Below are 53,286 nucleotides of genomic sequence, written 5' to 3'. Positions count from 1 at the left end.
GTATGCTCTCGGGCCGGCGAATGGCGGGATGCACCGAGGCGATAAAGTAGCGGCATTCATGAAGCAGCGCCGGCACATCGGCGGCCGCCAGCCCCACCTTCACCTCCGCCTGCAGCGCGAACTGCTCGCGCACGTACTCGACGAACGGCGCGTAAATCAGTCCTTTTATCCGCTCGTTCTCACGCACATAGGCGCCATAAGGCAGGCTGCGGCGCGCCAGTTCCAACAGCGGCGGCGCTTCGCCATCGCGGTGGCCCAGCACCATTTTCAGGCAGGCCATGCCGCACACGTGGTTGGCCCACTCGACGTACTCCGCCCGATCGCGGGCGCCGCTGCGCGCCCAATTCTCGTCTTGCGCCAGCGTCGCGCGGCCGGCGATCAGATCGGCGGCCATCTCCGGGCTCGCCCACTGGCACTCGTAGGGAACGGCGCGCATCAGTTTAGAACTTGTCGACGACTTTGAAATTCATCAGCACCAGCGTCATGTCCGGCGAGAACAGATCGTACTCTTCGAAGAAGCGCTGCAGCTCTTTGCGCCAATGCGCCAGCGAACGATCGCCCTCGCCTTCGGCAAAGGCGTGCGCTTCATCGACCTGATCGTACGTTTTCATTTCCACCGCGGTCAGCTCAACCGCGCAGACCGGCTCTCCCTTGCCGTCCACCACCAGGAACCGATCGCCGGCCTGTGGGATGCCCTCGCCGTCCAGGTTGGAGCAGGTCGCCGTTTTGGTGCCGTTCAAAATCAATTGGACCACTTCATCGGCCTGCTGTTCGGTATCGCCGAACGCCCAGCGCTCAAGGTGCTCGTATTTCTGTGGAATTGCCGTCGCCATGATTATACCTTTTGGAAAAATGCCTCAATGCAGACAGGATAGTACAACGTATTGGCGGCCGTCTGCATCCGTCACAAGCGCGACTGCGCGTTATGCCAGCGCCGTCTTTACGAGTTTTTACCGTTCTTCGCTGTGCCTTCAGCGCTACCGGGCGCATACTGTGAACAGTATTCACTCAATGGCAACGCCAGGCGGCAACATGCGGCAAGACGATTTCGATGCTGACGATACCTTCAGCGATTTACTCAACAGCGTCGCGTTGGCGACGCTGTTGCTCATCGCCATCGCCGGCGGATGGTATTTCAGTTAAGAGAGGGCGACGTGGCGACAAAACGCATGGGCAACAAGCTCAGTAAAATGGTGGTGGTGCTGCTGCTGATCTGCCTGGCGTTGCTGCTGTTGCGTTGGGCAGCGATAGCGTTCGGTTAATCCCATAAAACGACGCCGGCCAACCGCCGGCGCCCTGCTCACCGCCGCGGCGCCGCGGCCGGTTCCAGTAACTCGCGCAAATAGGCAAGACGCGCTTCCCCCTGTGGCAACCAGCGACGGCACAGCCAATGTTGCGTTTCACCCGTGCGGCTGAGGCGGTAGTACTCCGCCAAGGTTTCGACCCAGTTCATGTTGTGATCTCCTGCTTTTCGACACCGCAAGTATTGAGCGCAAAAACCAGAAGAAATACTGATGGCTTGTTTTTTATGCTTCCTGTTTTTGGCCGTCGGTAGCGAAGCCGCAGTTCAACTGCTACATTGGGCGAAAATCAACCCACCGAGGTGTAGGCCATGACGTTCTCGGAACAGGAGATTAAACCCGTATGGGATGAAGTCGCGCGCCTGATCGGCGACAGCGTGATGCAACTGCGCCATCGCGGCGAGGCGCTGTCGGTAGAAACGCTGGAGAAACATCTGGCGCGGCAGCTGGCCGAGAGCAACGACATCGAACGGCGTATCCTGCTCGGCGCCGCCATCAACATGCTGAAAGGCGGAAAATGAATCGCCAACCGAAAAGGTTGGCGATCCGACAGAAGCCCGAGGTATGCAAGCCCGGCCTTCTGCGCGCTACTATGTCACGCTAATATGACGTAATTAATAGGAATTGTCGGGTTTTTGCCCAAAACGCCCTATTTTTGTTGCCTGCCTTACGCCAACACGAAATCGCCGGCATCCAGCGGCTGCCCCACCACTTTCACCAGGAAATCGTTGCCGTCAAAGGCGCCGCCCAGGTTGATCGCCACATCGCTGACGTGATTTTGCGCATCGTAGCTCAGCTTCGCCTCGCCCGCCTTGCCGCTGAACTGATCGACGAAGCGGATGCCGTCGGCGCTGCCGGTGTTGAACAGCGTCAAATCGATCTTGTCCTCGCCGCGCACGAAGTCGCGGATCCAATCCGGCGCCGCCGCCGTCGACTCATCCGCCGCGAAGTAGACGAAGGTGTCCTTGCCGGCGCCGCCCCACAGCTGATCCGCCCCTTTACCGCCGTACAACACGTCATCACCCGCGCCGCCCTTGAGCACGTTATCGGCGGCGTTCCCGACCAGCACATCGTTACCCGACCCGCCGATGGCGTTTTCAATCGTTACGCCCGCCGCGATCGACACGTTGCCTTTCAGGCCACCGACGTCCGAGAACGCCTTTTCATTCAGGTTGATGCGCTGATTTTGGCCAAAGCCGGAGAAGTCGAAGGTGTCGTTGCCGCCGGCATCCCAGGCGGTGAAGATTATCTTGTCCTGCGCGCCGGTGGCGGTGAGGAAGTCGCGATCGGTGTTGGAATTGAAACCGTAAACCGTGTCGCCGGTGCGGGTGTTCATGTTGGCGCCGTAGAAATGCTGGATCGCCGTGATGTCATTGAGCAACGGCCCGGAAGAGTACGCGCCTTTAAAGTCCTGCCCGGTGTTGCTTTCGCTGAAATAGCTCATCAGGCTGTGGGCGCGGCTGTCTTCGAAGTAGGTCGCGTCTTTAGCGTAGGTGATGCTGACGCCCGGCGCGGCGTTATAGTCGCCCGGGTGCTGCAACCCCAGCGCATGACCGATCTCATGGGTGAAGGTCTGGCGGCCGTACTCGTTTTCATGGATCTGGTTGTTGACGAAGGTGTGGTTCTTGGCGTTATACCAGGTTTGACCGGCGACCGAAGGCGATGAATCCGGGTTATACGCAAAGGCATAGGAGCCGCGCGAGCTGTAATCGAACAGACCGAATTTGATGTTGGCGGCGGCGGTGTTGCTGGTCTCGGTGAAGGTGATGTTGGCCACGTCGGACCATGACTGCAGCGCCAGTTTGGCCTGCTCGCGCTGTTCCGCGTTAAAGCTGCTGAAGCCGCTGATGCTCATGCTCGACATATTGCCCGGCGCCTTTTCCCAGAAGCTGTAGGTCAGGGAGACCGGCTTTTCGGTCACGCCCTTGTCGTGCCAACTGCGATCGCCGCGCACCAGTTCCAGGCCGGCATTCTCGAACGTTTTCGACGGATGAAGCACGGTAATGGTGTCGTCTTCATCGGGTTTATAAGCGCCCAGCAGGGCTAATACGCCTTCGGCCTTAACGGAAGCATTGCTTGATGACATAACCTTATCTCCATATTCGTCAATTCAATCGGGGTGATGCCCCAACTGGCGGATTGCCTGAACGGCAGCGGCCCGGTGTTGAATCAATACGGGGATATCGGTAATGCGCTGGCGCCTTCCATCGGCACTCTGAATGAGAACGATAATCCCTTAAGAGAAGAGAATAGACACATTTTACCGAGAACAGATTTTTCTTATCAAAAGTGTGACAGGGATTTTCCGCCATGCGAATGATTTTCAAGGTAATAATCAGCATTATCACGATGTCGAAAAAAGTATAAAAAAACCGGGGCAATCCAACCCCGGCTATCCATAACACACTCTGGACTCAGACTAACCAACCGAGCAACAGCGTAGCGCCAATGACCGTGGAAGCGCCGCCGATGCGCGTAGCGATTTGGGCGAACGGCATCAGCCCCATGCGGTTGGACGCCGACAGGATCGCCACGTCGCCGGTGCCGCCCAGGCCGCTGTGACAGCAGGTGACGATCGCCGCTTCCACCGGGAACATCTTCAGGTAAGGCGCAATCAGGAAACTGACCAACCCCATCGACAGCACCACCGAGCCGCAGACCACCACATAGCCGACCGAGAACACCGCAACCACGCTTTCCAGCGGCACGTACAGCATGCCCAGACCGATCATCAGCGGCCACACCAACGCGGTGGAGACGAACTTATAGAAACTGTGCGCGCCGGTCTCCATCGAGGCCGGGATCACCCGGCAGTATTTGCACAGCACCGCGAACAGGATCATCAGCACCGGGCCAGGGATATGCACGATATGCTCGAACAGGCCGCCGACGATAAAGAAGGCGCAGATCACCAGCAGCCCGCCGCCCATCAGTTGGAAATCGACGTTGCCGCTTTGTTCCTTGATGGCGAACATCGCGTTCTCCTGCGCCGAACGGATCAGCATGCCGTCGCCGCTCAGCGCCTTGCGCTGCATGCCGATGCGCGCCAGCACCCCGGCGGTCACGATGGCGAAGATATTACCCAGCACCGCCGCCGGCGCCAGCTGCGCGACGTAGACGTCCGGTGTCGATCCCAGGATCGCCGAATAGGCCAGCGACAGCGGTAAAATGCCCTCGCCGATGCCGCCGCCGATGATCGGCACGATGATAAAGAAGAAGGTGTGATAGAAGGTGAAGCCGAACAGTTTCCCCACCAGCAGCCCGGTGATCACCGCCGTGACCGTGCCCACCACCAGCGGCACGAACATGCGAATCATCCCCTGGATCAGGATCACCCGGTTCATGCCGAGAATGCTGCCGACCACCAGACTGGCGATGACGAAATAAAGCAGGTTGGCGTCTTTCATCAGCAGATGGACGGTGCCCATGACGTTGGGCTGGAACACGTTGAAGTAGACCAGCACCGACGGCACCATCAAACACAGAATGGCCGGCCCGCCGATATCGCGCAGCACGGGAATGCTTTTACCCAACTGCGCCAACGCAAAGCCCAGCGTCATTATCACCGCCAGGCCGCCGATCATATTCTTCGGCAGGAAGTTGGCGTAGGCGGAAATCGCCACGATGGCGCAAATCGTGATAAACAACGCGATCGGCACCGCACCGATATCTATTTGACGAAGTTGATTAATTAATCCTGATGATTCGGACGATGCCGTATTTTTATCACAGGCAATTTCTGCATTTATCTGTTTCATTATTCACCCTGCTGACAAGCGTACAGTACGGTTAGATTCACCTGGCGCAACAATCCCGCCATAGCCAAGTGAAAACAACTAATTACAAAAATCCTATTGCGGATTTCGCTTTTTCTAATAAGAAATAAAACAGTAGACAGCACTGACAATATGATAAAAAATAAAAATGCAAAACTAAATTACGCTGAGGGAATTCAATATTGTGACCCTCCGCCAAGGTTGGTTTTAATTAATTATCGTCAGCATTTTGTAATTAAAGTAATCAGGCTTAAATTCGCTGCTATGCTATAGGAGGGCGAAAAAGCCCCCTGCTTTATTAATAAAGAACCGGAAACGCCATTAGCTGAATCCGGTCAGCTTGATCCGAACCTTAATCCTGCGCGCGGCACCGCACGGGAAAAAGGCATAATATGACTCATAAGGAAGTAGAATATGTCTTCACGCGCTGTTACCCCACAAACCCTCGCTCGCTACGGCATCCATCAGGCCGCCGACATCGTCTATAACCCCAGCTATGAATTGCTGTTCGCCGAAGAGACCCGCGCCGACCTGCCGCCGCTGGAACGCGGCACCCTCACCCAACTGGGGGCGGTCAACGTCGCGACCGGCGAATTTACCGGCCGTTCGCCGAAAGACAAATACATCGTGCGCGACGACACCACGCGCGACACCGTCTGGTGGTCCGACAACGGTACCGGCAAGAACGACAACCAGCCGCTGTCGCCGGAAGTCTGGCAGCATCTGAAGACGCTGGTGGGCAACCAGCTCTCCGGCAAGCGTCTGTTCGTGGTGGATGCCTTCTGCGGCGCCAACGCCGATACGCGCCTGAAGGTGCGCTTCATCACCGAGGTGGCCTGGCAGGCGCACTTCGTGAAAAACATGTTTATCCGCCCAAGCGACGCCGAGCTGGCGGACTTTGAGCCGGACTTCGTGGTGTTGAACGGCGCCAAATGCACCAATCCGGACTGGCAGCAGCAAGGGCTGCACTCGGAAAACTTCGTCGCTTTCAACCTGACCGAGCGCATGCAGCTGATCGGCGGCACCTGGTACGGCGGCGAGATGAAGAAAGGCCTGTTCTCGATCATGAACTATCTGCTGCCGCTGAAGGGCATCGCCTCGATGCACTGCTCGGCCAACGTCGGCGAGCAAGGCGACGTCGCGGTGTTCTTTGGCCTGTCCGGCACCGGCAAAACTACCCTCTCCACCGATCCGAAACGCCAGCTGATCGGCGATGACGAGCACGGCTGGGACGACGACGGCGTGTTCAACTTCGAAGGCGGCTGCTACGCCAAAACCATCAAGCTGTCGCCGCAGGCGGAGCCGGAAATCTATCAGGCGATCCGCCGCGATGCGCTGCTCGAAAACGTCACCGTGCGGGCCGACGGCAGCATCGACTTCGACGACGCCAGCAAAACCGAGAACACCCGCGTCTCTTACCCGATTTATCACATCGAGAACATCGTCAAACCGGTGTCCAAAGCCGGCCACGCGCGCAAGATCATCTTCCTGACCGCTGACGCCTTCGGCGTGCTGCCGCCGGTGTCGCGCCTGACGCCGGAGCAGACCCAATACCACTTCCTGTCCGGCTTCACCGCCAAGCTGGCCGGCACCGAGCGCGGCATCACCGCCCCGACGCCGACCTTCTCCGCCTGCTTCGGTGCCGCGTTCCTGACGCTGCACCCGACGCAATACGCTGAAGTGCTGGTGAAACGCATGGAGGCCGCCGGCGCCCAGGCTTACCTGGTCAACACCGGCTGGAACGGCAGCGGCAAGCGTATCTCGATCAAAGATACGCGCGGCATCATCGACGCCATCTTGAATGGCGACATTGAGCAGGCCGACACCTTCACGCTGCCGATCTTCGGGCTGGCAGTGCCGACCGCGCTGCCGGGTGTCGATCCGTCGATCCTCGATCCGCGCAAAACCTACGCCGACGAATCGCTGTGGCAGGAGAAAGCGCAGGATCTGGCGCAGCGCTTTATCGATAACTTCGCCAAATATACCGTCACCCAGGCGGGCGAAAAGCTGGTGAACGCCGGGCCGAAGCTGTAACGCAGACGTTTAGCATCCTGCTGTTTAAGGGCCGAACTTTCGGCCCTTTCTTGTTTTCATCCTTCCGCCAGCAAACCCGGCATCACCAGCGCCACCGCCGCCGCGATGCGCTCGTCGATCGCGCTGCCGGGCGGCAACAGCCCCAGCGTCATCTGCCGCAGCGGTTCGGCGATGGTCATCGCCAACAGCAGATCGCTGGTTTGCGCCCAGTCACGCTCACGCAGCCACCCGCACTGCTGCTGGCGCCGCAGCCAGTTCGCCACCGTCGCCCGTCCGCGCAGAATGCCGTTGCGCTGATAGCTGTCCAGCAGCGCCTCGCGCCCCGGAAACTCGCTTTGCAGCAGCCGAAACATCCCCACCGCTTCGGCGCTCAATACCTGCTGCGCCACCGCCTTCAGCCCTTTTTCCAACAGCGGCGCCACCGCCTCCCACCGCCCGGCATCCTGGGCGAAGGCCGGCTGAAACGCCTCGGTCCAGCCGCTCACCGCCTGCGCCACCAGTTCGTCGCGATTGGCCGCAAAGCGATACAGGGTTTTTTTAGCCACCCCGGCGCGTTTCGCCACCGCATCCACCGTTGCCGCGGCATAGCCGCCGTCGAGCAACAGCGCCAGCGTCGCCTGCGCCAGCGCAGCGCGCAGCGCCGTTTCCGGCGTGGCCGGCCGGCCGCGAGCACGCAGCGGTTCTTCATTCGGGTTCGCCATATTTATTCCTCACAAGCATTGACAGACTCAGCATAGCGGCATAGTTTTATTTTGGAAACACAATTCGTTTCCAAAATAAAACAGGAACCCATTATGACACATCCTTCCCTGCTGACGCCGTGGGGCGTTAACGATATCAACGAGTTGCTCAAACCTGAACCGCTGCGGCTGGAGATGGGGCTGAGTCGCAGCGCCGACGGTTTGCTGACCGTCGCGGTCCGTACCGATCTGCACGGCTGCAAGGGGCGCATGCTGGACTGGTGGTTCACCTTCTTTGAGAACACGCAGCACATCAACTGGTGGCACCCGCACGATCACGTTGAACATCGCGGCTGGGACCGCCATTGGAAAAAAGGGGAAAGCTACGTCGGCGCCAGCATCGAAGCGGTCGAATGGCTGGCGGAGCTGCCACCGGTCGCGGCGCGCCTCAAATTCCACGCCGCCGAGGACTTCTTCGCGCCGCAACCGCTGCGCCAGGCGCGTGACGCGCAGGCGCTCTCCGCCGCCGTGTGCGCGCGCATCGGCTTCGGCGACCAGGTGGCGTTGGATGACAACGGCGATCCCTGCGACGGCGAGATGCTGCATCTGGCGCGCGATACGCCCTACGGGTGCGTGCTGCGCAGCCGTTTCCTGCTGGGTAAAGCCTGCGCCAACGCCCACGACGAACTCTCGGACGACATCGGGTTTAACCTGATGCGCCACTGCTACAACGAGTTCAGCTATCTGGCGCAGTTCCTGCCGTCGCTGTACTACGCCGAAAACGGCCGCGAGCCGGCGCCGTTGCTCTGGTAATGCATCAGCGGGGACCTGTTAATTTTTCGCGATATCGCTATAGTGATTTTCATCGTTTTCCCCTGCGCTCATGACGGAGACATCATGGAAAATCCCTGCTATAGCGGCGGCTGCCTGTGCGGGCATATTCGCTTTCAGGCACGCGGCCTGCCTGGCAATCCGCACAGCTGTTCCTGCGATTTTTGCCGCCGCCACTCCGGCGCGCCGACGCTCTGCTGGGTCGAATTTCCGCGTCAGGCCATCGAGTGGAACGGCCCGGGCGGCATGCCCACACTCTACCGTTCTTCACCCTATTCCAGCCGCGCCTTTTGCCCGCGCTGCGGCAGCACGCTGGGGGCGATCGACGACGAGCCGACGGTGGCGCTGGCCACCGGCAGCTTCGATCGGGCCAATCTGCCGGAGCTGCGCCCGACCTCACATGCGTTCGCCGATGTTTGCCCCGAATGGTGGCGTATCGACGGCATGCGCTGAGCGCCTCACAGTTCCCGCTGAAATCAATTGATTGTTTTGTCGTATAAATTTAGAACTGACGAACAATAATTCAAATGTATGGGAACGGGGATGAATCAACAGACTCTCGACGCGCGCCGGTCGCGTCAGGCGTTGCTGGCCGGCTCGGTCGGCAACTTTATCGAATGGTATGAGTTCGGGGTATACGGTTTTCTGGCCACCGTCATCGCCGCCAATTTTTTCACGCTGCAGGGTGAAAATGAAATCACCAGCCTGATCCTCACCTACGCCGCCTTCGCGCTGGCATTTTTCTGCCGGCCGATCGGCGCGGTGATCTTCGGCCGTATCGGCGATCGCATCGGCCGTCGTCCGACGCTGATTGCGGTCCTGCTGCTGATGACGCTGGCGACGGCGTTAATCGGCGTCATGCCGACTTATGCCTCGATCGGCGTCGCCGCCCCGCTGCTGCTGACGCTGCTGCGTATGTTCCAGGGGCTGTTCGCCGGCGGCGAATTCGGCGGCGCCGTGTCGCTGATGACCGAGTTCGCCCCAAAGGGCAAGCGCGGGCTGTTCGGCGCATGGCAATCGCTGACCGTCGCGCTCGGCCTGTTGGCCGGCGCCGGGCTGGTGGCGCTGCTGGCCGCGCTGCTGAGCGTGCAGCAGTTGCATGACTGGGGCTGGCGCATTCCCTTCCTGCTGGCGCTGCCGATGGGCGCCGTGGCGCTGTGGCTGCGGCTCAAGCTTGAGGAAACGCCGACGTTTACTCAGGCGCAGCAACATGCGGAACACGCTATCACCCCACCGGAAGTGAAGCTGGGCGGCGTGGTGAAAACCATTCTGGTCGGCATCGGCCGCATGATGGGCTGGTCGGCCGCCGGCTATACCTTCCTGGTGGTGATGCCTTCCTATTTGCAAACCTCGCTGCACGCCACCTTCCAGCAAGCGCTGGTGGCGACGGTGCTGGCCAACGTCGGTTTCGCCCTGACCATCCTGCCGGCGGGCATCATCAGCGACAGGCTGGGACGAAAAACGGTGATGCTGACGGCGGTGGCGGCGGTGATCCTGTTCACCTTCCCGCTGCTGCACCTGTTGCAGGATGCGCAGAGCTCACTGTGGATCAAAGGACTGGCGGTCATGATCGCCGGCGCCGTGGTCGGCCTGCTGGCCGGTCCCGGCCCGGCGATGCTGGCGGAGATGTTCCCGACCCGGGTGCGCTATACCGGCCTGGGGCTGGCTTACTCGCTGTCCAATGCGGTGTTTTCCGGCTCGGCCGGGCTGATTATCACCGGCCTCATCAAACAGACCGGCAATATCGACATTCCCGCCTACTATGTGGTCGCCACGTCGGTGGTCAGCCTGTTTGCGCTGATGACGCTGCGCCGCGACGATCATCTGCGCTCGCTGAACGAACGTTAATCCTCCGGGGGCGCATCGCCCCCATTCCAACTCGTGATAATGATCACAACGCAATAATGTTAACGTTAACTTTTGTGATTAACATCGCATGAGTGATAACTGACAGCTTCATCCATCCGCGAGTTAACGTTAACAATAGAGCTAACTTCACTCACCGGGGCCCTACCCATGAACCGCGAAACGAAAAAATATTACGTGCTGCTCAGCGGCCTGCTGTTCTTCTTTTTCTTCACCTGGTCTTCCAGCTTTTCGCTGATCTCGCTGTGGCTGAATCAAAAGATCGGGTTGAAAGGCGCCGAGACCGGTCTGATCTTCTCCGCCATCTCGCTGGTGGCGCTGTGCGCACAGCCGTTGTACGGCTTTATTCAGGACAAACTTGGGCTGCGCAAACACCTGCTGCAGTTTCTCGGTGTGATGCTACTGCTGACCGGCCCGTTCTTTATCTACATTTATGCCCCGCTGCTGGCGAGCAGCCTGCCGCTCGGCGCTTTGGTCGGCGGGGTGTTCATCGGCGCGACCTTCTTCGCCGGCATCGGCGCGCTGGAATCTTATACCGAGCGCGTCAGCCGCATCAGCGGTTTCGAGTTCGGCCGCGCCCGCATGTGGGGCTCGCTCGGCTGGGCCAGCGCCACCTTTGTGGCCGGTTTTATCTTCAATATCAATCCGAACATCAATTTCTGGCTGGCCTCCGCCGCCGCCGTGGTGTTCCTGTTGCTGCTCAGCCAGGTACGCGAGCTGAAGCCGAACGCCATGGCCGGCCTGGCGTTCGGCAAACCGGAGAACCTGCGGCTGCAGGACGCGCTGGCGCTGCTGCGCATGCCGGGCTTCTGGGCGCTGGTGGTGTTTGTGCTGGGGATCAGCGTATACAACGTTTTCGATCAGCAATTTTCTGTCTACTTCGCTTCACAGTTCGCTTCTCGCGCACAGGGCAACGAGATGTACGGTTTTCTCAACTCGCTGCAGGTCTTCCTCGAAGCCGGCGGCATGTTCCTGGCCCCGCTGCTGGTGAACCGTATCGGCGCCAAGCAGGGGCTGTTGCTGGCGGGCAGCGTGATGGCGCTGCGCATGTTCGGTTCCGGGTTGGTCAGCGGCGCCCTGATGATCTCCGCCATGAAACTGCTGCACGCCGTAGAATTGCCAATCCTGCTGATCGCTATCTTCAAATACATCGCCAGCCGCTTCGACAGCCGACTCTCCTCCACGCTGTACCTGGTAGGCTTCCAGTTCATCACCCAGGTGATGGCCAGCTTCCTGTCGCCGCTGGCGGGCTACGGTTATGACCGCATCGGCTTTGCCGACACCTATCTGCTGATGGGCTGCGCGGTCGCCGTCACCACGCTTGTCTCCTGTTTCTTGCTGCGCGGCGAACGCTCCGCCACGGCAACGCCCTTTCCATCCGCCATTAAATCAAGTGAGTCTGTCCAATGAACACTGCTTTAGCTCAAGCCGACCATGCGGTCGAAGCCCTGTGCGCAGAGCGCCGAGACGATTATTATCCGCAGTTCCATCTCGCACCGGCCGCCGGCTGGATCAACGATCCCAACGGCCTGATCTGTATTGACGGCGTCTATCATGCCTTCTTCCAGCATCATCCCCATAGCGAACACTGGGGGCCCATGCACTGGGGGCATGCGACCAGCCGTGACCTGATACGCTGGCAGCGCCAGCCCATCGCCCTGGCGCCCGATGCGCCCTATGACAAAGACGGTTGTTTTTCCGGCTGCGCCGTGGATGACAACGGCGTGCTGACGCTGCTTTACACCGGCCACGTGTGGTTGGGCGAACCCGGTGACGACAGCCAGGTGCGGGAAGTGCAATGTCTGGCCACCAGCGAAGACGGCATACGCTTCGTCAAACACGGGCCGGTGCTGGCCCCGCCGGACGGCATTCAGCATTTTCGCGATCCGAAAGTCTGGCGCGAAAACGGCGAATGGTGGCTGGTGGTCGGCGCCAAAGAAAACGGCCTGGGCCAGGTGCGCCTGTACCGCTCTGCCGACCTGCGCGCCTGGCGCTTCGATCGGGTGCTGGCCGGCGCGCAAACGGCGCATCAGGGCTATATGTGGGAATGCCCGGATTTCTTTCAGCTGGGGGAGCAACACCTGCTGCTGTTTTCGCCGCAGGGGCTGGCGGCGCAGGGCTACCGCTACCGCAATCGCTTCCAGAGCGGCTATCTGCTCGGCCATTGGCGGCCGGACGGCGACTTTACGGTAACGCAACCCTTCTGCGAGCTGGATGCCGGCCACGATTTCTATGCGCCGCAGACCTTCACCGCCGCCGACGGCCGTCGGCTGCTGTTTGCCTGGATGGATATGTGGGAATCACCGATGCCCAGCAAAGCGCACCGCTGGGCCGGCGCCCTCACCCTGCCACGCGAGCTGACGCTGGCCGCCGACGGCAGCGTCCGCATGAATCCGGCTCGTGAACTGGCGGCGTTGCGCCGAGGATCGCAGACGTTGTCGGCGCAGACGCTGACCAATCAGCATCTGCCGCTGACGAACGATATGCAGGAGCTCATCATGACGTTGAGACCGGCCGACAGCGACGCCGAGCGGTACGGGCTGGCCATTGGGAGTGCGGCGCGGCTGTTCGTCGACAATCAGTCACACCGATTGGTGCTGGAGCGTTTTAATGAACACCCGGCGCTGTGCACCTGCCGCAGTGTGCCGCTGCCGGAGGGTGACATTCTGTCGCTGCGGATCTTTATCGATCGCTCCTCACTGGAGATCTTCGTTAATCAGGGGCAGGCCTGCCTGACCAGCCGCATCTATCCGGCGGCGGGCGATCGCCGCCTCAGCCTGTTCGCCGAAGGCGGCCAGGCGCTGTTCGAGCCCATCACGGGATGGCAGTTGGCAAGCATCTGGGGGTAATGGGAATGAGCACCGGGCGCGCAGCGATGCCCCGGTGCGCTTACAGCGAACCACGTTCCAGCAGCGGGCAAGGCACTTTCACCGTATCACGCTGTTCCCGCCGCTCAATCACATGCAGCGCCGCAAGACGACCCAGTTCATAATGCGGCAGCTGCACCGTCGTCAATGCCGGCAGGAACAGCTCGCCGGTGCCGACCATATTGTCGTAGCCCAGCACCGCCACCTGCTGCGGTATCCGCCATCCTTGCGCCAGCAATACCTGATACGCCAGAAACGCTATCCGATCGTTCCCACACACCACGACATCGCAATCGCGCCGGCCGGCGGAAAAATGCCGCTCCAGCAACGCTACGCAGTCGCGATAGCTTTGATCGCCAGCGCTCAGATCGAGATGATACTGCCGCAGCTGTTCAACATCGCGCCCCGCTTCGCGCCAGGCGCGTTCCAGACCGCGGCGGCGCAGCCCCGCCGCCAGCGTATCCGCCGGTAAATGAATGCACAAAGGCGCGCGATAGCCTTTGGCGATCAGCGTGCGCGTCGCGTCATACTGCCCTTGCTCATCATCAGGAATGTAGCTGGCGATCGAATGCGCCGGGCTGACGCAGTTGGCCAACACCAGCTTTTTGTCCAGCAGTTTGGCCGGCAGCGTCACCTCACGCAGTCCCATCGTGGTGAAGATCACCCCATCCGGCCGATGCGCCAGCAGCAGATCGACGGTCTGTTCGGCGTTGTCGTCGGCGAACAGGTTGACGACGAAGCTGTTCCAGCCGCGCTCGCGCGCGGTTTTCTCAATCGACAGGATCATTTCCACCGAGAACGGCGTCGTGGCGGTATCCAGCGCCAGCACGCCGAGCGTCTGCACGCGATTTCCGTCACCGCGAATACGCCGCGCCGACAGATCCGGCACATAGTCCAACCGATCGATAGCTTGTTTGACGCGGCGGTAGGTTTCCGGCCGCAGCTTGCCGGGATCATTGATGGCGCGGGACACCGTCATCAACGAGACTCCGGCAAGTTTTGCGACGTCTTTCAGCGAAGCCATGCGCCCTTCTTTATGATTAATGGGAAAAAGTGAATAATCCCATAACCGGGCGCAGGACTCTACTCTGCGTTAACGGGGTGTGATGTCCGCCCACAGGATAGCGCTGCCGGCCCTTAACGGCGCCACGTCGCCCCCCGCCGCCGATGCCGTCCACCAGACGCCCTCGCGCGCGCTCAGTTCGCCGCCCCCCGGCAGCGACCAGAGCCCGCTCAGCACATACAGCACCCCCGCCCGCCCCGGCGGCAAGGTTAGCGGCTCGGCGCTGCGTTGCACCTGCGCCGCTAGCCGGCCGCGGCGCGTCATGATGTTGAAATCCTGACTGGCGCCGCCCAGCAGCGTCGCTTCCAGCGCCACGTCGCCGGAAAAGGCGAACGGCTCCCCGATACGCGCCAACTGATGGTCGATATGCCCGGCGCTGAACAGCCGCACGCCGTCGCCTTCCAGCAGCGTGATCGAACGGTCAATGCCCGCAAAGGCGGAAAACGGCCCGTCCTGCGCGATGGTGGCGATGCTGGCGCGCCAGTCGAAATCCGGCTCGCCCGGCGGCCAACTGACGATTTCACGGGTTTCCCCGCCGCCGTTGCGCCACGGGCTGACCGGCAGCCCAGCGAAATTAAAACGGGTCAGGCTCATCACGCCTCCTGCTGAAAGGTTTTCAGCACCTGCAGGAACTCGGCGCTGCTCTGCTGCTGCAGCGCGTGCCGCCCCTGCTCGATCACCTGTCGGCCGCCGACGAACACGTCGCGAATTTGCTCTTTGCCGCCGGCGAACAGCCAGCGGTTGAGGATCGAGGCATCCGGCGCCGCCGCCAAATACGGATCGTCGCCGTCCAGCACCAGCCAGTCGGCGCGATAGCCGCTCTGCAAGCGGCCGATCGGCGCGCCGCACGCCTGCGCGCCGCCTTGCAGCGCCTGGTGATACAGCACATCGCCCACCGCCGACTGTTCCGGCGTCGTCAGACGGTTGCGGCGCTGATCGCGCAGCCGCTGGCCGTATTCGAACCAGCGCAGCTCTTCCACCACGTTGAGCGAAACGTGGCTGTCGGAACCGATGCCCCAGCGCCCCTGCTGCTGCAGGTAAGCGTCGCCGGGGAAAATGCCGTCGCCGAGGTTGGCTTCGGTGGTCGGGCACAGGCCGGCCACCGCGCGGCTGCGCGCCAGCGCTTCCAGCTCATCGCGATCCAGATGGGTGGCATGCACCAGACACCAGCGCTGATCGACCGGCAGATGGTCATACAGCCAGGCCACCGGGCGCTGCCCGCTCCACGCCAGGCAGTCGTTCACCTCTTTTTGCTGCTCGGCGATATGAATATGCACCGGCAAAGTGCGATCCGACGCGGCCAAAATCTGCTGCATCTGGCCCAGCTCCACCGCACGCAGCGAATGGAAGCACAGCCCCTGATTCTGCAACGGGCGATCCGCCAGCTGACGGGCAATCACCTGCTGCTGTTGCAGATAGCTTTCGGTGTCCTGGATAAACCGTTTCTGCCCCGGCTGGGCCGGCTGGGCGCCGAAACCGGCGTAGCTGTACAGCACCGGCAGCATCGTCATGCCGATGCCGGCCTGATGCGCGGCCGCGCTGAGGCGGCCGGTCATTTCACCGCGATCGGCGTAAGGCTTGCCGTCGGCGTCGTGATGCAGGTAGTGGAATTCGGCCACCTGGGTATATCCGCCCTTGAGCATTTCGATATACAGTTGACGGGCGACCACCTCCACCTGCTCCGGCGTCAGGCGCTGCACCAGCCGATACATCAGATCGCGCCAGGTCCAGAAGCTGTCCTGCGGGTTGCCCGCCACTTCCGCCAACCCGGCCATCGCGCGCTGAAAGGCGTGGGAGTGCAGGTTCGGCATGCCCGGCACCGCATCGCCGTGCAGCCGGGTGCAGCCTTGCGGTTCAGCGTTGGCGGTAACTTGAGTCAGATAACCTTGCGCATCGACGTCCAGCCGGACGTTATGCGCCCAGCCCTCAGGGAGCAAAGCGCGTGGGGCAAAATAAGCAGGCATGGCAGTATTCCACGGTTAATGTAACGGCGAATAAGGCGCGGCGATGGCGCGTCTTCAGGAATTTTTGGCGGTCGCCGGCAAGTTTCTGGCGCGACGGCCACTAGTTGTATATACATATACATACGCCGACATCAACAGTAAACTGGTGTTATTATTTTTTTATTTGACGAGGTTAACGTCGTGGCTGAACAACAGACCGTGTTACAACTGGCGGCTGCAATGAGCGATGCCCCCGCCCCGATCTACCAACGGGTCAAACAGGCGATCGTGAATCAAATCCGTGCGGGGCACTGGCAACCGCACCAGCGCGTGCCCTCCGAAAGTGAACTGGTGGCGGAACTGGGCGTCAGCCGCATGACCATCAACCGCGCGCTGCGCGAGCTGACCAGCGAAGGTTTTCTGATCCGCATGCAGGGCGTCGGCACCTTCGTCGCCGAAGCCAAGGCGCACACCGCGCTGCTGGAAGTGCACAACATCGCCGATGAGATAGCCGCGCGCGGTCATCGCCACAGCAGCAAGATCCTCGAGCTGAAGGCCCGAGCGGCCAGCGAGGAAGAGGCGACGGCGCTCGGCATTCACCCCGGCCAACGGCTGTTCTACTCGCAGATCGTGCATTACGAAAACGACGTGCCGGTGCAGGTGGAAGACCGCTGCGTCAACCCGCTGGTGGCGCCGGATTACCTGAAGCAGGATTTCGACCGCGTCACGCCTTACACCTATCTGACGCAGGCCGCGCCGCTGACCGCCGGCGAACACATCGTCGAAGCGGTGATCCCGACCCGACGTGAACGCGAGCTGCTGCAGCTGGAAGACCACGAACCCGGCCTGCTGATCCACCGCCGCACCTGGTCCGGCAAAACCGTGGTGACCTCGGCCCGGCTGCTGTACCCCGGCAGCCGCTATCAACTGTTCGGCCGCTTCACCAGCGAAGTCTGATCCCCGTCGGGCGCGCCCTGCGCCCGCATCTCCGCTGTCGATCACATCCTGATAACAAAATCTCTCCCGCCTCTTGTGACATCCCGGTGAATGCGTTAGGTTGTTTTTAATTGTATATACAACCATGTGGGAGCTGCGGCTCCGGCGGAGGAAAGCAATGACGTCTGAGATTCACTGTGACAGCCTGTGGCGCGGCGCCGATATCGTCACCATGCGCGACGGCAAATATCACACCCTGACCGACGGCGCGATCGCCGTACGCGACGGCAAGATTGTCTGGATTGGCGAACATGCGGCGCTGCCGCCCGGCCTGATGGCGGACGAAACGGTGAAATTCGACGGCGGCATCATCACCCCCGGCTTTGTTGATTGCCACACGCACCTGGTGTTCGGCGGCAACCGCAGCGGCGAGTTCGAACAGCGACTGAACGGCGTAAGCTACGCCGACATCGCCGCACAGGGCGGCGGTATCATTTCCACCGTGAAAGCCACCCGCGAGGCCGACGAAGCGCTGCTGCTGGAACAGGCGCTGTTCCGTCTGCGGCCGCTGCTGGCGGAAGGCGTCACCTGCGTGGAGATCAAATCCGGTTACGGCCTCAGCCTGGAAAGCGAACTGAAGATGCTGCGGGTGGCGCGCAAGTTGGGCGAACTGCTGCCGGTCGAGGTGAAAACCACCTGTCTGGCAGCCCATGCGCTGCCGCCGGAATACGCCAACCGCGCCGACGACTACATCAATCTGGTCTGCGATACCATTATCCCGCAGGCCGCCGCCGCCGGCCTGGCGGATGCGGTTGACGCCTTCTGCGAACATCTGGCGTTCTCACCGGCGCAGGTGGAGCGAGTCTTCGCCGCCGCCGAAGCGGCCGGTTTACCGGTCAAGCTGCACGCCGAGCAGCTCTCCGCCCTCGGCGGTAGCACGCTGGCGGCGCGCCATCACGCGCTCTCCGCCGACCATCTCGAATACGCCACCGAGCAAGACGCCCGCGCCATGGGCGACGCCGGCACCGTGGCGGTGCTGCTGCCGGGCGCCTATTACCTGCTGCGTGAAACCCAATGTCCGCCGGTAGAGCTGTTCCGCAAGCACCACGTGGCGATGGCGATCGCCAGCGACGCCAACCCCGGCACCTCGCCGGCGCTGTCGCTGCGTCTGATGATCAACATGGCCTGCACGCTGTTCCGCCTGACGCCGGAAGAAGCGCTGGCGGGCGTCACCACCCACGGCGCCAAAGCGCTGGGACTGCAACACAGCCACGGCACGCTGGAAACCGGCAAGGTGGCGGACTTCGTTCACTGGCCGCTGTCGCGGCCGGCGGAACTGGCTTATTGGTTGGGCGGCCAGCTGCCCTGTACGGTGATTTTCCGAGGAGAAGTACGTCAATGACCATTCGCGATCCTTTTAGCTTCCAAGGCGGCAGCCTGCCGCTGCTGATCAGCATCCCACACGCCGGCACACAGCTGACGCCGGCGGTCGAGGCCGGGCTGACCGACGATGCCCGCCCGCTGCCCGATACCGACTGGCACATTCCGCAGCTGTACGACTTCGCCCGGGCGATGGGCGCCAGCGTACTGGTCGGCAACTATTCGCGCTTCGTCATCGATCTGAATCGCCCGGCGGACGACAAGCCGCTGTATACCACCGCCACCACCGGTCTGTATCCCGACGTACTGTTCGACGGCCGCCCAAGCTTCCTGCCGGGCAAAACGCCGACGGACACAGAACGCGCCGGCTATTTGCAGCAAATTTGGCAACCTTATCATCAGCAGCTGCAGAACGAGCTGGCGCGCCTCAAAGCGCGGCACGGCTATGCGTTGCTGTTCGACGCGCACTCCATCGCCTCGGTGATCCCGCGGCTGTTCGACGGCAAACTGCCGGATCTCAACCTCGGCACCAACGGCGGCGAAAGCTGCGCCCAGGCGCTGAGCGATCGGCTGGTCGCCTGCTGCAAGCAGCAACAGCAGTACACCCACGTGCTGAACGGCCGCTTCAAGGGCGGTTACATCACCCGTGCCTACGGTCAACCGCAGCAGCAACAGCATGCGATCCAGCTCGAGCTGGCGCAGGTCAACTACATGTCCGAACAGTATCCTTTCGCGTTCGAACCGCAGCGCGCCGCCTCGCTGCAGCGCCTGCTCAAGCAGATGGTTGAAAGCCTGTTGGACGGCGCCGCCAGGCTGAACTGATCCCCCCTTTACAGGCGCCGCCGGGCGCCTGTTTTTCTCCTGCCTTTAACCGCAACGCCAGCGGCAATCTGCGCGCTATATCAAAGTTTCGCGTGATTCCCCGCTAACTGGTCCAAACAGCGCACAAAACAGCGGCCGACGAAAAACGCACTGCGCCACAATCAGCCCAAAAGCCCGTGTTCATCGTCAGCACCGGGCGGCCTGTGGCCAACTGGCCCGTTTCGAATATCTCTCTGGAGGCCCTATGTCTGTAACACCGTTAAACTGGCGCGCTGCCGGCGCCGTCGCCGAACAACTGCTGGCCGGCTGGCAACGGCGTGGCGAACCCGGCGGCGCCATCACCCTGTTTGACGCCGAACAACTCCGCGCCACCGCCTGCGCCGGCCTGGCCGATCTGGCGCAGAACACCCCCTTCACCGCCGACAGCGTGGTGCGCTACGCCTCAGTGACCAAGCATATCTTCGCCGCGCTGGCGCTGAACGCCACCGATCGCGCCGTTCGGCTGGAACAACGCCTGGGTGAACTGCTGCCCGCCCTGCAGCCTGCGCTGGCGGACGTCACCGTCGGCCAGGCGCTGGACATGACCGGCGGCCTGCCTGACGTGCGCGAGACGCTCGGCCTGCTCGGCATCTCGCTGCATGCCGTCAGCGAGGCGCAGCCGGTGATGCAGTTTGTCGAGGGGCTGGAAAGGTTGAACTATGAGGCCGGCAGCGAGATCGCCTACAGCAATACCGGCTATCGGCTGCTGGAGGCCGCGCTGCGCAGCAAAGGGTATGATTTCGACCCGTTGGTGCAACGGCATATCGCCCAGCCGCTGCAGGTGCAGATGCGGGCGCCGGAAAGCTGGTTCGACGTGGTGCCGGGGTTGGTGCCGGGTTACTGGCGGGCGCCGCAGGGCTGGCAACACGCCAGCGCCGGCCTGCACCTTTCCGCCTCCGGCTGCCTGACCGGCAGCGTCAACGCCCTCACCCGCTGGCTGCAAACGCTGTTGGCGGACCAAGGCCCCGGTCAGGGCGTGCTGGCGCAACTCAGCGCGCCGCGCCGCCTCAATCAGGGCCAACTCAGCGCCTATGGCCTGGGGCTGGCGCGCACGCCGCTGGGCCGCCGCAGCCTGCTGGGCCACGGCGGCTCCCACGCCGGTTACAAAACCTATTTCCTGCTGGCGCCCGACCGTCAGGCCGGCGTCGCGCTGGTGGCCAACCGCGAAGATTGCGACAGTTTCGGCATGGCTTTGCAGGTGATGGCAGCGCTGCTGGGCGAACCTTTGCCGCAGCGCAGCACGGCGATCCCCGACGGTCTCTACGCCACGCTGGCGGAGCCGCACTGGCTGGAGGTCAAAGACGGCAACCTGGCCTATCTGGGCAGCGATGAACCGCTGTATCAAGGGGAGGACGGGTACGCGGTGTCGCTATCCGCTCATATGCCCATCAGGCTGAAGTGGACCGGCGAAGCGGTAGAGGGCGAGGTTGGACACGTGGCGCGCCGTTTCCTGCCGGTCACGGCCAACGGCGACTGCCTGAAGCATGTGCAGGGGCTGTGGTACCACCCGCACTATCGCACCGCCTTTGAAATTAGCGGCAATCGGGTGCATATCGGCGTCGGCCCGGCGGCGCAGACCGGCACGCTCAGCCCGCTGGGCCAGGGCCGCATGCTGGTGGAGTGCCAGGACGGCCCGTGGTTGAAACGCTTTTGCCTCTATTTCCGCGGTTACAACGTGGATCTCATCGCCAACCGCAGCCGGATGCTGACCTTCCGCCGCAGCACCGTCGGCCGCGACTGACGATCAGCGCGCGCTGTCGGCTTTGACCGCCAGCAGCGCATCCGCCAGCCGCCGCTTGTCGGCGGCGCTGAGATTCACCTGTTCCACGGACGCCATAAACGCCGCCCGATCCGCCGCGTCAAGCGGGCCGGCGCGCAGCCGCGCCGCCAAACGCTGCAGTATCCGGCTGCTCAATTGCCCGATCTCCACCCGCACCTGCGCCAGCGGGCGCGGCTGCCAATCGCTTTCCGGGCTCGCCAACCAGTCGGCGCGATAGCGGTACTGAATCGCCTTGGCGGCGTCCATCTGCGCGGTGATAAAAGGCCGTACCGACGCCGGCTCCAGCCCCAAACGCCCCGCTTCCGCCTGCGCGTTGGCCAACACCTTCGCCTCCTGCGCCAGATCTTCGATCGGCAAATGCTGCTGCGCCTTGTAACCGGCCACGTCTTTCATCAACGACAGCCGTTGGTTCACCAGCTCGCCGATAGCGGCGCCACCGTCCGCCAACGCCGGAAAACTGGTCAGGCAACACGCTATCAATAACGCCCTGAACATGGCGCCTCCCTTATGATGCAGTGAAAAGGTCAGGCGCCAAGTTCACCACGTCAGCCCCGCGCCGGCAAATAAAAAAGGCCCCGCCGCAGCGAGGCCGATGAGACCCAACCGGCGTTAATCGAACACGCCGTTGATGACGGAAGCCACAATCGCGGTGCTGAGCGCGACCAGCACCAGATCGTCGCCGGCGATGCGCCATTCATAACCCGGATACTGCGGCAGTTCACGCAGCATCGAAGACGGCACCATTTTTTTGGCGATGCCCGGCGGCAGCGGTTTGCCGCGCGCCAGATTCTTGGCGATGCCCGGCGGCAACGAGCGGTAGCCGGTCAGCCCGTAGGTGTGCGCCAGCGAACGGGCGCGGTCGCGCGAGAGGCTGACGGAAACCAGATTGTCGTCGTTTCTATAGTCTCTATAGTCGCCTTTATCTTTGTTGCCGTGATTGCCGTTGTTGCCGTGGTTACCGTTATTGCCGTGATTGCCGCTGTTGCCATGCCCGTTGCCGTTGCCGTTACCATTGCCGCCTTTGTCGGCCATGGCCGGGGCGGATGACAACCCCAGCGATGCAATCAGTGCCAACACCGTGAGAGTCGTACGACGTTTGTTCATGTTGTGTATTCCTGCGTGGGGGACTCTGTTTACTATAGTTGGCCTTTTCCGGGCAAAGTATAAGGAAAACTCCGAGATGACAGTGCGGTTTTACGGCATTCGCGCCACTCTCTTGTTTTAACGCAAAACGCCTCGAGAATTCCGAAATCTACCCCCGATTTTTCTTGAAGAAAAATAAGCCTTCCGCTAGCGTGGGACGGTAACAAAAAAGAGTTAGCGTGCTCTTTTTCGTCGCACCTCAAATCTTATTCTTATCATCCAGAATGATAATATCGAACACTTCCCGCCTTTCCGTGCGGGATTCTTTTTCCCACCGGCGTCGCTCCTATTTGGTGCTTTATGTTGAGATTTCGTTGCCGATAATTTACATTCGCTGTCTGAGAAACCTTAACCTCCCGCGGTGGCCAGGCTGGCAACGGGTGGGCGTTCAGGAGCAAAAGACGTGCAAATGACCCTCATGGAATACATCACTCGGCACTTTAACGGCGATCTTCATCGTTACGCGCAGTCGGAAGGCGTCAGCCGTGAACAAATCATTAGTTGGATAAATAATGAATGTCACGTGATCAAAGGCAGGCTGTTTATGCCGGTGAGGCATCTCCCGGTAGAACAAGCCCAGTGATGACGAAAAAAAACCCCGCCTGGCGGGGTTTTCTGTTTCTGATAACACGGAAAATCAGAAGTTATAGCCGACCACCAGGTAGTAACCCCAACCGGTAGACTTGATCGGGCCCTGCGGCGTGCCGATCTCCGCGCCATCCTGCCACTGACCGCCGTTATGGAAATAACGCGCCACGAAAGAATAGTGCCAGTGATCGTAGTTCAGCGCCAAAATATGGCTGGAGGCGATAGAGTTGCTGGTGCGCACCTGTTTGCCGGTGCCGTCAACCCAATGGCTGTCCTTGCCCAGATCGGAACCGAAATCGAAGTTGGTGAAGCCGATGTAGCTCAGATTGCCGCCCCACACCTGGGTCAGCGGCACAAAGTATTTCACCTTGAAGCGGTAACCGTCCCAGCTGTTCTCGTTGGCGGCCTGGTAGTTTTCCCACTGGTATTTGGCATAGATGTTCATCGACAGGCTCATTGGCAGACCGGTGTCGATATCGGTACCCAGGCCCATGTACCAGGTGTTCTGACGACCGTCGGCGTTGTGGCCCAGGTCATAGATGTAGTTGTTGGCGAAATACCACTCTTTGAACGGGCCGAAGCTCAGATCGGTGCCGGTCAGCTTGTCGATGGAGAAGCGCGGTTCAATCTCCATAAACAGCGGGGAGCCTTTGTCCCAGATGCCGCGGTCCGGGGTGTTGCCCACGCCGAAGAACTTTGGCACGTCAACGTAGCCGTAGAAATCGAACCAGTCTTTCTTGGCGAAGGCTTCGTATTCGAGATACACGTCGTTATTCAGTTGCGGCCCGAAACGGGTGTGGTAGCTGCCCACCACGTTAACGCTCTGGTGCCACCAGTCGGAGACATATTGACTGTCTTTGCTATCAGCCATTGATGATGCACTGTAAGACGCTGCGAGCAGTACACCTGCTGCGAGAGCTATTTTTTTCATTTTATTACCACATGCTTAAAGGGCCATTTCCTGCCCGTTTAGAAAAGATGACAATGAGTCTGCCGACACCTGGCGTTGTCTTCACACAGAAACTCGGATGACGCGCGCATTATAGAAACCACTGACTGTAAGAATCTGTGATCCAGTTACGCATTTCGCGAATAGGTAATCGATTGCGTTCACATTTGTCAAATTATGTTTCATGCAAATTCACATTCGCTGTGATTTTTGTCATGTGTCGCGTTTTTTAGCGCAGTTTTTAAGCCAAATGACATCAGGGCGTCATCACGAGGTGGAAAAGAAAAAGCCGACGCGCGAGCGTCGGCCTTCATCAGCATCAGGAGAAAGTACGGAACGTGAAATCAGCTTACCGCCGGCACCGCTTTGGCGATGTTTTCCTGGCGGAACGCCACCTCTTCACCGTTTTTGACCTCCCAGCTGGCGACCGGAATATCGGTTTTGGGCGCCGCCGCGACGACCGAACCGTAAATCAGCTTGTCATCGCGGCGCAAAATATAAACATCGAGCTGATATTCATGCCGCAAATTCGCCGTGGTCAGGCGCACGGTATCGCCGCGCTCATAATGATGCACGTCGATTTCAGGCTGCTGAATAAATTGAATGTCACTTCTCATTGTCGTCGTTCCTTCAGGCAACATGGCTAGTTAAATTCTAGTTCAACATTGCGGCGATGGCGGATAATTTCCGTTAATTTCCGCGAGTTGCCCGCCAACAGATCAGCGAACCCAGGGTAACCATCGCCACGCCCTGCCAGAAATTGACGGTCAGCGAGGTGTGCAGCACCAGCGCGGCGAACACCGCCGACAGCACCGGGGTAAAATAGGAGACGGTCGCCAGCAGCGTCATGTTGCCGTGCAGAATGCCGACGTTCCAGGCGGCATATCCCGCCCCCATCGCCACCCCGGCGCACAGCAGCGTCACGGTCACGCCGACGCTGAACTGCATGCCGCTTTCCGCGCTGAAGGCGTACTTCATCCACAGCGCCAGCGCGGTCAGCGCGATAAACAGCACCACGCCGTTGCTGCCCTGGGCGATCTTCTTGGTCAGGTTGCAATACAGCGCCCAGATCACTGCGCCGCTGAACGCCAGCGTATAGCTGAGCGGATTGCTGCGCACGTTGGCCAGCATCTGCGCCGGTGACCAGCCGCCCTCGCCGCTCATGATCCAGCCGATGCCGAACAGCGACAGCAGCAGCCCCGGCAGCAGCCACCATTTCGCCTTTTGGCCGTTGAGCGCCAGCGCCATCAGCACGGTGAAACAGGGCCACAGGTAGTTGATCATGCCCACTTCTATCGCCTGCAGGCGGGTATTGGCGTAGCCGAGCGACAGCGACAGGCAGATCTCGTAGCTGACGAACAGCAGGCTGCCGACGATCAGGTAAGGCCGCGGAAAGCTGCGCCATTTCGGCACGCCGAGCGCCACCAGCAAGAACGCCGCGCTGACGCTGTAGATCATCGCCGCGCCGCCGACAGGCCCCAGCCCTTCGCTGACGCTTCTGATCAGGCCAACGACGCTGCTCCACAGCACAATGGCCAATAAACCGAACAACGTGGCGCGGGTACGCGAGGGCAAAGCGGGCATAAGGCAGGTCCAATAGGTTATTTTTTATCAGGTTTTTCACTCTACTGCCGCACGTGCCAAAAAGAAAGGCGGGAAACTCCCGCCTGTGAATTTATTGCTGCGGTTGCCGCTCCAACTGCGGCGGCGGCTGGCGAAAGCGTCGGGTCAGCCAGGCCAAATAGCCGAAGCCCAGCGTCGCCCAGATAAGCCCCATGGTCAGCGAGCTTTTCTCCAGGTTCAGCCACAGCACGCCCACCGTCAGCGCCCCCACCAACGGCAGGAACAGGAAGTTGAAACGATCCTTCCAGCTTTTGTTGCGCCCTTCGCGAATAAAGAAGTGGCTGATCACCGACAGGTTAACGAAGGTAAAGGCCACCAGCGCGCCAAAGTTGATCAGCGCCGTGGCGGTCACCAGATCGAACGACAGCGCCGACAACGCCACCAGCCCGACCATCAGCACGTTCAGCGCCGGCGTGCGCCATTTGGGATGGATATAGCCGAAGAATTTCTCCGGGAACACGTTGTCGCGCCCCATCACGTACAGCAAGCGCGACACGCTGGCGTGCGACGCCAGGCCGGAGGCCAGCGTATTGATAAATGTCACGCACAGGAAGATCGACTGGAACAGTTTGCCGCCGACGTACAGCGCAATCTCCGGCAGCGCGGCATCGGGCTGGTGAAAGCGTTGAATGGACGGGAAAAACAGCTGAATGAAGAACGACACGCTGATAAAGATCACCCCGCCGTACAGCGCGGTCAGGAAGATGGCGCGCGGGATCACCTTGGCGGCGTCGGGCGTCTCTTCACACAGCGTGGTGACTGCGTCAAAGCCGAGGAACGAGAAGCACAGGATAGTCGCGCCGGTAATGATCGGCAGCAGATGCGCATTCTCGCTGAGGAACGGCCGCAGGCTCCACACCGTGCCCATCCCCTCGCCGTTGTGCAGGCCGCGTACCACCAGATAGATGAACACCAAAATGATCGCCACCTGCGCCAGTACGAACAGAGTATTGAAGTTGGCCACCAGATTGACGCTTTTCAGGTTGATGGCGGTGATCAGAATCACGAAGCCCACCACCCACACCCAGGGCGGCACCTCCGGGAACAGCGCGGTCAGGTAGATCTTGGCCAGCAGCGTGTTGATCATCGGCAAGAACAGATAGTCCAGCAGCGACGACCATCCCACCAGGAAACCGACGTGCGGATTGATCGCCTTCTGCGCATAAGTGTAGGCGGACCCGGCGGTGGGAAACTGGCGCACCAGTTTGCCGTAGCTGATGGCGGTGAACAGCACGCCGGCCAGCGCCAGCAGATAGGAGGTCGGCACATGGCCGTCGGTGAGGCCGGAGACGATGCCGAAGGTGTCAAACACCGTCATCGGCGTCAGATAGGCCAGGCCCATCATCACCACCTGCCACAGCTTGAGGGATTTGCGCAGCTGCGGTTTGCCCGCCTGGCCGCCGTCGATGGCTTTAGTCGTCATGGCATTTCCCCTTTTGGTCCTCTGCTGTCAACCGTGCAACGTCATTCAGAGAGGCCGCGGGGAAACTGCTGCTCAGGCGGCGGGAAAAACGGGTTGGGATCGCTGTCGGGCGGCCGGCGACCGGCCCGTCGGCACTGCGGCACAGGCAAACGTCTGCGCAGGGAGATGACTGAGTCATGGTTATTTCCTCGTCGGCGTCCTGTACGCCGTGATAGAAGAAATTCTGTACCGCAGCGCGCAGCCTCGCCGGCCACAGGAGAGCCGATGAAATGCGCCGGACGCGCGCGGTAGTCGCAGGGTGAGCGGGATCAGGCGTTTTTCAGCATCCACTCGATCTCGGTTTCGGTGATCAGGCGCTCAAACTGCACCAGCTCATCGGTTTTGCAGGCCAGATAGACGTGGCTGAAGCGTTCGCCCAACAATGCATTGAGCACCGGCTGATGTTCGAACTCGTACAGGGCGTCGCTCTGGCGGATCGGGAACGGCAGCCCGTCCTGCTCCAGCCCGTTGCCGGTCACCGGCTCAGGCAGCGGCAATGCGGTTTCCAGGCCGTAGACGATGCCAGCCAGAATGGTCGCCATCACCAGATACGGGTTGGCGTCGGCGCCCGCCACGCGATACTCCACTCGGTGGTTATCGCGATCGCCGCAGGGAATGCGCAGCGCCACGGTGCGGTTGTTATGCCCCCAGGAGGCCTGGGTCGGCACATACATGCCGGGCTGGAAGCGGCGGTAGGCGTTGACGTTCGGCGCCAGCAGCGCCATCGAGGACGGCATCAGGGCGATCATGCCCGCCAGCGCCTGTTTCAGCAGCGCCGAATCTTCGCCGTCGTCATCGGCGAACACGTTGTCGCCTTGCGCATTCAGCATGCTGATGTGCACGTGCATGCCGCTGCCGGCGTGCTCTTCATACGGCTTGGCCATAAAGGTCGCCTGCATGTTGTGGTTCTCGGCCACCATGCGCACCAAGCGCTTCAGTGCCAGCGCATGGTCGCAGGCCTGCAGCACGTCGTCGGTATGGTGCAGGTTGACCTCGAACTGCCCCGGCGACGCCTCCGCCACCGCGCCGTCCGCCGGAATGCCCTGCAAACGCGCCAGTTCGTCGATCTCGCTCAGCACGTCGGCGAAATGGTTCAGGTTATCGACGGAGTACACCTGGCTTTGGGTGTTGCGTTCTTGCGTGCCCGGCGCGCACGGCGGCTGCAGATAGCCCTCCGCGTCGCGTTGACGATCGATGAGATAGAACTCCAACTCTACCGCTACCACGGGGGAAAGCCCGCGCTGACGCAAACGCTGCCACACTCGGTTCAGCACATTGCGCGGTTCAACGTCAAAGGGAGTGCCATCTTCATCCAACATGGTGAGCAGCACCTGTGCGATATATTGCGGGTCCGCCGCCGACGGCGTCAGCGTGCCCGGCACCGGCACGCACACGTGATCCGGCTCGCCCAACTCCTGCCCCAGCCCGGCCTCTTCCACCACGTTGCCGAGAATATCCATCGCAAATACCGACGCTGGGAAGTAACAGCCCTTCTCCAGTTTGTTCAGGCCGCCGACCGGGATGCGTTTGCCGCGGAAGCTGCCGTTCAGATCGGTCAACAGTACGTCGACATGTTGGGTTAACGGATAACGTTCCAGATACTTCTTCACTTCGCGCTGGAACGCGCTACTTCGTCTCTCTTCACTGTGCTGAACAAAGTTTTCCACTTCTACGATGTTGGTCTGCATGGTTCACCCGCCGTTTGTGTTTTGCTGTCGTCGATGTTTATTGACCGTCTTGTTCAATATAATGCCCACAATTGAAACGTAGATGAAACAAATTTGTTTTGCAAGTGTTACTTTTGGTTTGAATATTGGCCAATCGACTGCTAGATTTATAGAATATTGAACGAAATCGGCGGTGGAGAAGCTTATCGTTCATAATTTCGAACGTACCAAGGGGATAGCATGGACAATATATTTAACAGACCAGTCATCGGCGTCGTCATGTGCAGGTATAGGTTAAACGGGCACCTCACACAGACCTTGCAAGAAAAGTACCTGAATGCCGTTATCACCGCCGGCGGCTTGCCGATCGCCCTGCCGCACGCGCTGGCGGAGCCTGAGATGCTGGCGGAACTGTTGCCGCGCCTCGACGGCATTTTGCTGCCCGGCAGCCCCAGTAATGTGCAGCCGCACCTTTATGGTGAAAACGGCGATGAGCCTGATGCCGATCCTGGCCGAGACGCGTTGAGCCTGGCGCTGATCCGCCAGGCATTCGACAGGCGCATTCCCCTTTTCGCCATTTGCCGCGGCATGCAGGAGATGGTGGTCGCCACTCAAGGCACCCTGCATCGCCGCCTGTACGAACTGCCCGAGCTGCTGGAGCATCGTGAAGATCACGACCTGCCGCTGGAACAGCAATACGCCCCCGCCCACGAGGTCATCGTTCAGGAAGGGGGGCTGCTTTCGCAACTGATACCGGATTGCAACAGATTCTGGGTGAACTCGCTGCACGGCCAGGGCGCCAAAACCCTGGGCGCGAGCGTTCGCATCGAGGCGCACGCCGCCGACGGGCTGGTGGAGGCGATCAGCGTGCGCGATCAGCCTTTCGCGCTCGGCGTGCAGTGGCACCCGGAGTGGAACAGCGACGAGTACGCCCTGTCGCGCCTGTTGTTTGATGGTTTCATTACCGCCTGTCGGAACTATCAAAAGGAAAAACGCCCATGAGCGACGTCAGCTTGGCACCGGGAAAACGTCTGTCGCAGATCCGTCAACAATTGGGGTTGTCGCAGCGCCGGGTCGCCGAACTGTCTGGGTTAACCCACAGCGCCATCAGTACTATCGAGCAAGACAAGGTCAGCCCGGCCATCAGCACGCTGCAAAAGCTGCTGACGGTATACGGTCTGTCGCTGTCGGCGTTTTTCGCCGAACCGGAAAAACCGGCTGAGCCGCAGATCGTGATAGACAGCGACGACCTGATCGAGATCGGCAGCCAGGGCGTATCGATGAAGCTGATCCATAACGGCGATCCGAATCGCACGCTGGCAATGATGATCGAGACCTACGAACCGGGCACCACCACCGGCGAGCGCATCAAACACCAAGGGGAAGAGATCGGCACGCTGCTGGAAGGCGAAGTGGTGCTGCAGGTCAACGGCCAGAGCTATCACCTGCAGGCCGGGCAGAGCTACGCCATCAATACCGGCATTCCCCACAGCTTCAGCAACACGTCGGCGCGCATTTGCCGGATTATCAGCGCCCATACGCCGACGACATTCTGATCAACGGAGCCAGGCATGAACTTTCACCATTTGCAGTATTGGCAACAACGGGCGCAGGCCCTGAAGATTGAGCATCAGCTGTTTATCGACGGCCGCTACCAGCCGGCCGCCGCGGGGAAACGTTTCGCCGTCGAAGATCCCGCCGGTCGCCGTGAGCTGGCGCAGGTCGCGCGCGGCGAAGCCGCCGACATCGATCGGGCGGTCAGCGCGGCGCGCGCCGCCTTTGAACGCGGCGACTGGGCGCAGGCCGCCCCGGCGCAGCGCAAAGCCACGTTGCTGCGCTTCGCCGATCTGATGGAGCAGCATCACGAAGAGCTGGCGCTGCTGGAAACGCTGGACACCGGCAAACCCATCCGCCACAGCCTGCGCGACGACGTGCCGGGCGCCATCCGCTGCATCCGCTGGTACGCCGAAGCGATCGATAAGGTCTACGGCGAAATCGCCCCCACCGGCCGCGAGGCGCTGGCGCTGATCGAGCGCGAGCCGATCGGCGTGGTCGGCGCCATCGTGCCCTGGAACTTTCCGTTGCTGCTGGCCTGCTGGAAGCTCGGCCCGGCGCTGGCCGCCGGCAACAGCGTGGTGCTCAAACCCTCCGAAAAGTCGCCGCTGAGCGCCATCCTGCTCGGCAAACTGGCGCAACAGGCCGGGCTGCCGGACGGCGTGCTGAACGTGGTGCCCGGCTACGGCCACGACGCCGGCAAGGCGCTGGCGCTGCACCGCGACGTCGACGCCCTCACCTTTACCGGCTCTACGCTGGTGGCGAAACAGCTGATGATTTACGCCGGCGAATCAAACATGAAGCGTGTCTGGCTGGAGGCCGGCGGCAAAAGCGCCAACATCGTCTTCGCCGACTGCCCGGATCTGGATCAGGCCGCCCGCAGCGCCGCCGCCGGCATCTTCTACAATCAGGGGCAGGTGTGCATCGCCGGCACTCGCCTGCTGGTCGAAGCGAGCATAGAGCAAGCGTTCCTGCAGGCGCTGCGCAAACACGCGGCGGCTTTCGTGCCCGGCGATCCGCTCGATCCCGACACGGTGATGGGCACGCTGATCGACAGCGGCCACTGCGAGAAAGTGGCCGGCTATATCGATCGGGGGCTGAGCCAGGGCGCCGCGCTGTTCCTCGACGGGCGCGACCATCCGCAGGGCGACCACGCCGGTTATCTGGGGCCGACCATCCTCACCCAGGTGGACAATGCCATGAGCGTGGCGCGCGATGAAATCTTCGGCCCGGTGCTGGCGGTGACGGCGTTCGACGACGAGCAACAGGCGCTGCAGCTGGCCAACGACAGCGACTACGGCCTCGGTGCCGCGGTCTGGACCCGCGATCTGGCGCGCGCGCACCGCATGGCGCGCCAACTGAAGGCCGGTACGGTGTTCGTCAACAACTACAACGACGGCGATATGACCGTGCCGTTCGGCGGTTACAAGCAAAGCGGCAACGGCCGCGACAAATCGCTGCATGCGCTGGACAAATTCACCGAATTGAAAACCACCTGGATCTCGCTGGAATAAGGGCTTATCTCATGACTGAACACGTAAAAAGCTACTATGCGGCCACGGCCAACGCACATCAGCCCTATCCGCAACTGAATGAATCTATCGAGTGCGACGTCTGCGTGATCGGCGGCGGCTATACCGGACTCTCCTCCGCGCTGTTTCTGGTGGAAGCCGGCTATAACGTGGTGGTGCTGGAAGCGGCGCGCATCGGTTTCGGCGCCAGCGGCCGCAACGGCGGCCAGTTGGTCAACTCTTACAGCCGCGACATCGATGTGATTGAAGAGCGCTACGGCGCGGAAAGCGCCCACCTGCTCGGCAGCATGATGTTTGAAGGCGCGGAGATCATTCGCAGCCGCATCAGCCGCTACGCCATCGACTGCGACTACCGCCCCGGCGGCATCTTCGCCGCGCTGAACAACAAGCAGTTCCATGCGCTGATCGAGCAAAAGCGCAACTGGGAACGCTACGGCAATACCCAGCTCGAGCTGCTCGATGCGGATCGGCTGCGCCAGGAGGTTGCCAGCGATCGCTACGTCGGCGCGCTGCTCGATCACAGCGGCGGCCACATCCATCCGCTTAACCTGGCGCTGGGCGAGGCCGAGGCGATCCGCCTGCAGGGCGGGCGCATCTTCGAACAATCGGCGGTGACGAACATTCGCCACGGCGAACCGGCGCTCATCAGCACCGCCAACGGTCAGGTGAAGGCGCGTTTCGTCATCGTCGCCGGCAACGCCTATCTGGGCGACAAGCTGGAGCCGCGGCTGGCCAAGCGCAGCATGCCGTGCGGCACCCAGGTGGTGACCACCGAGCCGCTGGCGCCGGAGATCGCGCAGGCGCTGATCCCGCAGAACTACTGCGTGGAGGACTGCAACTACCTGCTGGATTACTACCGCATCACCGCCGATCATCGCCTGCTGTACGGCGGCGGCGTGGTGTATGGCGCGCGCGATCCGGACGACATCGACAACCTGATCCGGCCAAAATTGCTGAAGACCTTCCCGCAGTTGAAAGGCGTGCGTATCGACTATCGCTGGACCGGTAACTTCCTGCTGACGCTGTCGCGCATGCCGCAGTTCGGCCGCCTGGAGAATAACGTGTACTACATGCAGGGCTACAGCGGCCACGGCGTGACCTGCACCCATCTGGCGGGCAAGCTGATTGCCGAACTGATGCGCGGCGACGCCGAACGCTTCGACGCCTTCGCCAAGCTGCCGCACCTGCCGTTCTTCGGCGGGCGCAATCTGCAGATCCCGTTCACCGCCATCGGCGCGGCCTACTACACGCTGCGCGATCGCATCGGCGTCTAAAACAACAGGCCCGGTCATGATGGCCGGGCCTGCGCATTAACGCTTAGACGATCTTCGGTTGGCCGTCCGAGGCGGTCGCCCCGCCATCGACCGGAATGTTGGCGCCATTGATAAAGCTGGCGTCGTCGCTGGCCAGAAACGCCATCACCGCCGCCACTTCTTCCGGCTCCGCCGCACGCCCCAGCGCGATGCGCTCATTGAACTTGTCGCGGATCTCCTGCGGCCAGCCGTTGGTCATGTTGGTTTTGACCAGGCTCGGGCAGACCGAGTTGATGCGCACGCCGTCACCGCCGTGATCCAGCGCCATGGCGCGCGTCAGGTTAACCACCGCGCCTTTCGCCGCGCAGTAATAGGCCGCGCCCCAGTCACCGCCCAGGCCGGACACCGATGCGGTATTGACGATGCAGCCTTTGGTTTTCAGCAAGTGCGGCAAGGCGAATTTGGAACAGAACACCACGCCGTCGATATCGACCCCGGCGATGCGACGCCAGTCGTCGATGCTGGTTTCCAGCACGCTGCCCGCCACATGTACGCCGGCATTGTTCAGCAGGACGTCGATGCGGCCCAGTTTTTCCGCCACCTCGTTCATCATTTTTTCAACCGCCACGTGATCGGAAACGTCGATATGCACCGCCATCGCGCGGCCCTTCGGCAGCGAAGCGGCGACCTTGTCTACCGCTTCCTTGGCCCAGTCGGCCAGCACCACAATGGCGCCCTCGGCGGAGAAACGCCGCGCCGCCGCTTCCCCCATGCCATTGCCCGCACCGGTGATAACCACGACTTTATTGTCAAAACGCATGAGACCTCCTCCATGTAAACGCATTTATATAAGTCATACAAATCTCATTGCCCCGAGGATAAGACGCAGGCTCCCTGAGAGCCAGTCAAAACGTGCGGTTTATTAACCAAAAGGAGGTATGCGAGTCATTTCAATGCGCTGGGTTAATCTTTATCGGATTTTGGCCAACACATTGATGGAGATAATAAAATTGCGGCCAGTCACTATTTTCCTGGCGGATTGTCAGCAAGCGGGATTATTGCGGATAGACGGTTATGGCCGCTCAGAGATAAGCGATGCGAATGAAAAAAGCAGCCGCCCGCCGGCGGCCGCGACTATTTTTTCTCGATGGGGATCACCAGCAGATCGACGTTCAACTCATTGATCGCCTGACGCGCCGAAGAAACCAGCCGGCTCCAGACATCGTGGTGATGGCCGAAGATCACCAGATCGAACCCTTTTTCCTTCGCCACCCGATTCAGCTCTTCCGTCAATGCGCCACGGCTGACGATCACCTCTTCCACCGGATAGGAAGACTGCCCTTTGATCGCATTGAGCATATTCTTCACCCGCTCCGAAAACGTGCGATCGGTGTAGTTGTAATCTCCCACGCCCAGATCGACATAATAACCGGCGCGGTGAATATCGATATAAATCAGTGAAAGTTTGGCCTGGAGCGCGGCGGCCAGCCTGGCGCCCTTGCCCAACAGGAACTCGGCGTCTTCGCTGAGATCCGTGGCGACAACGATATGCTGATAAGCCATGACGGCGGCCCTCCGCGTCAAACCCATGAACAGGATGGCGTTCCTTGCCGCATGTTTCTCATGCACCTTAAGTTTAGCCCAGCGCCGGCCCCCTCGCCTGCTGCAGTGTCGTTCTATTAATGGAACGATGCATCCCGGCTTTAGGCTCTACCGGATTTATCTCCTCTCTCTACACTGTAGGCAAGTGCTGAGTTTCAGCCTTATCAATCAAAGAAGATACCCACTGACCTCACGACGAGAAAAGGAAAATACCATGAGCACTCCAGCCAACTTCAACGGCCAGCGTCCTGTTATTGATGCTAATGACGCGGTCATGCTCCTGATCGACCACCAGAGCGGTCTGTTTCAGACCGTCGCCGATATGCCGATGACCGAACTGCGCGCTCGCGCCGCCGCCCTCGCCAGCATCGCCACCCTCAGCAAACTGCCAGTGATCACCACCGCCTCGGTGCCGCAGGGCCCCAACGGCCCGCTGATCCCGGAGATTCACCAGAATGCGCCGCACGCGCAATACGTCGCCCGTAAAGGGGAAATCAACGCCTGGGACAACCCTGACTTCGTGGCGGCGGTCAAAGCCACCGGCCGCAAAACCCTGATCATCGCCGGCACCATCACCAGCGTCTGCATGGCCTTTCCGTCCATCAGCGCGGTGGCCGAAGGCTATAAGGTCTTCGCGGTGATCGACGCCTCCGGCACCTACTCGAAAATGGCGCAGGAAATTACCCTGGCGCGCGTGGTACAGGCGGGCGTGGTGCCGATCGACACCGCCGGCGTCGCCTCCGAGCTGCAGGGCAGCTGGAACCGCGCCGACGCTCAGCAGTGGGCCGAGGTCTACACCAAAATCTTCCCGGCCTATCAGCTGCTGATCGAGAGCTACCTCAAGGCGCAGGACGTGGTGAAAAATAACGAACTGCTGGACTCGCAACGTTAAGATCGCGGGTATAAAAAACCCCGGCCAAGGCCGGGGCTATTAATCGTGTGCCGGTGACTTTCCCGGCTGTCATGTTATGGCGTAAGCGTCCATCCCACACTCCAACATTACGCAGACTAAGCGCGACTTTTTCACAACAGAAAAATAGACTGAAACGCGGCGTTATTAATTCTGCGGCAATCTGTTTTTCTGTTGCCAATAATCATTAATTATTGGAACGTCATCGAGGAATCGAACCCCAGTCCGCCAACGAATAATTTCGCTGCCGCTCTTCCTGCTGAGCTAATGACGTATCGAGAAAGACTCCGGGCGGACCCGGAGTTTATTCAGGCTGAGGATTTCATTGCTTAACTGCTCCGGCTTAAACCATCATCGCTGTCGTAAGACATTGCACCTCGGCCGAAAATTATAACGCGACCACGTTGCCGGCAGAAGGCCCCTTCATGCCATTTTCGATAGTGAACTCAACCTGTTGGCCTTCGTCCAGCGTTTTGAAATCGTTGCTCTGGATAGCGGAGAAGTGTACGAACACATCTTTGCCGCCGTCTGCCGGGGTGATAAAGCCAAAGCCTTTACCTGCATCAAACCATTTTACCAAACCCGTCATTTTATTGGACATAGAGATATTTCCTTTATATTTTTGCGACGCCATAGGGCGATAGAGGTCTGTTTTTATTGGAAACTTATGGGGCACTAGAGAAGAGAATTCGCGGAAGAAGAGGTATCTGAGGGATATCGCTAATACTGAGAACTGCTTTACTAAAACTGCTTTCATAAGGTCTGTACTACAAACCGATGACGCTATTTACACACAGCTAAATTATTTAAGCAAGATATATTTTAAATTATATTCATCTGCCTCATAAATTTATTACCGCAAAGCACCGCCTGCATCTGCCGCTAACGGCCTATGAAAAAATTTTTTCGCACTGCTGGATCATACCGGCGATTCATTATAGAACTAGGTTCCCCCTTCTTACAGGCCGTTAACCGATGATTGATATGCCAGCCGTGCTCGCCGTCTTCACCGTGTATATTGTCGGCGTGGTGATCCCCGGCCCCAACTTTGTCGCCGTTGCACACAAAGCCGTTTCCGCGCGCCGCAGCGAGGCTTTCGCTCTGGTGGCAGGTATTGTCTTGGTCAACCTGTTCTGGGCGAGCAGCGCCCTGCTCGGCGTCGGCATGATTTTCACCCTGTTCCCTTGGCTGGCGCTGACGGTAAAAGTGGCCGGCGCAGGTTATTTGATTTGGTTCGGTTATCGGCTGATCGCCCATGCAGCTCCCGGCTCAGGGGTTGTCGGCGCGGCGGGTGGGGTGAACTCCGGCTTCAGATCGGCATTCTTGCAAGGGGTCACCACCAACATCGCCAACCCCAAATCCGTCGCCTTTTACGCCGCGGTGTTTTCGTCGGCGGCGCCTGCCCATGTCTCCATGCCCACCTTCGCCGCCATGCTGCTGGAGGTCGCGGTAGTCGCTAGCCTGTGGTATGGCCTGGTGGCGCTGGTGCTGTCGCACGCGCCGATCGCCAGCGCCTACCGACGCAGTAAAGCCTGGATCGATCGCGCCTGCGGCGTGCTGATCATCAGCCTGGGCATCAGGCAGCTCTTCAGCCGATGATTGCGATCCCCAGCCGCTCCAGCAGTTGAGCGGCCTGGTGACTGTCCATTTTAACGCCCTGCAGATCGGTGGTGCGCAAATCCAACTCGCCCAGTTCCGCGTTGCTCAGATCGCACTGGGTGACATCGGCGGCGCGCCAGTCAAAACCGGAGAATTCGCCGCCGGACAGATCGGAGCCGCTGAAGCTGGCGCCGAGCACCTGCGCGCCGTGCCAACGGTTTTCCCACAGCTCGCATTTCTCCAACACCACTTTGGCAAAATTGGCGTAGCTCAGGTTGCTCTTGGTGATATAGGCGCTGCAAAACCAGGTGCGGCTGGTGATCATATTCATAAAGCTGGCGCCGCGAAAATCTGCTCCCTGCGCGCGACATTCGCGGATCTCCAACCCCAATGCGTCAACGTGGCGGAAATCGGCCATCGATAAATCGCAGCTTCTAAAACTCGCGTCTTTCAGGATTGCGCGGCTGAAGTTACCGCCCTGTCGGCTCTCGCGATCGTAAAATTGACAGCCGATAAATTCGGTGCCGGTCAGATCGGCGCCCGAAAAATCACACAGCATAAAGCTGCCGTTTTCAATTTTTTCGCCGGTAAAGCGGTTACGCGCGATCTTCTCACCCTTCAGCGCCAGGCTCATTGCAACACCCCTGTTTATTTATACAGTCAGTGCGGCATTTAATCCTATTCCGGCGCGGTTGGCAACCGCCGTCGCTCAGCGGCCATCCGCTGCGGGCGGTGCGAACGCCACCTTGACGATGCTGAAGCGCTTGACGCTTTCCGCCTGAGCGACGTCGGCAAAAAGTTTGGGGTAACGCGAGTTGACCACCCACACCTCGCCATCGCGCAGCGCGGCGCCAGTCGGCCCATCCAGCCCCGGCGGCGCGGCGACGGCGACGATATGCGCGCTGGCCCAGCCGTCCGTCGAGGAGAGCAGCGACACGTCACCGGACATGCCCCCTGTTCTCCCCGGATAAGACTGTACGATCACCAATTCGTTGGCGTTTTTGAGCCGCAGCCCGTCCGGCCCTTTCAGCCGATGCGGCAGCCTGATTTCACTTATCGCAGGCGTGTTATCCAGCGTCACCTTCCACAGCAGCCCGCGGGTGTAGTCCGCCGCGATCAGGTAGCCATCCGGGTGATACACGATGCCGTTGAGATAAGGTTGCGTGCCCTGCGCAGCCGCAGGCGCGTCGGCGGGCAGCAGAAGCGATGAGCGCACCAGGATCGACACCTGGCGCGTTGCCCGGTCGATCTTGTAAATCTGCGGCTGGAAGCTGTCGGTGACGTAGATATTGCCCTGCGCATCGAGCGCCAGATCGTTGGCGAGCGTCGGCCCACGGCTTAACGAAGACAGATCGTACACCTGCTGCAGCGCACCGGTATCGAGACGAAATTCCAACACCTGCGCCACGCGATTGCGCGTGCCGGGCGAAGAGTGGAGGGACACCCCTACGTCTTCATTGCACACCAGCACCCGGTTGCGCTCGGTGTCCACCAGCATGCCGGAGGTGGTAATCAGTCCCTTGCCGGTGGAAAAACGCCGATAGCGGCCATCGGGATAAACCAGGCCAAGTTGCCCGCCGCGCAGGGAAGACACCAAAAACGCGCCGGCGCGCGCATTCCAGGCGACGCCCTCTGGGTAAGCGCCGGCGGGATCCGGCGAAAAGTCGATGCGTTGCGTCGCGTGCGCCTGCACAACGCCGCCGATGAACAGTGCGATGCCGGCCAGCCGGGCAGCGCACCGACGTTGCGGCAATAACAAAGAGAATACGCGGAAGGGAAACATGGGCGTGCACCTGATGAGGAGTCGGATCGCTAGGGTAGCGTCGCGCCGCCGGCGGCACCAGCCGGGAAAAAGGCAATACGCCGCTAAAAAAATCGCAGTAATCGGCGCAAAAAAAACCGCCCGATATGGGCGGTTGACGTGACGGCGAACCGTTACTTCAGGGCTTCCTGAATAGCGTCGGCCATCGGGCCGATGTGCTTCTCCGCCGCCTTCAGCTGGAAATCCACACCGTTGCCATCGTTGGTGTCTGACAGCGTAGCCTTGATAAGCTCCAGCGCCGCCTGCACCGCCACCAGCCGCTTGTGCTGTTCGTCCGTGACCGGTTCGGCGCCCATGTTTGCCGGATAGTAATGCTCTAACATCGCGATCTCCTTTTGATGACGTTAAACCTTAACCTACCAGAAAACCGCGCATTTATTAAGGAAACCGCGCCCGGCGCGGCCGAATGGCGATAAATTGCACTATACTGGGCAAACCCGCCCTCCTGCCACAGGATCACCGCCATGTCATTCCAGGGAAGCTGCCACTGCGGCGCCGTCACCTTCTCCGTAGACGCCGAACTGCCGACCGAAGCCCTCAGCTGCAACTGTTCGATTTGCCGCCGCAAAGGGCTGCTGCTGTCGTTCTTCCCCATCAGCGCTTTCACGCTCAACAGCGGTCAGGACCAGCTCAGCACTTACACTTTCAATCACCACAGGATCCGCCATCAGTTCTGCCGAGTCTGCGGAGCCCAGCCCTTCGCCTACGGCACCGCGCCGGACGGCGCCGCGATGTGCGCCGTTAACCTGCGCTGCGTGCCTGACGTCGCGCTGGATGCGTTGCAGATCCACACCTACGACGGCGCCAGCGTCTGAGATTCCGCGTTTTCAGCGGTAGACGGAGAACTTCTTGGTGAGCGGCTTAAGCTGTTCAGTGTCGCCGTAGAGCGCTACCGCTACGAAGTCCAACTGCTCGTAGGGGGTATTGGCGGTGTCGGCGATCTGCTGCTCGGCGGAGTGCGACAGCATAGTGGTGGTGAAGAAGTTGGCCAACACGCCCTCTTCCTTGCACTTCAGAATCAGGTTGCTGAGCTGGCTACTGTTCTTGGCCTGCAGGATCACGATCGGATAGTGGCTCATATTGGCGCTGACGCCGTCGAGGCTGCTCGGATAATGGTGAAACTCGCGCTGCTCGATAAGATCGGTGATGCCTGCCGTCAGATGGCAGGAGGCGTTAAACAGCGTGGCCGGTTCGTGATTGCGGTTGAGGATGATATAAAACTTTTTCTCGTTGTCGCTGTACATGCTCTTCTCCTTGAATAGGCAGCCAGTTTTACCCAACCTGCACGCGGTTTCAAGGCGCGATAAGGGGCCGCGTCCGGCCCCCGTGATAACGCAGCCGACTCAGACGGCGCCTTCACCCGGGCCGAGCGGCTGCGCCACCTGATGCAGCACGGTGATGTTCTGCAAAAGGGTACCGCCGTCGATCGGCTTCATCTGGCCGTCGCGATCTTTATAGTGCGTCGGCTTGGCGCCGTGGAAGAACAGCCCGGCGTTGACCTGCACGCCCAGATAACCTGCGCTGGCCGGCAGGCGCTGCACGTCGGTCCAGGGATTGGAAACCGGCACGTACTGGAAGCCCTCGCCCGTCTTGGCGTACAGCGGGCGCAGCAGCGTGACAAAGGCCATCATCGGCGACAGCGCGTCTTTAAAGATCTGCACCGGCCGATCGACCGTCATCAAGAAACCCTGCGGCTGCTCCTCGACCGTGTCGAGGCTCAGACTGCTGCTGATATCATCACCCCGGCCGCCATAGCTCCATTCAATGGCCGGCGCCCCACTCTCGTTCATCATCTCTGACATACACTGCTCCTTATAAAATGAATACAACACGCCTGCTGCGTGTCGGAACAGTAAACCGCTGAAGGGAGGCGAGCGTCCACGCCGGGCGGCACGCTGGCAAACCAAACAACGAAGGCGCGCAATCAATAAAGCTCGAAATGAATAATTTCCCCGCGTGATAGCGCAGCATTTGAACGACCTCAGCCGTTGCAAGAGCACATAGTGATGGCGTTACCGCCACTGGAGAGTGTTATGACCGCCATTAAACCGGACGCCATTGACCGCGTTTCCCCCGCCGCCACGCCCTGGCTAGCCGTCATCAATGTGCTGTTCGCCGGCATCGCCGCGGCGCTGCACGTGGGCAAGGCCACCATTGCCTTGCCGGCGCTGCAGGCCGAGTTTGGCCGTTCACTGGAGACGCTAAGCTGGGTCATCTCGGCGTTTCCTTTCGTCGGGGTGTTCGGCGGCATCGCCGCCGGGCTGCTGGTGCGCCGCTGGGGCGATCGGCGGCTGCTGGCGCTGGGATTGCTGATCGTCAGCGCCGCCAGCTTTACCGGCGCCACGCTGCACGACTTCAGCGGCTTGATCGTCAGCCGCTTTGTCGAAGGCCTCGGCTTCGTCATCGTGGTGGTCGCCTCGCCGGCGGTGCTGAACCGCATCGTCGCCCCGGCGCAGCGCAGCCTGGTGTTCGGCATCTGGAGCACTTTCATGCCGGCGGGCATCGCCATTTCGCTGTTTTTCGGCCCTCACCTGGCGGGCTGGCAACAGAACTGGCAGGCCGGTGCGGCGCTGACGCTGCTGGCCGCGCTGCTGCTGCCGCTGACCACGCCGCGCCGCGCCGCCGACGCGCACGCTCCGCCGTTGCCGCTGCGGCAAGCGCTGGGCGCGATGCTGCGGGCGCGCCAGCCGCTGTTGCTGGCGCTGATGTTCACCGCTTATAACCTGCAGTTTTTCTCGGTGATGACCTTTTTACCGATCTTTCTGATGCAGCGCATCGGTCTGACGCTGGCGGCCGCCGGCGGCATCAGCGCGGCGGCGGTGGCCGTCAATATCCTCGGCAATCTCGCCGCCGGGTTCTTGCTGTCGCGCGGTCTGCGGGCCGGGAGCCTGCTCGCGGCCACCAGCCTGGTTATCGGCATCTTTGGCATCGGCATTTTCCTGCCGATGACGCCCAATGGCCTGCTGATCCCGCTATGCTTCCTGTTCTGCGCCATCGCCGGCATGCTGCCCGCGACGCTTCTGGCCGCCACGCCGGCGGCGACGCCAGAGCCCACGCTGCTGCCGCTGAGTCTGGGGTTGGTGATGCAGGGGAACTACCTCGGCCAGGTGATCGGCCCGGTCGCGCTGAGCGCCATCGTGGCCGCGGCCGGTTGGGCGGCGCCGACTTGGCTGGTGCTGGCGGCGGCGGTGTCAGGGGCGGGATTGGCGCTGATTTTTCGCCGCGGGCCGCGCAATGCGGTGTAATGGCGCAATAAGCAATAATGAGAAAGGGGGTTCTATTTATTATTAGCGGTGCTGAATATTCCCTGGTGCGGGCGCGTGCTTATCGTGAAGGATAAGGCCAGTGATGATCCAGGCCCGACAATGACAAGGCGCCGGTCGCAACAAGATAAATCAGCAGACCGGCGAAAGCGATCAGTAATGCCTTTTCGATAACGGCAAGTCGTTTGTGTTCTGTCATTTGCATACTCCTGCGTGGTATCGGGCGAACGGCCGCCCTCATCAACACTAGGAAAGCCTGGCGCAGGCGGCAAGCGCAACACACAAAATGAAACACAATCAATAAATTTTGTTAACTATTTAGCGTTCTTTCTTTCCTTGCGTCGCTGCCTGAGCCTCGCGCGGTGCCCTCCTTTCCCCTTAGTAACCCTATGGAATAAGCCGTTAAAAATCCCCTACCGGATAAGCAAAGGTAATGATAGTGTTGTTTTCATTCAGTTCATCTATGCTGAAAATTCATCTTTTGAGGGACGACTATGATGTCTAGAGGCATTTCCAAGGGATTCTTTATTCTGATCCTGTTCATCGTTACCGCCGCCTTTCTCGACGTGCTGGGGCCTTATTACTCCTCGGTGCTGTGGGCGGTTATTCTGGCGGTGATTTTCCATCCGGTGAAAAAGAAGTTGAAGCAGTACGTCGGCGAACGCAACGGCGTGGTGTCGCTGCTGACGGTGGCGCTGATCTGCCTGATCGTGTTCACGCCGTTAGCGATCATCGCCTCATCGCTGGCGATGGAATTCAACATGATTTACACCAAGCTGCAGACCAACAACAGCCAATTGCCGACCATGCTGGCGGACTTCATGCGTCATCTGCCCGGCTGGGCGCAGCGCTTCCTGGCGGAACATAACCTCAACAGCGCCGCCGAGATCCAAAAACAACTTTCCGAGGTGGCGCTCAAGGGCGGGCAATACCTGGCGGGCAGCGTGTTCCTGATCGGCAAAGGCACCTTCAATTTCGTCGTCGGCTTCGGCGTGATGCTCTACCTGCTGTTCTTCCTGCTGAAAGACGGCCCGTATCTGGTGAACCTGGCGCTCGAAGCGCTGCCGCTCTCACAGCACGTGAAGCACCACCTGTTCGTGAAGTTCGCCGCCGTCTCCCGCGCCACCGTCAAGGGCACGGTGGTGGTCGCCGTGGTGCAAGGCGCGCTCGGCGGGCTGGCGTTTTACTTTACCGGCATCGACGGCAGCTTGCTGTGGGGCGCGCTGATGGCGTTCTTGTCGATCATCCCCGCCGTGGGCTCCGCCATCATCTGGGTGCCGGCGGTGATCTACTTCTTCGCCACCGGCATGCTGTGGAAAGGCATCTTCCTGGTGGTGTTCTTCGTGGTCGTAATCGGCCTGGTGGACAACATTCTGCGCCCGCTGCTGGTAGGCAAAGACACCAAAATGCCGGACTACCTGATCCTGATCTCCACCCTGGGTGGCATGGAGATTTACGGCATTAACGGCTTCGTCATCGGGCCATTGATCGCCGCGCTGTTCATCGCCTGCTGGAACATCCTGTCCGGCCGCGACAGCAAGGAAAACATCGAAGAGATCGACGAAGAATTCATCGAAGAAGGCAAGAATCATCCCGACGCGGCGGAGTAAACCTCTCGCGCCGTATCGCACCGGGGCCCGTTTGGGCCCCTTTTTTGTCTGTGGTATCCTTGCCGCGCTCACAAGGAAGAACGGGTTTCGTTATGCTTATTCTCTACGCCACGCTGGCCATCGCCTTCACCCTGCTGTGCCTGCTGGCCTTTATCTCTTGCGCTTACCAGCTTTCGAAGCAGGGCGACGTCAAATTTTTGGCCTCGCTTTCCGTGCTGATCTTCGCGCTGCTGGCCTTCTATGCCGCTTATGGCTACGTCAGCACCTGGCTGCAACAGCAGGCGGTGGATGTCCGGCTGTATTAGCGCAGCGGGATGAAAAAGACCTGCTCCGGATCGCCGTCATCGAGATTGTCAATTTGGCCGCTGGCGACAAACCCGGCGTTCAGCAGCAGCCGCTGCATCGGCAGGTTGGAACGATTGGTGGAAGTGAACAGCTTCGGGTGTCGGCAATGGGACTTCAATGCCGTAATCAACGCCTGCCCGACGCCCCGGCGGCGATAGCGCTCGCCGACCATCAGCATCTCGATAAAGCCGCAGCCGAAGAAGTGATAGTGCAGCACACCGTATCCCATCACCACGTCCTGTTCCTCGGCAAGATAGCAATCCCCCTGCCCGCACCAGGCGCGGATCTGCGCCGCGCGCTGCGGTTCGTGTTCGGCGACGCTGTCGAGGGCGATCAGGGCTGCGGCATCGCTGTCGGTGGCCTGGCGAACAAACATGTTTTAATCCTCATGCTGATGGATACGGCGACACCGCTTCAACGAAACGGCAACCGAAGCGGGATAATTTTTACATCCCCGCCGAATTTTGTAATCCTATTATAGAGTTACTAAAACACACGCCAAGGAAGGAAAGCTTTTCCCGATGAGCATACCGCAAATACCCGCCGCCCTGCTGTTTACCCTGCTGCTGGCGGGCTGCCAGTTCCACAAAACCGTGTTCCCGCCGCCGTATATCGGCACCCCGCAAGAGATCGGCACCTACGAAGTGAAAGGGCTGACGTTCGTCACCACCGTCACCTTCAGCGGCCTGTTCGCCGAAGATCTGGTGCGCGAATACGCACAGAAACACCACTATCGCTACTATGTGGTAACGATGCGCAGCAACGGTTTTAAAGACCGAAGCGAGCGCGTGAGCGCGATGATGTATCGGTAGAGAGTGGCGCCACATGCCGTGAAATAATGCCGAAAAAACGGGCTTTAGCATGAGGAAGCGCTATACGAAATATTGCACAACCCAATACTCACAGGCCGCATGAAAATACGGCCTGTGACTTTGGTTTAATTGTCTGGCATCGCAGTGCCGTTTATTTTCACTGCGGGCGAAATTCCAACGTGCTGCTTTTGACCGCTTCGTAAACCGCGGTCGTTGGCGGCTTAGGCAGACGCGCATTGGCGATTGCTTTGATCGCGGCCTGGCAAAGTTCCGGTTCCCCTTGTTCAGCCCGAATGCTGATCAGCATACCGTCCGGCGCCAGCTTGATGCTCAATGTGCAACGCTTGCCTGAGTAGGCTTCGGCATCTTTCAAATGGCTTTGAATCGCGGCCTGCAACTGGGCGATATAGTGTTCTTTCTCTTTTCCCGGCGCCTTTGGGTTGCCAAGGTTGGCGAAAAGATCGTCAACCTCTTTATTCACCGGATCGGTTTGGCTGGGGGCGGTGCTCTTGGCACACCCCGTTAATGCCAGCGCGAGCATCGCCGCCAATAATGTGGCGGCGCCGGTTTTAAAGCCTGAATGCGTGATTTTCATATCCCTGTCCTTATGGATGACTATCAGCCAAAATCAACGTGGTATTCGACAAGATCCCCGGCGCATACTTATACAGAATTAACGCCAAACCGCCAGAGACATTGCGAGTATCAAGCATCGGCATGCGGAGAATCGTGGGCCGATGATGACATGAAGCCATAGCGCCCCAGGCGGGGCGTACAGCTGAACACCCTGACCTATCGATAACCTTGTTATCCGAACGAGTAATCACTCCATCAATAAATTAAGTTATTCTTAATTTTTTATCCCATTAGAAGCGCTTTCAACCCTGGCAATCTGGAAAATCTGCCTATACTTACTTTCCTGATATTAAATTTGTTTAAGTAACCAGGATGGTAGGTATGAAAAGCAAACGCCCCTTTGCCGCGCTGCTGGCGGCAACAGCATTGATGTCCCTGGTGGGCTGCGCTTCCAATCAGGCGATCAAAACGACGGACGGTAAAACCATTGTTACCGACGGCAAGCCCCAGATCGATAAAGATACCGGATTGGTCTCCTATCGAAATGCTGAAACGGGCAAAACGGAACAGATCAATCGAGACCAGATTGCAAACATGAGTGAGTTGAATAACTAAAAGGAGCTTCAAATGAAAAAAGCGCTTGTTCTTCCCGCGATCGCCCTGGTAGCCATCGCCGCACTGTCAGGCTGCACACGCACCAGCTACGCTATTCATACCCACGATGGCAGAACGATCATCAGTGACGGCAAACCGAAAGAAACCTCTGCCGGGTTGATCGGGTATACCGATGCCAATGGCGTCAAACAGCAAATCAACAAGACGGAAGTTAAAGAGGTTTCAGAGATCCCGCATTAAGGTTCCGATCATCTCAGCCAGCTAAAACCAAGGGAGCCGATGGCTCCCTTTCTACTCAAACACCAAACGCTCCTAGCCGCGTTTAACGAGAACGTCGATAACCACCTGACATTTCAGCACCAACATTCTCAGGTTTGCCATAGGGATCTCTCCTTTCCCTGCATCAAGCAGCTATAATCCAGAAAGTGGAGTTATTTGATAATGATAAGGAGGGAGTATGTATAAAACTATCTTGGTTCCCGTGGATATTACCGAGCCGGAATTAACACAGCAGGTAATCCCGCATGTCAACGCGCTCGCCAGGCTCGAAGACTCCCACGTCCATTTCCTGGCGGTGATCCCGTCACGCGCCACCTACGCCGCTTTCGGCTTTGCCGCCACAGCGGCGATAGAAACCAAAGATGAAACCATTGCGCTAGCGACCGAGGGACTGACAAAAGCGGCAAAACAATTCAGCGTTCCCGAGGATCGAGTGACCACGCATGTCGCCGTCGGCGATCCCAAAGATCAGATCCTGGAACTCGCTGATGCGCTTAACGCGGAGATTATTGTGATGGGTTCCAACCGCCCTTCTGCAATGACTTACCTCCTCGGCTCGAATGCCACCGCGGTAGTGCGCCACGCCAATTGCCCGGTGCTGGTCGTGCGTGAATCGGCTAACGCCGCGCGGTGATCTTGTCCGATACCTTTGCATTCGGACAGTAGACAGTCAAAGGCCACCTCCTGCGGAGGTGGCTTTACACGAAGCCCCCTAAAAGGGGGCAATATTCGAGTTAATCCTGCTACAACTCCATCTGCTGCTCGATCTCCTGGTCTTTCTCATCCTGATGCTTTACGTATCGTCTGATAATTTCCTCGTTTACCCTTACCGTATTCCCTTGCCCAAAAATGGTTGCCTCACAGCTTCTTGCGTATGTGCAGAAAACGACTGTAAAGGCGGATTGCACTGCGTCCTTTTAGGACATCCATCAACGTATAAGTCGATAGCTTCGATGGGACAAATGCTCGTGAGTTGGTGAATATTTAGCTCCAAAACCTCACAGACCTTCATGTTGCAGAGGATGTAAATTGTTCAATAGAGCTCTTTCCCCACCTTGTCGCAAAGTATTTGAAATCGATACTTCGGCGTCCAGACTTGGTGGTATTTGCAACGACAGAACACATGTGATGAACTCCTGAATAAACCCATATTGGTAATTTCCAGCTTACTTGTGGTGAGTAAGCTGGAATATTCCGGCATGGGTTTCCTTCAGACTAGATCCTCCCAAGAATAATCCCTCCCCTCCCCCCAGCTTTCCAGCATAAATTTTTGGAAATCAGGTAGAATTGCAGCAAGGGCTTTTAATGTTTAAAGTGGACGTCCGGAGAATAAACGGTAAACTCTCCCCGCTCCCGCTTTCAGAATACCTTAGAGACAAATGCATTTAATTTCAGGAATCTTAAAAGGCATACCCACCCCATAAAAAAACCGCGCATAGCGCGGCTTTCTTGAGGAATAATTTTTATTTAGCAAGCCAGTATTTTAATCTTTTTACAAACTCGTCTTGAACAGCTTTAGGGAGTTTGTATTTAATGTATGTGATATTTGATTGATGCTCGCCAAAAATATAAGAATCACGATTTGACTTTGATATTGACTTGATTTTATTGGCTAATTCCATCACTTCACTGTCATTTAGTGATGGGCTATCATCTTCTGATAGCAATAAGTTATGATCAAATCCATAAAATGAGAACTTGTTTTCTTTCTGTACTTTCAACTGAACCGATACATCACTACCGCAATGCTTGCATTTTATTGCTTCAGGATTTATTTCTTCAGCACAGAACGGGCATTTTACATATACATTGGTTGCCTTAGACGACGATTTCCCAAAGATGATCATCAAAATGGCGCAAATAGAAATAACTGATGATATCAGCAAGTGATTCTGTTTAGATGCGATCAAACCAATGTTATTGACACGTTCACCATAGCCAGTAAAAACATAGGTGTCCATGTTAAAAGCTATCAGCAGCCAAACGACACCTACTGCCAGCAATAAAAACCCAAACTCTCTCATTTAATCCTTTTCCTATAGAATAGTAATCCCCTTTGATGTTAACAGTTGAAGTTAAGAAGTTCACCCGTTAAAACGCAAAATCGTGATCGTTCGTTCTTGCCAATATCACTCGTAAGGGACACGATTACTTAGCTGACCGCACATGTGATGGAGCATCACGCCACCAGCGAGTACACACCAGCATGGTTCAGTTCATCCGTTCTCACTGAGATTATGATGACGTCGCCGATCAGCAACTTTCGTGAGATCAGCACAAATCCAGCCTCCGCACAGCGTGCCATGTAGAGGTTTTCACCACGATTCCATCAGCCGTCTGTCCGGGAATAATGAGGTAACTCGACCCCTTGTTCGTGCTGAAATCAATCTCGCGCAATTGCATAACAGCCCAGCTCTGTTGGCTCCGGCGCCAGATTGCGGCAGCGTAATAACCCATGCAATTGGAACAATAAAAAAAACGGGAGCCCTAAGGCTCCCGCTCTCATTCAAGCGCTGAACACACTTACATGTGTTTAACGATAGCGTCGCCAAACTCTGAACATTTCAGCAGTTTAGCGCCTTCCATCAGGCGTTCGAAGTCATAGGTCACGGTCTTGGCGGCGATGGCGCCTTCCATGCCTTTAACGATCAGGTCAGCCGCTTCGAACCACCCCATGTGACGCAGCATCATCTCTGCGGACAGGATGATGGAGCCTGGGTTCACCTTGTCCTGGCCGGCGTACTTCGGCGCGGTGCCGTGAGTGGCTTCGAACAGCGCGCAGTCGGAGCCGATGTTGGCGCCCGGTGCGATACCGATGCCGCCTACCTGGGCCGCCAGGGCGTCGGAGATGTAGTCGCCGTTCAGGTTCATACAGGCGATCACGTCGTATTCCGCCGGGCGCAGCAGGATCTGCTGCAGGAAGGCGTCGGCGATCACGTCTTTAACCACGATCTCTTTGCCGGTGTTCGGGTTCTTGATCTTCAGCCATGGGCCGCCGTCGATCAGCTCGCCGCCGAACTCTTCGCGCGCCAGCTCATAGCCCCAATCCTTGAAGGCACCTTCGGTGAACTTCATGATGTTGCCTTTGTGAACCAGGGTCACGGAGTCACGATCGTTGGTGATGGCGTATTCGATCGCCGCACGCACCAGACGCTTGGTCCCTTCCTCGGAGCATGGCTTCACGCCGATACCGCACTGCTCTGGGAAGCGGATTTTCTTCACGCCCATTTCGTCGCGCAGGAATTTGATCACTTTGTCCGCTTCGGCGGAGCCGGCTTTCCACTCGATGCCGGCGTAGATGTCTTCGGCGTTTTCGCGGAAGATCACCATGTCGGTCAGCTCAGGCTGTTTAACCGGGCTTGGGGTGCCCTGGTAGTAACGCACCGGGCGCAGGCACACGTACAGGTCCAACTGCTGGCGCAGGGCCACGTTCAGAGAACGGATGCCGCCGCCGACCGGGGTGGTCAGGGGGCCTTTGATGGCGACGCGGTAGTCGCGGATCAGGTCCAGAGTTTCGTCCGGCAGCCACACGTCTTTACCGTAAACGTGGGTAGATTTTTCGCCGGTGTAGATTTCCATCCAGGAGATTTTACGTTCGCCGTGGTAAGCCTTTTTAACGGCCGCATCAACCACGTGGATCATGGCAGGAGTCACGTCAACGCCGATGCCGTCGCCTTCGATGAACGGGATGATCGGGTTATGAGGAACAACCAGTTTACCCTGGGCGTCAACCGTGATTTTTTTACCTTCTGCCGGAACAACTACTTTGCTTTCCATCAACCTCTCCTTCAAGCGCAATTTTGTTAATGCTTTGTAAGATGCGTGTAGATACTACTTGAATATTCGGTCCGCGCCAATCCGAAACGGATTCGGTTATAATGCGCTTATCATCCGTAATCTCAACTGTTATGAAAAAATTCTCTGTTAGAAATCACAACGTTAAACGATTCAGCAAGCCGAATGCCGCCAAACCTGCCGCGCCGAAAGGGCCGCGCCGAATTGTGTTATTCAACAAGCCCTTCGACGTGCTGCCGCAGTTCACCGACGAAGCGGGCCGCGCCACGCTGAAAGAGTACATCCCCTTCCCCGACGTTTACGCCGCCGGGCGCCTGGATCGCGACAGCGAGGGGCTGCTGGTGCTGACCAACGACGGCCAGCTGCAGGCGCAGCTCACCCAGCCGGGCAAGCGCACCGGCAAAATCTATTATGTGCAGGTCGAGGGCGCGCCGCAGGAGAGCGATCTGGCGCCATTGCGCTGCGGCGTCACGCTGAAAGACGGCCCCACGCTGCCCGCCGGGGTGGAGCTGGTGGCCGAGCCGCAGTGGCTGTGGCCGCGCAACCCGCCGATCCGCGAACGTAAATCCATCCCCACCCGTTGGCTGAAAATCACCCTGTTCGAAGGGCGAAACCGCCAGGTGCGTCGCATGACGGCGCATATCGGGTTCCCTACCCTGCGGCTGATTCGCTACAGTATGGGTAATCTTTCGCTGGGTTCACTGCAGCCTGGTGAATGGAAAACCATCGATTCCCTGTAGACCGATAACTGATGGAGACGCCATGAAATCCACGCCGATCGCCCTGCTGCTCGCCGCTCTGGCGGCCCCGTTCGCCACCCAGGCCGCCAGCTTCGACTGCGCCAAGGCGGCAAACCGCGATGAGCAAGCCATCTGCGCCAACCGCACGCTGAACGATTTGGATGTGCAAATGGCCACCAAGTACCAATTCCTGCGCGGCCTGTTCGCCATGGGCGCGCGCGGCGCGATGCAGGACAGCCAGCAGGCCTGGCTGGCAAAACGCCAGCGGTGCGGCGGCGATACCGCCTGCCTGCTGCAAAGTTACCGCACCCGCATCGCCGAGCTGGACGACATCTACCGGCGCATCGACAAACCGCTGTAAGGAGACCGCATGTTCAAACCGCACGTTACCGTGGCCTGCGTGGTGCACGCCGCCGGCAAATTTTTGGTGGTCGAAGAGACCATCAACGGCAAAGCGCTGTGGAACCAGCCGGCCGGCCACCTGGAGGCCGACGAGACGCTGGTGCAGGCCGCCGAGCGCGAGCTGTGGGAAGAGACCGGCATCCGCGCCACGCCGCAGGCGTTCCTGCGCCTGCACCAGTGGATCGCGCCGGATCGCACGCCGTTTCTGCGTTTTTGCTTCGTTATCGAGCTGGAACAGCCGCTGCCGACCGAGCCGCACGACAGCGACATCGATCGCTGCCTGTGGCTGAGCGCCGACGAGATTTTGCAGGCGCCCAACCTGCGTTCCGCACTGGTGGCGGAGAGCATTCGCAGCTACCAGCAGCCGGAGCGCTATCCGCTGTCGCTGATCGGCAGCTTCGCCTGGCCGTTTTAAGGGCGCTGGGTAGCACAAGATGACCAGTGCGCCAACGCGGCCAACGTGGTAAAATCCTGCGCTTGTTTTTATCAGCACGGTTCGTGTTCAAGTTCGTGAGATCCCCATGTCAGACAACAGCCAGAAAAAAGTAATCGTCGGTATGTCCGGCGGCGTCGACTCCTCCGTTACCGCCTATCTGTTACAGCAACAGGGCTATCAGGTCGCTGGGCTGTTCATGAAGAACTGGGAAGAAGACGACGACGAAGAGTACTGCTCCGCCGCAACCGATCTGGCCGATGCGCAAGCGGTCTGTGACAAGCTGGGCATCGAACTGCACACGGTGAATTTTGCGGCGGAATACTGGGACAACGTGTTTGAGCTGTTCCTGGAAGAGTACAAGGCCGGCCGCACGCCGAACCCGGACATCCTGTGCAATAAAGAGATCAAATTCAAAGCCTTCCTGGAATTCGCCGCCGAAGATCTGGGGGCTGATTTTATCGCCACCGGCCACTACGTGCGCCGCCAGGACGTGGACGGCAAGAGCCGCCTGCTGCGCGGCGTCGACGGCAACAAAGATCAGAGCTACTTCCTCTACACCCTGAGCCACGAGCAGGTGGCGCAAAGCCTGTTCCCGGTCGGGGAGCTGGAGAAGCCGGAGGTGCGCCGCATCGCCGAGCAGCTGGAGCTGGTCACCGCCAAGAAGAAAGACTCCACCGGCATCTGTTTTATCGGCGAGCGCAAGTTCCGCGACTTCCTCGGCCGCTACCTGCCGGCGCAACCGGGCCCGATCGTCAGCGTCGACGGCCAGACCGTCGGCGAACACCAGGGCCTGATGTATCACACCCTGGGCCAGCGCAAAGGGCTGGGCATCGGCGGCATGAAAGACAGCAGCGAAGATCCGTGGTACGTGGTGGATAAAGACGTGGCCAACAACGTGCTGGTGGTTGCGCAGGGGCACGATCACCCGCGCCTGATGTCCATCGGCCTTATCGCACAGCAGTTGCACTGGGTGGATCGTCTGCCGCTGACCGGCCCGTTCCGCTGTACGGTGAAGACCCGCTATCGCCAGCAGGACATCCCTTGCACCGTGACCCCGCTCGACGACGAACGCATTGAAGTGCGTTTCGACGAGCCGGTCTCCGCCGTCACCCCCGGCCAGTCGGCGGTGTTCTACCAGGGCGAAATCTGCCTCGGCGGCGGCATCATCGAACAGCGCCTGGCGTAATTCGCCTGCCGCCCAAGAAAAACGCTGCGTTACCGCAGCGTTTTTTTATTCAAAATTCCACCTGTGCCCCCAGTTCAATCACCCGATTCGGCGGGATTTCGAACAGATCCGGCGCCCGCAGCGCGTTGCGCTGCAACAGCTGGAACACCTTGCCGCGCACGCGCAGATACCAGGGACGCTCGCCTAATACCAGCGTATCGCGCGA

The 53,286-nt window shown here is 59.5% G+C and carries 61 protein-coding genes and 2 pseudogenes (2 of these 63 running past the window's edge); 31 read left to right on the top strand and 32 right to left on the bottom strand.

Annotated elements, in window-relative coordinates; translation table 11 throughout:
* Both ACP3TA_RS16375 and ACP3TA_RS16370 read right to left on the bottom strand, forming a co-directional pair.
* On the bottom strand, positions 1-436 hold the 5' portion of the coding sequence (locus ACP3TA_RS16375; protein ID WP_046686935.1) for a C39 family peptidase. It extends 164 nt beyond the left edge of the window; 436 of the gene's 600 nt are visible here — the first part of the coding sequence; the start codon lies at positions 434-436; the stop codon falls past the left edge of the window.
* Positions 437-440: 4 nt separating this feature from the next.
* Entirely contained in the window at positions 441-833 is a 393-nt protein-coding gene (locus ACP3TA_RS16370; RefSeq protein WP_033638276.1) for an ASCH domain-containing protein, read from the bottom strand.
* 336 nt (positions 834-1,169) lie between these two features.
* Between ACP3TA_RS16370 and yniD the strand changes: the two genes are divergently transcribed.
* Positions 1,170-1,262 carry a small membrane protein YniD gene (yniD, locus tag ACP3TA_RS16365; protein WP_016928013.1) on the top strand — a complete coding sequence of 31 codons (93 nt, stop codon included), beginning with the start codon at positions 1,170-1,172 and terminating at the stop codon, positions 1,260-1,262.
* Positions 1,263-1,300: 38 nt separating this feature from the next.
* Here yniD and ACP3TA_RS16360 read toward each other — a convergent pair whose 3' ends face one another.
* A complete protein-coding gene (locus ACP3TA_RS16360; RefSeq protein ID WP_162882321.1) occupies positions 1,301-1,453 on the bottom strand; it encodes a hypothetical protein in 153 nt (50 codons plus the stop codon).
* 159 nt (positions 1,454-1,612) lie between these two features.
* Here ACP3TA_RS16360 and ACP3TA_RS16355 point away from each other — a divergent pair, with 159 nt between their 5' ends.
* The gene (locus ACP3TA_RS16355; protein WP_033642834.1) at positions 1,613-1,822 is read left to right on the top strand and encodes a hypothetical protein; all 210 of its coding nucleotides are present in this window, start codon (positions 1,613-1,615) and stop codon (positions 1,820-1,822) included.
* Positions 1,823-1,968: 146 nt separating this feature from the next.
* Here the strand turns inward: ACP3TA_RS16355 and ACP3TA_RS16350 are convergent, their stop codons facing one another.
* Together ACP3TA_RS16350 and ACP3TA_RS16345 are read right to left on the bottom strand one after the other, a co-directional pair.
* Positions 1,969-3,387: a serralysin family metalloprotease gene (locus ACP3TA_RS16350; RefSeq protein WP_046686934.1), complete on the bottom strand. Its 1,419-nt coding sequence runs from the start codon at positions 3,385-3,387 to the stop codon at positions 1,969-1,971.
* Positions 3,388-3,715: 328 nt separating this feature from the next.
* Entirely contained in the window at positions 3,716-5,059 is a 1,344-nt protein-coding gene (locus ACP3TA_RS16345; RefSeq protein ID WP_033642832.1) for a 2-hydroxycarboxylate transporter family protein, read from the bottom strand.
* A 432-nt stretch (positions 5,060-5,491) separates the two neighbouring features.
* On the opposite strand from ACP3TA_RS16345, the gene pckA reads away from it, so the two are divergent.
* Positions 5,492-7,111: a phosphoenolpyruvate carboxykinase (ATP) gene (pckA, locus tag ACP3TA_RS16340; RefSeq protein ID WP_033642831.1), complete on the top strand. Its 1,620-nt coding sequence runs from the start codon at positions 5,492-5,494 to the stop codon at positions 7,109-7,111.
* 56 nt (positions 7,112-7,167) lie between these two features.
* Here pckA and ACP3TA_RS16335 read toward each other — a convergent pair whose 3' ends face one another.
* The gene (locus ACP3TA_RS16335; protein ID WP_108680579.1) at positions 7,168-7,812 is read right to left on the bottom strand and encodes a TetR/AcrR family transcriptional regulator; all 645 of its coding nucleotides are present in this window, start codon (positions 7,810-7,812) and stop codon (positions 7,168-7,170) included.
* Positions 7,813-7,905: 93 nt separating this feature from the next.
* On the opposite strand from ACP3TA_RS16335, the gene ACP3TA_RS16330 reads away from it, so the two are divergent.
* The 5 genes from ACP3TA_RS16330 to ACP3TA_RS16310 all read left to right on the top strand — a co-directional run bounded on the left by ACP3TA_RS16330 (position 7,906) and on the right by ACP3TA_RS16310 (position 13,337).
* Complete coding sequence (locus ACP3TA_RS16330) at positions 7,906-8,604, top strand: DAPG hydrolase family protein (RefSeq protein ID WP_197780475.1); 699 nt, start codon at positions 7,906-7,908, stop codon at positions 8,602-8,604.
* Between the two features lie 84 nt (positions 8,605-8,688).
* Positions 8,689-9,075 (top strand): GFA family protein, encoded by a 387-nt coding sequence (locus tag ACP3TA_RS16325; RefSeq protein ID WP_033642828.1) that lies wholly within the window; start codon positions 8,689-8,691, stop codon positions 9,073-9,075.
* Between the two features lie 90 nt (positions 9,076-9,165).
* A complete protein-coding gene (locus ACP3TA_RS16320) occupies positions 9,166-10,470 on the top strand; it encodes an MFS transporter (protein ID WP_033652105.1) in 1,305 nt (434 codons plus the stop codon).
* Between the two features lie 168 nt (positions 10,471-10,638).
* Complete coding sequence (locus tag ACP3TA_RS16315) at positions 10,639-11,898, top strand: MFS transporter (protein ID WP_406875049.1); 1,260 nt, start codon at positions 10,639-10,641, stop codon at positions 11,896-11,898.
* Positions 11,895-13,337 (top strand): glycoside hydrolase family 32 protein, encoded by a 1,443-nt coding sequence (locus tag ACP3TA_RS16310; RefSeq protein WP_406875050.1) that lies wholly within the window; start codon positions 11,895-11,897, stop codon positions 13,335-13,337. The genes ACP3TA_RS16315 and ACP3TA_RS16310 overlap by 4 nt, the downstream gene beginning before the upstream one ends.
* Before the next feature lie 40 nt (positions 13,338-13,377).
* Here the strand turns inward: ACP3TA_RS16310 and ACP3TA_RS16305 are convergent, their stop codons facing one another.
* The 3 genes from ACP3TA_RS16305 to ACP3TA_RS16295 form a co-directional block, all read right to left on the bottom strand.
* Positions 13,378-14,379, bottom strand: a complete 1,002-nt coding sequence (locus ACP3TA_RS16305) for a LacI family DNA-binding transcriptional regulator (protein WP_033652100.1) — start codon at positions 14,377-14,379, stop codon at positions 13,378-13,380.
* A gap of 69 nt (positions 14,380-14,448) precedes the next feature.
* Entirely contained in the window at positions 14,449-15,012 is a 564-nt protein-coding gene (locus tag ACP3TA_RS16300; protein ID WP_033652099.1) for a HutD/Ves family protein, read from the bottom strand.
* Positions 15,012-16,382 (bottom strand): formimidoylglutamate deiminase, encoded by a 1,371-nt coding sequence (locus tag ACP3TA_RS16295; RefSeq protein WP_206195925.1) that lies wholly within the window; start codon positions 16,380-16,382, stop codon positions 15,012-15,014. Before ACP3TA_RS16295 ends, ACP3TA_RS16300 begins: the two co-directional genes overlap by 1 nt.
* A gap of 180 nt (positions 16,383-16,562) precedes the next feature.
* Here ACP3TA_RS16295 and hutC point away from each other — a divergent pair, with 180 nt between their 5' ends.
* The 4 genes from hutC to ACP3TA_RS16275 all read left to right on the top strand — a co-directional run bounded on the left by hutC (position 16,563) and on the right by ACP3TA_RS16275 (position 21,279).
* Positions 16,563-17,318, top strand: a complete 756-nt coding sequence (gene hutC / locus ACP3TA_RS16290) for a histidine utilization repressor (RefSeq protein ID WP_033638258.1) — start codon at positions 16,563-16,565, stop codon at positions 17,316-17,318.
* Between the two features lie 157 nt (positions 17,319-17,475).
* On the top strand, positions 17,476-18,699 hold the full coding sequence (gene hutI / locus ACP3TA_RS16285) for an imidazolonepropionase (RefSeq protein WP_206195926.1): 1,224 nt from the start codon (positions 17,476-17,478) through the stop codon (positions 18,697-18,699).
* Positions 18,696-19,499 (top strand): N-formylglutamate deformylase, encoded by an 804-nt coding sequence (gene hutG, locus ACP3TA_RS16280; RefSeq protein WP_047576098.1) that lies wholly within the window; start codon positions 18,696-18,698, stop codon positions 19,497-19,499. Before hutI ends, hutG begins: the two co-directional genes overlap by 4 nt.
* A gap of 244 nt (positions 19,500-19,743) precedes the next feature.
* Positions 19,744-21,279 (top strand): serine hydrolase domain-containing protein, encoded by a 1,536-nt coding sequence (locus ACP3TA_RS16275; protein WP_206195927.1) that lies wholly within the window; start codon positions 19,744-19,746, stop codon positions 21,277-21,279.
* 3 nt (positions 21,280-21,282) lie between these two features.
* Here ACP3TA_RS16275 and ACP3TA_RS16270 read toward each other — a convergent pair whose 3' ends face one another.
* Together ACP3TA_RS16270 and ACP3TA_RS16265 are read right to left on the bottom strand one after the other, a co-directional pair.
* On the bottom strand, positions 21,283-21,813 hold the full coding sequence (locus ACP3TA_RS16270) for a chorismate mutase (protein ID WP_129993142.1): 531 nt from the start codon (positions 21,811-21,813) through the stop codon (positions 21,283-21,285).
* A gap of 114 nt (positions 21,814-21,927) precedes the next feature.
* Positions 21,928-22,422 carry an anti-virulence regulator CigR family protein gene (locus tag ACP3TA_RS16265; protein WP_033642812.1) on the bottom strand — a complete coding sequence of 165 codons (495 nt, stop codon included), beginning with the start codon at positions 22,420-22,422 and terminating at the stop codon, positions 21,928-21,930.
* 442 nt (positions 22,423-22,864) lie between these two features.
* On the opposite strand from ACP3TA_RS16265, the gene ACP3TA_RS16260 reads away from it, so the two are divergent.
* A complete protein-coding gene (locus ACP3TA_RS16260) occupies positions 22,865-23,044 on the top strand; it encodes a hypothetical protein (protein ID WP_033642811.1) in 180 nt (59 codons plus the stop codon).
* Positions 23,045-23,098: 54 nt separating this feature from the next.
* Here the strand turns inward: ACP3TA_RS16260 and ACP3TA_RS16255 are convergent, their stop codons facing one another.
* From ACP3TA_RS16255 to ACP3TA_RS16235, 5 genes are all read right to left on the bottom strand, one after another.
* Positions 23,099-23,980 (bottom strand): nucleoside-specific channel-forming protein Tsx, encoded by an 882-nt coding sequence (locus ACP3TA_RS16255; protein ID WP_046686925.1) that lies wholly within the window; start codon positions 23,978-23,980, stop codon positions 23,099-23,101.
* 362 nt (positions 23,981-24,342) lie between these two features.
* Positions 24,343-24,615: a hypothetical protein gene (locus ACP3TA_RS16250; RefSeq protein ID WP_033642807.1), complete on the bottom strand. Its 273-nt coding sequence runs from the start codon at positions 24,613-24,615 to the stop codon at positions 24,343-24,345.
* Between the two features lie 73 nt (positions 24,616-24,688).
* Positions 24,689-25,582 (bottom strand): aromatic amino acid DMT transporter YddG, encoded by an 894-nt coding sequence (gene yddG, locus ACP3TA_RS16245; RefSeq protein ID WP_426784377.1) that lies wholly within the window; start codon positions 25,580-25,582, stop codon positions 24,689-24,691.
* A gap of 91 nt (positions 25,583-25,673) precedes the next feature.
* Positions 25,674-27,044 carry an APC family permease gene (locus tag ACP3TA_RS16240; protein WP_033642803.1) on the bottom strand — a complete coding sequence of 457 codons (1,371 nt, stop codon included), beginning with the start codon at positions 27,042-27,044 and terminating at the stop codon, positions 25,674-25,676.
* Positions 27,045-27,352: 308 nt separating this feature from the next.
* A complete protein-coding gene (locus tag ACP3TA_RS16235) occupies positions 27,353-28,771 on the bottom strand; it encodes a glutamine synthetase family protein (RefSeq protein ID WP_015377637.1) in 1,419 nt (472 codons plus the stop codon).
* Between the two features lie 219 nt (positions 28,772-28,990).
* On the opposite strand from ACP3TA_RS16235, the gene puuD reads away from it, so the two are divergent.
* The 4 genes from puuD to ACP3TA_RS16215 are packed head-to-tail and all read left to right on the top strand — an operon-like array spanning position 28,991 to position 33,110.
* Positions 28,991-29,752: a gamma-glutamyl-gamma-aminobutyrate hydrolase gene (puuD, locus tag ACP3TA_RS16230; protein ID WP_025302552.1), complete on the top strand. Its 762-nt coding sequence runs from the start codon at positions 28,991-28,993 to the stop codon at positions 29,750-29,752.
* Positions 29,749-30,306: an HTH-type transcriptional regulator PuuR gene (puuR, locus tag ACP3TA_RS16225; RefSeq protein WP_033642801.1), complete on the top strand. Its 558-nt coding sequence runs from the start codon at positions 29,749-29,751 to the stop codon at positions 30,304-30,306. The genes puuD and puuR overlap by 4 nt, the downstream gene beginning before the upstream one ends.
* Positions 30,307-30,321: 15 nt before the next feature.
* Complete coding sequence (gene puuC / locus ACP3TA_RS16220; protein ID WP_262942515.1) at positions 30,322-31,818, top strand: aldehyde dehydrogenase PuuC; 1,497 nt, start codon at positions 30,322-30,324, stop codon at positions 31,816-31,818.
* An 11-nt stretch (positions 31,819-31,829) separates the two neighbouring features.
* A complete protein-coding gene (locus tag ACP3TA_RS16215; RefSeq protein ID WP_426784376.1) occupies positions 31,830-33,110 on the top strand; it encodes an NAD(P)/FAD-dependent oxidoreductase in 1,281 nt (426 codons plus the stop codon).
* A gap of 43 nt (positions 33,111-33,153) precedes the next feature.
* Here the strand turns inward: ACP3TA_RS16215 and ACP3TA_RS16210 are convergent, their stop codons facing one another.
* Together ACP3TA_RS16210 and ACP3TA_RS16205 are read right to left on the bottom strand one after the other, a co-directional pair.
* Positions 33,154-33,909, bottom strand: coding sequence for an SDR family NAD(P)-dependent oxidoreductase (locus ACP3TA_RS16210; protein WP_016928044.1), 756 nt, complete (start codon positions 33,907-33,909; stop codon positions 33,154-33,156).
* A 314-nt stretch (positions 33,910-34,223) separates the two neighbouring features.
* Positions 34,224-34,652, bottom strand: a complete 429-nt coding sequence (locus ACP3TA_RS16205) for a universal stress protein (RefSeq protein WP_033642798.1) — start codon at positions 34,650-34,652, stop codon at positions 34,224-34,226.
* A 253-nt stretch (positions 34,653-34,905) separates the two neighbouring features.
* Here ACP3TA_RS16205 and ACP3TA_RS16200 point away from each other — a divergent pair, with 253 nt between their 5' ends.
* Entirely contained in the window at positions 34,906-35,583 is a 678-nt protein-coding gene (locus tag ACP3TA_RS16200) for an isochorismatase family protein (RefSeq protein WP_016928046.1), read from the top strand.
* Positions 35,584-35,796: 213 nt separating this feature from the next.
* Here ACP3TA_RS16200 and ACP3TA_RS16195 read toward each other — a convergent pair.
* A pseudogene (locus tag ACP3TA_RS16195) lies at positions 35,797-35,875 on the bottom strand.
* A 114-nt stretch (positions 35,876-35,989) separates the two neighbouring features.
* Complete coding sequence (gene cspE, locus ACP3TA_RS16190; protein WP_004941268.1) at positions 35,990-36,202, bottom strand: transcription antiterminator/RNA stability regulator CspE; 213 nt, start codon at positions 36,200-36,202, stop codon at positions 35,990-35,992.
* Positions 36,203-36,576: 374 nt separating this feature from the next.
* Here cspE and ACP3TA_RS16185 point away from each other — a divergent pair, with 374 nt between their 5' ends.
* Entirely contained in the window at positions 36,577-37,200 is a 624-nt protein-coding gene (locus ACP3TA_RS16185; protein WP_426784375.1) for a LysE family translocator, read from the top strand.
* Here ACP3TA_RS16185 and ACP3TA_RS16180 read toward each other — a convergent pair.
* The 3 genes from ACP3TA_RS16180 to ACP3TA_RS16170 all read right to left on the bottom strand — a co-directional run bounded on the left by ACP3TA_RS16180 (position 37,190) and on the right by ACP3TA_RS16170 (position 39,345).
* Entirely contained in the window at positions 37,190-37,834 is a 645-nt protein-coding gene (locus ACP3TA_RS16180; protein ID WP_033642796.1) for a Qnr family pentapeptide repeat protein, read from the bottom strand. The two genes, ACP3TA_RS16185 and ACP3TA_RS16180, sit on opposite strands and share 11 nt — an antisense overlap.
* A gap of 75 nt (positions 37,835-37,909) precedes the next feature.
* Entirely contained in the window at positions 37,910-38,983 is a 1,074-nt protein-coding gene (locus ACP3TA_RS16175; RefSeq protein ID WP_060660812.1) for an SMP-30/gluconolactonase/LRE family protein, read from the bottom strand.
* Positions 38,984-39,135: 152 nt separating this feature from the next.
* Positions 39,136-39,345 (bottom strand): hypothetical protein, encoded by a 210-nt coding sequence (locus ACP3TA_RS16170; protein ID WP_004941260.1) that lies wholly within the window; start codon positions 39,343-39,345, stop codon positions 39,136-39,138.
* A gap of 141 nt (positions 39,346-39,486) precedes the next feature.
* On the opposite strand from ACP3TA_RS16170, the gene ACP3TA_RS16165 reads away from it, so the two are divergent.
* On the top strand, positions 39,487-39,837 hold the full coding sequence (locus ACP3TA_RS16165) for a GFA family protein (protein ID WP_033642794.1): 351 nt from the start codon (positions 39,487-39,489) through the stop codon (positions 39,835-39,837).
* 12 nt (positions 39,838-39,849) lie between these two features.
* Here ACP3TA_RS16165 and ACP3TA_RS16160 read toward each other — a convergent pair whose 3' ends face one another.
* Positions 39,850-40,266, bottom strand: a complete 417-nt coding sequence (locus ACP3TA_RS16160; RefSeq protein WP_033642793.1) for a DUF2000 domain-containing protein — start codon at positions 40,264-40,266, stop codon at positions 39,850-39,852.
* Between the two features lie 99 nt (positions 40,267-40,365).
* Entirely contained in the window at positions 40,366-40,824 is a 459-nt protein-coding gene (locus ACP3TA_RS16155; RefSeq protein WP_060660813.1) for a hypothetical protein, read from the bottom strand.
* Positions 40,825-41,055: 231 nt separating this feature from the next.
* Here ACP3TA_RS16155 and ACP3TA_RS16150 point away from each other — a divergent pair, with 231 nt between their 5' ends.
* Positions 41,056-42,267, top strand: a complete 1,212-nt coding sequence (locus tag ACP3TA_RS16150; RefSeq protein WP_122004147.1) for a CynX/NimT family MFS transporter — start codon at positions 41,056-41,058, stop codon at positions 42,265-42,267.
* Between the two features lie 79 nt (positions 42,268-42,346).
* Here the strand turns inward: ACP3TA_RS16150 and ACP3TA_RS16145 are convergent, their stop codons facing one another.
* Entirely contained in the window at positions 42,347-42,484 is a 138-nt protein-coding gene (locus tag ACP3TA_RS16145) for a hypothetical protein (RefSeq protein WP_016928056.1), read from the bottom strand.
* A 295-nt stretch (positions 42,485-42,779) separates the two neighbouring features.
* Here ACP3TA_RS16145 and ACP3TA_RS16140 point away from each other — a divergent pair, with 295 nt between their 5' ends.
* The gene (locus tag ACP3TA_RS16140; RefSeq protein ID WP_122004146.1) at positions 42,780-43,895 is read left to right on the top strand and encodes an AI-2E family transporter; all 1,116 of its coding nucleotides are present in this window, start codon (positions 42,780-42,782) and stop codon (positions 43,893-43,895) included.
* A 92-nt stretch (positions 43,896-43,987) separates the two neighbouring features.
* On the top strand, positions 43,988-44,200 hold the full coding sequence (locus tag ACP3TA_RS16135; protein ID WP_033652077.1) for a hypothetical protein: 213 nt from the start codon (positions 43,988-43,990) through the stop codon (positions 44,198-44,200).
* On the opposite strand, the gene ACP3TA_RS16130 is transcribed toward ACP3TA_RS16135, so the two are convergent.
* A complete protein-coding gene (locus tag ACP3TA_RS16130) occupies positions 44,197-44,616 on the bottom strand; it encodes a GNAT family N-acetyltransferase (RefSeq protein WP_206195929.1) in 420 nt (139 codons plus the stop codon). The two genes, ACP3TA_RS16135 and ACP3TA_RS16130, sit on opposite strands and share 4 nt — an antisense overlap.
* Positions 44,617-44,761: 145 nt before the next feature.
* Between ACP3TA_RS16130 and ACP3TA_RS16125 the strand changes: the two genes are divergently transcribed.
* On the top strand, positions 44,762-45,052 hold the full coding sequence (locus ACP3TA_RS16125; protein ID WP_004941220.1) for a hypothetical protein: 291 nt from the start codon (positions 44,762-44,764) through the stop codon (positions 45,050-45,052).
* A 157-nt stretch (positions 45,053-45,209) separates the two neighbouring features.
* On the opposite strand, the gene tolA is transcribed toward ACP3TA_RS16125, so the two are convergent.
* On the bottom strand, positions 45,210-45,647 hold the full coding sequence (gene tolA, locus ACP3TA_RS16120) for a cell envelope integrity protein TolA (RefSeq protein WP_047026247.1): 438 nt from the start codon (positions 45,645-45,647) through the stop codon (positions 45,210-45,212).
* Positions 45,648-46,009: 362 nt separating this feature from the next.
* Here tolA and ACP3TA_RS16115 point away from each other — a divergent pair, with 362 nt between their 5' ends.
* From ACP3TA_RS16115 to uspF, 3 genes are all read left to right on the top strand, one after another.
* A complete protein-coding gene (locus ACP3TA_RS16115) occupies positions 46,010-46,243 on the top strand; it encodes a YgdI/YgdR family lipoprotein (protein WP_033642785.1) in 234 nt (77 codons plus the stop codon).
* Between the two features lie 12 nt (positions 46,244-46,255).
* Complete coding sequence (locus tag ACP3TA_RS16110; protein ID WP_019454813.1) at positions 46,256-46,483, top strand: YgdI/YgdR family lipoprotein; 228 nt, start codon at positions 46,256-46,258, stop codon at positions 46,481-46,483.
* A 217-nt stretch (positions 46,484-46,700) separates the two neighbouring features.
* Positions 46,701-47,156, top strand: a complete 456-nt coding sequence (gene uspF / locus ACP3TA_RS16105; RefSeq protein WP_206195930.1) for a universal stress protein UspF — start codon at positions 46,701-46,703, stop codon at positions 47,154-47,156.
* A 109-nt stretch (positions 47,157-47,265) separates the two neighbouring features.
* Here the strand turns inward: uspF and tnpA are convergent.
* The 3 genes and pseudogenes from tnpA to icd all read right to left on the bottom strand — a co-directional run bounded on the left by tnpA (position 47,266) and on the right by icd (position 50,299).
* Positions 47,266-47,672: pseudogene (gene tnpA, locus ACP3TA_RS16100) on the bottom strand (IS200/IS605 family transposase).
* Positions 47,673-47,985: 313 nt separating this feature from the next.
* On the bottom strand, positions 47,986-48,546 hold the full coding sequence (locus tag ACP3TA_RS16095; protein ID WP_052133794.1) for a zinc ribbon domain-containing protein: 561 nt from the start codon (positions 48,544-48,546) through the stop codon (positions 47,986-47,988).
* A gap of 499 nt (positions 48,547-49,045) precedes the next feature.
* Positions 49,046-50,299, bottom strand: a complete 1,254-nt coding sequence (gene icd / locus ACP3TA_RS16090) for an NADP-dependent isocitrate dehydrogenase (protein ID WP_015377612.1) — start codon at positions 50,297-50,299, stop codon at positions 49,046-49,048.
* 131 nt (positions 50,300-50,430) lie between these two features.
* Here icd and rluE point away from each other — a divergent pair, with 131 nt between their 5' ends.
* The 4 genes from rluE to mnmA all read left to right on the top strand — a co-directional run bounded on the left by rluE (position 50,431) and on the right by mnmA (position 53,081).
* Positions 50,431-51,057: a 23S rRNA pseudouridine(2457) synthase RluE gene (gene rluE, locus ACP3TA_RS16085; protein WP_060659629.1), complete on the top strand. Its 627-nt coding sequence runs from the start codon at positions 50,431-50,433 to the stop codon at positions 51,055-51,057.
* Between the two features lie 22 nt (positions 51,058-51,079).
* Positions 51,080-51,418 (top strand): lysozyme inhibitor LprI family protein, encoded by a 339-nt coding sequence (locus ACP3TA_RS16080; protein ID WP_197821912.1) that lies wholly within the window; start codon positions 51,080-51,082, stop codon positions 51,416-51,418.
* A gap of 9 nt (positions 51,419-51,427) precedes the next feature.
* Positions 51,428-51,874: an NUDIX hydrolase gene (locus tag ACP3TA_RS16075; protein ID WP_060659631.1), complete on the top strand. Its 447-nt coding sequence runs from the start codon at positions 51,428-51,430 to the stop codon at positions 51,872-51,874.
* A gap of 106 nt (positions 51,875-51,980) precedes the next feature.
* Positions 51,981-53,081, top strand: a complete 1,101-nt coding sequence (mnmA, locus tag ACP3TA_RS16070) for a tRNA 2-thiouridine(34) synthase MnmA (RefSeq protein WP_060659632.1) — start codon at positions 51,981-51,983, stop codon at positions 53,079-53,081.
* A gap of 49 nt (positions 53,082-53,130) precedes the next feature.
* On the opposite strand, the gene kup is transcribed toward mnmA, so the two are convergent.
* Positions 53,131-53,286: the 3' end of a low affinity potassium transporter Kup gene (gene kup, locus ACP3TA_RS16065; RefSeq protein WP_206195931.1), read on the bottom strand. 1,713 nt of this gene lie beyond the right edge of the window; 156 of the gene's 1,869 nt are visible here — the last part of the coding sequence; its start codon lies off the right edge, out of view; the stop codon is at positions 53,131-53,133.

Origin of the sequence: Serratia sp. 2C06 (assembly GCF_050037615.1) — a bacterium.
GTDB lineage: Bacteria > Pseudomonadota > Gammaproteobacteria > Enterobacterales > Enterobacteriaceae > Serratia > Serratia ureilytica.
The sequence above is the reverse complement of the archived record's forward strand: the minus strand, read 5'-3'. Positions and strand labels throughout refer to the sequence as shown.

What these genes read in the sequence shown, in the direction of transcription:
- ACP3TA_RS16140 (WP_122004146.1), top strand. Translation starts at nt 42,780, where the DNA reads ATGATGTCTAGAGGCATTTCCAAGGGATTCTTTATTCTGATCCTGTTC.
- ACP3TA_RS16315 (WP_406875049.1), top strand. Translation starts at nt 10,639, where the DNA reads ATGAACCGCGAAACGAAAAAATATTACGTGCTGCTCAGCGGCCTGCTG.
- ACP3TA_RS16370 (WP_033638276.1), bottom strand. Translation starts at nt 833, where the DNA reads ATGGCGACGGCAATTCCACAGAAATACGAGCACCTTGAGCGCTGGGCG.
- ACP3TA_RS16200 (WP_016928046.1), top strand. Translation starts at nt 34,906, where the DNA reads ATGAGCACTCCAGCCAACTTCAACGGCCAGCGTCCTGTTATTGATGCT.
- ACP3TA_RS16080 (WP_197821912.1), top strand. Translation starts at nt 51,080, where the DNA reads ATGAAATCCACGCCGATCGCCCTGCTGCTCGCCGCTCTGGCGGCCCCG.
- ACP3TA_RS16170 (WP_004941260.1), bottom strand. Translation starts at nt 39,345, where the DNA reads ATGTTAGAGCATTACTATCCGGCAAACATGGGCGCCGAACCGGTCACG.
- puuC (WP_262942515.1), top strand. Translation starts at nt 30,322, where the DNA reads ATGAACTTTCACCATTTGCAGTATTGGCAACAACGGGCGCAGGCCCTG.
- ACP3TA_RS16175 (WP_060660812.1), bottom strand. Translation starts at nt 38,983, where the DNA reads ATGTTTCCCTTCCGCGTATTCTCTTTGTTATTGCCGCAACGTCGGTGC.
- ACP3TA_RS16335 (WP_108680579.1), bottom strand. Translation starts at nt 7,812, where the DNA reads ATGGCGAACCCGAATGAAGAACCGCTGCGTGCTCGCGGCCGGCCGGCC.
- ACP3TA_RS16330 (WP_197780475.1), top strand. Translation starts at nt 7,906, where the DNA reads ATGACACATCCTTCCCTGCTGACGCCGTGGGGCGTTAACGATATCAAC.
- ACP3TA_RS16205 (WP_033642798.1), bottom strand. Translation starts at nt 34,652, where the DNA reads ATGGCTTATCAGCATATCGTTGTCGCCACGGATCTCAGCGAAGACGCC.
- mnmA (WP_060659632.1), top strand. Translation starts at nt 51,981, where the DNA reads ATGTCAGACAACAGCCAGAAAAAAGTAATCGTCGGTATGTCCGGCGGC.
- ACP3TA_RS16265 (WP_033642812.1), bottom strand. Translation starts at nt 22,422, where the DNA reads ATGAACAAACGTCGTACGACTCTCACGGTGTTGGCACTGATTGCATCG.
- ACP3TA_RS16275 (WP_206195927.1), top strand. Translation starts at nt 19,744, where the DNA reads ATGTCTGTAACACCGTTAAACTGGCGCGCTGCCGGCGCCGTCGCCGAA.
- tolA (WP_047026247.1), bottom strand. Translation starts at nt 45,647, where the DNA reads ATGAAAATCACGCATTCAGGCTTTAAAACCGGCGCCGCCACATTATTG.
- ACP3TA_RS16240 (WP_033642803.1), bottom strand. Translation starts at nt 27,044, where the DNA reads ATGACGACTAAAGCCATCGACGGCGGCCAGGCGGGCAAACCGCAGCTG.
- ACP3TA_RS16235 (WP_015377637.1), bottom strand. Translation starts at nt 28,771, where the DNA reads ATGCAGACCAACATCGTAGAAGTGGAAAACTTTGTTCAGCACAGTGAA.
- ACP3TA_RS16180 (WP_033642796.1), bottom strand. Translation starts at nt 37,834, where the DNA reads ATGAGCCTGGCGCTGAAGGGTGAGAAGATCGCGCGTAACCGCTTTACC.
- ACP3TA_RS16350 (WP_046686934.1), bottom strand. Translation starts at nt 3,387, where the DNA reads ATGTCATCAAGCAATGCTTCCGTTAAGGCCGAAGGCGTATTAGCCCTG.
- yddG (WP_426784377.1), bottom strand. Translation starts at nt 25,582, where the DNA reads ATGCCCGCTTTGCCCTCGCGTACCCGCGCCACGTTGTTCGGTTTATTG.
- ACP3TA_RS16250 (WP_033642807.1), bottom strand. Translation starts at nt 24,615, where the DNA reads ATGAGAAGTGACATTCAATTTATTCAGCAGCCTGAAATCGACGTGCAT.
- ACP3TA_RS16155 (WP_060660813.1), bottom strand. Translation starts at nt 40,824, where the DNA reads ATGTCAGAGATGATGAACGAGAGTGGGGCGCCGGCCATTGAATGGAGC.
- ACP3TA_RS16150 (WP_122004147.1), top strand. Translation starts at nt 41,056, where the DNA reads ATGACCGCCATTAAACCGGACGCCATTGACCGCGTTTCCCCCGCCGCC.
- yniD (WP_016928013.1), top strand. Translation starts at nt 1,170, where the DNA reads ATGGGCAACAAGCTCAGTAAAATGGTGGTGGTGCTGCTGCTGATCTGC.
- ACP3TA_RS16325 (WP_033642828.1), top strand. Translation starts at nt 8,689, where the DNA reads ATGGAAAATCCCTGCTATAGCGGCGGCTGCCTGTGCGGGCATATTCGC.
- rluE (WP_060659629.1), top strand. Translation starts at nt 50,431, where the DNA reads ATGAAAAAATTCTCTGTTAGAAATCACAACGTTAAACGATTCAGCAAG.
- ACP3TA_RS16305 (WP_033652100.1), bottom strand. Translation starts at nt 14,379, where the DNA reads ATGGCTTCGCTGAAAGACGTCGCAAAACTTGCCGGAGTCTCGTTGATG.
- ACP3TA_RS16320 (WP_033652105.1), top strand. Translation starts at nt 9,166, where the DNA reads ATGAATCAACAGACTCTCGACGCGCGCCGGTCGCGTCAGGCGTTGCTG.
- ACP3TA_RS16075 (WP_060659631.1), top strand. Translation starts at nt 51,428, where the DNA reads ATGTTCAAACCGCACGTTACCGTGGCCTGCGTGGTGCACGCCGCCGGC.
- hutI (WP_206195926.1), top strand. Translation starts at nt 17,476, where the DNA reads ATGACGTCTGAGATTCACTGTGACAGCCTGTGGCGCGGCGCCGATATC.
- ACP3TA_RS16210 (WP_016928044.1), bottom strand. Translation starts at nt 33,909, where the DNA reads ATGCGTTTTGACAATAAAGTCGTGGTTATCACCGGTGCGGGCAATGGC.
- icd (WP_015377612.1), bottom strand. Translation starts at nt 50,299, where the DNA reads ATGGAAAGCAAAGTAGTTGTTCCGGCAGAAGGTAAAAAAATCACGGTT.
- puuR (WP_033642801.1), top strand. Translation starts at nt 29,749, where the DNA reads ATGAGCGACGTCAGCTTGGCACCGGGAAAACGTCTGTCGCAGATCCGT.
- ACP3TA_RS16355 (WP_033642834.1), top strand. Translation starts at nt 1,613, where the DNA reads ATGACGTTCTCGGAACAGGAGATTAAACCCGTATGGGATGAAGTCGCG.
- ACP3TA_RS16215 (WP_426784376.1), top strand. Translation starts at nt 31,830, where the DNA reads ATGACTGAACACGTAAAAAGCTACTATGCGGCCACGGCCAACGCACAT.
- cspE (WP_004941268.1), bottom strand. Translation starts at nt 36,202, where the DNA reads ATGTCCAATAAAATGACGGGTTTGGTAAAATGGTTTGATGCAGGTAAA.
- ACP3TA_RS16110 (WP_019454813.1), top strand. Translation starts at nt 46,256, where the DNA reads ATGAAAAAAGCGCTTGTTCTTCCCGCGATCGCCCTGGTAGCCATCGCC.
- ACP3TA_RS16185 (WP_426784375.1), top strand. Translation starts at nt 36,577, where the DNA reads ATGATTGATATGCCAGCCGTGCTCGCCGTCTTCACCGTGTATATTGTC.
- ACP3TA_RS16360 (WP_162882321.1), bottom strand. Translation starts at nt 1,453, where the DNA reads ATGAACTGGGTCGAAACCTTGGCGGAGTACTACCGCCTCAGCCGCACG.
- hutG (WP_047576098.1), top strand. Translation starts at nt 18,696, where the DNA reads ATGACCATTCGCGATCCTTTTAGCTTCCAAGGCGGCAGCCTGCCGCTG.
- ACP3TA_RS16145 (WP_016928056.1), bottom strand. Translation starts at nt 42,484, where the DNA reads ATGACAGAACACAAACGACTTGCCGTTATCGAAAAGGCATTACTGATC.
- ACP3TA_RS16095 (WP_052133794.1), bottom strand. Translation starts at nt 48,546, where the DNA reads ATGAGAGAGTTTGGGTTTTTATTGCTGGCAGTAGGTGTCGTTTGGCTG.
- ACP3TA_RS16165 (WP_033642794.1), top strand. Translation starts at nt 39,487, where the DNA reads ATGTCATTCCAGGGAAGCTGCCACTGCGGCGCCGTCACCTTCTCCGTA.
- ACP3TA_RS16255 (WP_046686925.1), bottom strand. Translation starts at nt 23,980, where the DNA reads ATGAAAAAAATAGCTCTCGCAGCAGGTGTACTGCTCGCAGCGTCTTAC.
- ACP3TA_RS16125 (WP_004941220.1), top strand. Translation starts at nt 44,762, where the DNA reads ATGAGCATACCGCAAATACCCGCCGCCCTGCTGTTTACCCTGCTGCTG.
- ACP3TA_RS16160 (WP_033642793.1), bottom strand. Translation starts at nt 40,266, where the DNA reads ATGTACAGCGACAACGAGAAAAAGTTTTATATCATCCTCAACCGCAAT.
- ACP3TA_RS16270 (WP_129993142.1), bottom strand. Translation starts at nt 21,813, where the DNA reads ATGTTCAGGGCGTTATTGATAGCGTGTTGCCTGACCAGTTTTCCGGCG.
- ACP3TA_RS16310 (WP_406875050.1), top strand. Translation starts at nt 11,895, where the DNA reads ATGAACACTGCTTTAGCTCAAGCCGACCATGCGGTCGAAGCCCTGTGC.
- ACP3TA_RS16300 (WP_033652099.1), bottom strand. Translation starts at nt 15,012, where the DNA reads ATGAGCCTGACCCGTTTTAATTTCGCTGGGCTGCCGGTCAGCCCGTGG.
- ACP3TA_RS16135 (WP_033652077.1), top strand. Translation starts at nt 43,988, where the DNA reads ATGCTTATTCTCTACGCCACGCTGGCCATCGCCTTCACCCTGCTGTGC.
- ACP3TA_RS16130 (WP_206195929.1), bottom strand. Translation starts at nt 44,616, where the DNA reads ATGTTTGTTCGCCAGGCCACCGACAGCGATGCCGCAGCCCTGATCGCC.
- pckA (WP_033642831.1), top strand. Translation starts at nt 5,492, where the DNA reads ATGTCTTCACGCGCTGTTACCCCACAAACCCTCGCTCGCTACGGCATC.
- puuD (WP_025302552.1), top strand. Translation starts at nt 28,991, where the DNA reads ATGGACAATATATTTAACAGACCAGTCATCGGCGTCGTCATGTGCAGG.
- ACP3TA_RS16345 (WP_033642832.1), bottom strand. Translation starts at nt 5,059, where the DNA reads ATGAAACAGATAAATGCAGAAATTGCCTGTGATAAAAATACGGCATCG.
- ACP3TA_RS16295 (WP_206195925.1), bottom strand. Translation starts at nt 16,382, where the DNA reads ATGCCTGCTTATTTTGCCCCACGCGCTTTGCTCCCTGAGGGCTGGGCG.
- ACP3TA_RS16115 (WP_033642785.1), top strand. Translation starts at nt 46,010, where the DNA reads ATGAAAAGCAAACGCCCCTTTGCCGCGCTGCTGGCGGCAACAGCATTG.
- uspF (WP_206195930.1), top strand. Translation starts at nt 46,701, where the DNA reads ATGTATAAAACTATCTTGGTTCCCGTGGATATTACCGAGCCGGAATTA.